This is a genomic window from Paenibacillus sp. FA6 (genome assembly GCF_051550225.1).
Lineage (GTDB): Bacteria > Bacillota > Bacilli > Paenibacillales > Paenibacillaceae > Paenibacillus_AQ.
This window is the reverse complement of sequence record NZ_CP188820.1, coordinates 2479870-2537540: the sequence shown is the minus strand read 5'-3', so window position 1 is coordinate 2537540 and position 57671 is coordinate 2479870. Positions and strand designations below refer to the sequence as shown.

Annotated in this window: 63 protein-coding genes (2 of these 63 only partly in view); 62 read left to right on the top strand and 1 reads right to left on the bottom strand. The window is 41.1% G+C overall.

The window, feature by feature from the left end; translation table 11 throughout:
* The 41 genes from ACP8HI_RS11900 to ACP8HI_RS11700 form a co-directional block, all read left to right on the top strand.
* Positions 1–151 carry the 3' end of a hypothetical protein gene (locus ACP8HI_RS11900; RefSeq protein ID WP_438351280.1) on the top strand. 593 nt of this gene lie to the left of the window's left edge, so only the last 151 of its 744 coding nucleotides appear in the window; the start codon falls outside the window, past its left edge; it ends in the stop codon at positions 149–151.
* Positions 152–643: 492 nt separating this feature from the next.
* A complete protein-coding gene (spoIVA, locus tag ACP8HI_RS11895; protein ID WP_438351279.1) occupies positions 644–2122 on the top strand; it encodes a stage IV sporulation protein A in 1479 nt (492 codons plus the stop codon).
* Between the two features lie 922 nt (positions 2123–3044).
* Positions 3045–3317, top strand: coding sequence for an HU family DNA-binding protein (locus ACP8HI_RS11890; RefSeq protein ID WP_438351278.1), 273 nt, complete (start codon positions 3045–3047; stop codon positions 3315–3317).
* Positions 3318–3426: 109 nt separating this feature from the next.
* On the top strand, positions 3427–3651 hold the full coding sequence (gene mtrB, locus ACP8HI_RS11885; RefSeq protein ID WP_438351277.1) for a trp RNA-binding attenuation protein MtrB: 225 nt from the start codon (positions 3427–3429) through the stop codon (positions 3649–3651).
* A gap of 101 nt (positions 3652–3752) precedes the next feature.
* Complete coding sequence (locus tag ACP8HI_RS11880) at positions 3753–4295, top strand: hypothetical protein (protein WP_438351276.1); 543 nt, start codon at positions 3753–3755, stop codon at positions 4293–4295.
* Between the two features lie 112 nt (positions 4296–4407).
* Positions 4408–5163, top strand: coding sequence for a heptaprenyl diphosphate synthase component 1 (locus ACP8HI_RS11875; protein ID WP_438351275.1), 756 nt, complete (start codon positions 4408–4410; stop codon positions 5161–5163).
* Entirely contained in the window at positions 5163–5909 is a 747-nt protein-coding gene (locus ACP8HI_RS11870; protein ID WP_438351274.1) for a demethylmenaquinone methyltransferase, read from the top strand. The genes ACP8HI_RS11875 and ACP8HI_RS11870 overlap by 1 nt, the downstream gene beginning before the upstream one ends.
* A gap of 1 nt (position 5910) precedes the next feature.
* Entirely contained in the window at positions 5911–6783 is an 873-nt protein-coding gene (locus tag ACP8HI_RS11865) for a UbiA-like polyprenyltransferase (RefSeq protein ID WP_438351273.1), read from the top strand.
* Positions 6780–7385 carry a UbiX family flavin prenyltransferase gene (locus ACP8HI_RS11860; protein ID WP_438351272.1) on the top strand — a complete coding sequence of 202 codons (606 nt, stop codon included), beginning with the start codon at positions 6780–6782 and terminating at the stop codon, positions 7383–7385. Before ACP8HI_RS11865 ends, ACP8HI_RS11860 begins: the two co-directional genes overlap by 4 nt.
* 2 nt (positions 7386–7387) lie before the next feature.
* Entirely contained in the window at positions 7388–8254 is an 867-nt protein-coding gene (locus tag ACP8HI_RS11855) for a menaquinone biosynthesis protein (RefSeq protein WP_438351793.1), read from the top strand.
* Entirely contained in the window at positions 8251–9222 is a 972-nt protein-coding gene (locus ACP8HI_RS11850; RefSeq protein ID WP_438351271.1) for a polyprenyl synthetase family protein, read from the top strand. The genes ACP8HI_RS11855 and ACP8HI_RS11850 overlap by 4 nt, the downstream gene beginning before the upstream one ends.
* A 62-nt stretch (positions 9223–9284) precedes the next feature.
* Positions 9285–9728 (top strand): nucleoside-diphosphate kinase, encoded by a 444-nt coding sequence (ndk, locus tag ACP8HI_RS11845; protein ID WP_438351270.1) that lies wholly within the window; start codon positions 9285–9287, stop codon positions 9726–9728.
* Positions 9719–10552, top strand: a complete 834-nt coding sequence (locus ACP8HI_RS11840) for a CheR family methyltransferase (protein WP_438351269.1) — start codon at positions 9719–9721, stop codon at positions 10550–10552. The genes ndk and ACP8HI_RS11840 overlap by 10 nt, the downstream gene beginning before the upstream one ends.
* A 98-nt stretch (positions 10553–10650) precedes the next feature.
* Positions 10651–10815, top strand: coding sequence for a hypothetical protein (locus ACP8HI_RS11835; RefSeq protein ID WP_438351268.1), 165 nt, complete (start codon positions 10651–10653; stop codon positions 10813–10815).
* A gap of 178 nt (positions 10816–10993) precedes the next feature.
* Positions 10994–12163 carry a chorismate synthase gene (aroC, locus tag ACP8HI_RS11830; protein ID WP_438351267.1) on the top strand — a complete coding sequence of 390 codons (1170 nt, stop codon included), beginning with the start codon at positions 10994–10996 and terminating at the stop codon, positions 12161–12163.
* A 2-nt stretch (positions 12164–12165) separates the two neighbouring features.
* On the top strand, positions 12166–13272 hold the full coding sequence (aroB, locus tag ACP8HI_RS11825; RefSeq protein WP_438351266.1) for a 3-dehydroquinate synthase: 1107 nt from the start codon (positions 12166–12168) through the stop codon (positions 13270–13272).
* The gene (aroH, locus tag ACP8HI_RS11820; RefSeq protein ID WP_438351265.1) at positions 13265–13642 is read left to right on the top strand and encodes a chorismate mutase; all 378 of its coding nucleotides are present in this window, start codon (positions 13265–13267) and stop codon (positions 13640–13642) included. Before aroB ends, aroH begins: the two co-directional genes overlap by 8 nt.
* Before the next feature lie 311 nt (positions 13643–13953).
* A complete protein-coding gene (gene trpE, locus ACP8HI_RS11815; RefSeq protein ID WP_438351264.1) occupies positions 13954–15495 on the top strand; it encodes an anthranilate synthase component I in 1542 nt (513 codons plus the stop codon).
* Positions 15496–15784: 289 nt separating this feature from the next.
* Complete coding sequence (gene trpD, locus ACP8HI_RS11810) at positions 15785–16825, top strand: anthranilate phosphoribosyltransferase (RefSeq protein WP_438351792.1); 1041 nt, start codon at positions 15785–15787, stop codon at positions 16823–16825.
* The gene (trpC, locus tag ACP8HI_RS11805) at positions 16815–17624 is read left to right on the top strand and encodes an indole-3-glycerol phosphate synthase TrpC (RefSeq protein WP_438351263.1); all 810 of its coding nucleotides are present in this window, start codon (positions 16815–16817) and stop codon (positions 17622–17624) included. The genes trpD and trpC overlap by 11 nt, the downstream gene beginning before the upstream one ends.
* 1 nt (position 17625) lies before the next feature.
* Positions 17626–18312, top strand: a complete 687-nt coding sequence (locus ACP8HI_RS11800; RefSeq protein ID WP_438351262.1) for a phosphoribosylanthranilate isomerase — start codon at positions 17626–17628, stop codon at positions 18310–18312.
* Positions 18309–19505 carry a tryptophan synthase subunit beta gene (trpB, locus tag ACP8HI_RS11795; RefSeq protein WP_438351261.1) on the top strand — a complete coding sequence of 399 codons (1197 nt, stop codon included), beginning with the start codon at positions 18309–18311 and terminating at the stop codon, positions 19503–19505. The genes ACP8HI_RS11800 and trpB overlap by 4 nt, the downstream gene beginning before the upstream one ends.
* Complete coding sequence (trpA, locus tag ACP8HI_RS11790; RefSeq protein ID WP_438351260.1) at positions 19502–20308, top strand: tryptophan synthase subunit alpha; 807 nt, start codon at positions 19502–19504, stop codon at positions 20306–20308. The genes trpB and trpA overlap by 4 nt, the downstream gene beginning before the upstream one ends.
* Before the next feature lie 24 nt (positions 20309–20332).
* Positions 20333–21424 carry a histidinol-phosphate transaminase gene (hisC, locus tag ACP8HI_RS11785; protein WP_438351259.1) on the top strand — a complete coding sequence of 364 codons (1092 nt, stop codon included), beginning with the start codon at positions 20333–20335 and terminating at the stop codon, positions 21422–21424.
* Positions 21425–21461: 37 nt separating this feature from the next.
* A complete protein-coding gene (locus ACP8HI_RS11780; protein ID WP_438351258.1) occupies positions 21462–22559 on the top strand; it encodes a prephenate dehydrogenase in 1098 nt (365 codons plus the stop codon).
* Between the two features lie 222 nt (positions 22560–22781).
* Positions 22782–23447 carry a GntR family transcriptional regulator gene (locus tag ACP8HI_RS11775; protein WP_438351257.1) on the top strand — a complete coding sequence of 222 codons (666 nt, stop codon included), beginning with the start codon at positions 22782–22784 and terminating at the stop codon, positions 23445–23447.
* 24 nt (positions 23448–23471) lie between these two features.
* On the top strand, positions 23472–25169 hold the full coding sequence (gene ilvD, locus ACP8HI_RS11770; RefSeq protein ID WP_438351256.1) for a dihydroxy-acid dehydratase: 1698 nt from the start codon (positions 23472–23474) through the stop codon (positions 25167–25169).
* Positions 25170–25436: 267 nt separating this feature from the next.
* Positions 25437–26678 carry an MFS transporter gene (locus ACP8HI_RS11765; RefSeq protein WP_438351255.1) on the top strand — a complete coding sequence of 414 codons (1242 nt, stop codon included), beginning with the start codon at positions 25437–25439 and terminating at the stop codon, positions 26676–26678.
* Positions 26679–26721: 43 nt separating this feature from the next.
* Complete coding sequence (gene comJ, locus ACP8HI_RS11760) at positions 26722–27210, top strand: competence protein ComJ (protein WP_438351254.1); 489 nt, start codon at positions 26722–26724, stop codon at positions 27208–27210.
* 159 nt (positions 27211–27369) lie between these two features.
* On the top strand, positions 27370–27963 hold the full coding sequence (locus ACP8HI_RS11755; RefSeq protein WP_438351253.1) for an RNA polymerase sigma factor: 594 nt from the start codon (positions 27370–27372) through the stop codon (positions 27961–27963).
* Positions 27960–28550 (top strand): anti-sigma factor family protein, encoded by a 591-nt coding sequence (locus tag ACP8HI_RS11750; RefSeq protein ID WP_438351252.1) that lies wholly within the window; start codon positions 27960–27962, stop codon positions 28548–28550. The genes ACP8HI_RS11755 and ACP8HI_RS11750 overlap by 4 nt, the downstream gene beginning before the upstream one ends.
* A 35-nt stretch (positions 28551–28585) precedes the next feature.
* Positions 28586–29170, top strand: coding sequence for a histidine phosphatase family protein (locus tag ACP8HI_RS11745; RefSeq protein ID WP_438351251.1), 585 nt, complete (start codon positions 28586–28588; stop codon positions 29168–29170).
* Positions 29171–29295: 125 nt separating this feature from the next.
* Positions 29296–29907, top strand: coding sequence for a hypothetical protein (locus ACP8HI_RS11740; protein ID WP_438351250.1), 612 nt, complete (start codon positions 29296–29298; stop codon positions 29905–29907).
* 84 nt (positions 29908–29991) lie between these two features.
* A complete protein-coding gene (locus ACP8HI_RS11735; protein WP_438351249.1) occupies positions 29992–31101 on the top strand; it encodes a hypothetical protein in 1110 nt (369 codons plus the stop codon).
* A gap of 19 nt (positions 31102–31120) precedes the next feature.
* Positions 31121–31300 (top strand): IDEAL domain-containing protein, encoded by a 180-nt coding sequence (locus ACP8HI_RS11730; RefSeq protein ID WP_438351248.1) that lies wholly within the window; start codon positions 31121–31123, stop codon positions 31298–31300.
* Between the two features lie 74 nt (positions 31301–31374).
* On the top strand, positions 31375–31821 hold the full coding sequence (locus ACP8HI_RS11725) for a DUF2487 family protein (protein ID WP_438351247.1): 447 nt from the start codon (positions 31375–31377) through the stop codon (positions 31819–31821).
* Positions 31822–31987: 166 nt separating this feature from the next.
* Positions 31988–32533: a ubiquinol-cytochrome c reductase iron-sulfur subunit gene (locus ACP8HI_RS11720; protein WP_438351246.1), complete on the top strand. Its 546-nt coding sequence runs from the start codon at positions 31988–31990 to the stop codon at positions 32531–32533.
* Between the two features lie 16 nt (positions 32534–32549).
* The gene (gene qcrB / locus ACP8HI_RS11715; RefSeq protein ID WP_438351245.1) at positions 32550–33221 is read left to right on the top strand and encodes a menaquinol-cytochrome c reductase cytochrome b subunit; all 672 of its coding nucleotides are present in this window, start codon (positions 32550–32552) and stop codon (positions 33219–33221) included.
* An 18-nt stretch (positions 33222–33239) separates the two neighbouring features.
* A complete protein-coding gene (locus tag ACP8HI_RS11710) occupies positions 33240–34109 on the top strand; it encodes a c-type cytochrome (RefSeq protein WP_438351244.1) in 870 nt (289 codons plus the stop codon).
* 128 nt (positions 34110–34237) lie between these two features.
* Positions 34238–34882 carry a DUF1405 domain-containing protein gene (locus tag ACP8HI_RS11705; RefSeq protein WP_438351243.1) on the top strand — a complete coding sequence of 215 codons (645 nt, stop codon included), beginning with the start codon at positions 34238–34240 and terminating at the stop codon, positions 34880–34882.
* Between the two features lie 75 nt (positions 34883–34957).
* A complete protein-coding gene (locus ACP8HI_RS11700; RefSeq protein WP_438351242.1) occupies positions 34958–35785 on the top strand; it encodes a sporulation protein YpjB in 828 nt (275 codons plus the stop codon).
* A gap of 3 nt (positions 35786–35788) precedes the next feature.
* Here ACP8HI_RS11700 and ACP8HI_RS11695 read toward each other — a convergent pair whose 3' ends face one another.
* The gene (locus tag ACP8HI_RS11695) at positions 35789–36664 is read right to left on the bottom strand and encodes a YitT family protein (RefSeq protein ID WP_438351241.1); all 876 of its coding nucleotides are present in this window, start codon (positions 36662–36664) and stop codon (positions 35789–35791) included.
* Between the two features lie 185 nt (positions 36665–36849).
* On the opposite strand from ACP8HI_RS11695, the gene ACP8HI_RS11690 reads away from it, so the two are divergent.
* The 21 genes from ACP8HI_RS11690 to asnS form a co-directional block, all read left to right on the top strand.
* Positions 36850–37179, top strand: a complete 330-nt coding sequence (locus ACP8HI_RS11690) for a nucleotide pyrophosphohydrolase (RefSeq protein WP_438351240.1) — start codon at positions 36850–36852, stop codon at positions 37177–37179.
* Positions 37180–37229: 50 nt separating this feature from the next.
* A complete protein-coding gene (locus ACP8HI_RS11685; protein ID WP_438351239.1) occupies positions 37230–37769 on the top strand; it encodes a tetratricopeptide repeat protein in 540 nt (179 codons plus the stop codon).
* A gap of 21 nt (positions 37770–37790) precedes the next feature.
* On the top strand, positions 37791–38594 hold the full coding sequence (gene dapB / locus ACP8HI_RS11680; RefSeq protein ID WP_438351238.1) for a 4-hydroxy-tetrahydrodipicolinate reductase: 804 nt from the start codon (positions 37791–37793) through the stop codon (positions 38592–38594).
* Between the two features lie 27 nt (positions 38595–38621).
* On the top strand, positions 38622–39044 hold the full coding sequence (locus ACP8HI_RS11675) for a methylglyoxal synthase (RefSeq protein ID WP_438351237.1): 423 nt from the start codon (positions 38622–38624) through the stop codon (positions 39042–39044).
* On the top strand, positions 39041–39739 hold the full coding sequence (gene bshB1, locus ACP8HI_RS11670) for a bacillithiol biosynthesis deacetylase BshB1 (protein WP_438351236.1): 699 nt from the start codon (positions 39041–39043) through the stop codon (positions 39737–39739). Before ACP8HI_RS11675 ends, bshB1 begins: the two co-directional genes overlap by 4 nt.
* A 41-nt stretch (positions 39740–39780) precedes the next feature.
* On the top strand, positions 39781–40953 hold the full coding sequence (bshA, locus tag ACP8HI_RS11665; protein ID WP_438351235.1) for an N-acetyl-alpha-D-glucosaminyl L-malate synthase BshA: 1173 nt from the start codon (positions 39781–39783) through the stop codon (positions 40951–40953).
* Positions 40954–40962: 9 nt separating this feature from the next.
* A complete protein-coding gene (locus ACP8HI_RS11660) occupies positions 40963–42243 on the top strand; it encodes a CCA tRNA nucleotidyltransferase (protein WP_438351791.1) in 1281 nt (426 codons plus the stop codon).
* Positions 42236–43207 carry a biotin--[acetyl-CoA-carboxylase] ligase gene (locus ACP8HI_RS11655; protein ID WP_438351234.1) on the top strand — a complete coding sequence of 324 codons (972 nt, stop codon included), beginning with the start codon at positions 42236–42238 and terminating at the stop codon, positions 43205–43207. Before ACP8HI_RS11660 ends, ACP8HI_RS11655 begins: the two co-directional genes overlap by 8 nt.
* A 255-nt stretch (positions 43208–43462) precedes the next feature.
* Positions 43463–44329, top strand: coding sequence for a 3-methyl-2-oxobutanoate hydroxymethyltransferase (gene panB, locus ACP8HI_RS11650; RefSeq protein ID WP_438351233.1), 867 nt, complete (start codon positions 43463–43465; stop codon positions 44327–44329).
* Positions 44330–44332: 3 nt separating this feature from the next.
* Positions 44333–45229 carry a pantoate--beta-alanine ligase gene (panC, locus tag ACP8HI_RS11645; RefSeq protein WP_438351232.1) on the top strand — a complete coding sequence of 299 codons (897 nt, stop codon included), beginning with the start codon at positions 44333–44335 and terminating at the stop codon, positions 45227–45229.
* Positions 45222–45605: an aspartate 1-decarboxylase gene (gene panD, locus ACP8HI_RS11640; RefSeq protein WP_438351231.1), complete on the top strand. Its 384-nt coding sequence runs from the start codon at positions 45222–45224 to the stop codon at positions 45603–45605. Before panC ends, panD begins: the two co-directional genes overlap by 8 nt.
* A 140-nt stretch (positions 45606–45745) precedes the next feature.
* A complete protein-coding gene (locus ACP8HI_RS11635) occupies positions 45746–46375 on the top strand; it encodes a tetratricopeptide repeat protein (protein ID WP_438351230.1) in 630 nt (209 codons plus the stop codon).
* A gap of 137 nt (positions 46376–46512) precedes the next feature.
* Entirely contained in the window at positions 46513–49374 is a 2862-nt protein-coding gene (gene dinG, locus ACP8HI_RS11630; RefSeq protein WP_438351229.1) for an ATP-dependent DNA helicase DinG, read from the top strand.
* Between the two features lie 34 nt (positions 49375–49408).
* On the top strand, positions 49409–50083 hold the full coding sequence (locus ACP8HI_RS11625) for a redox-sensing transcriptional repressor Rex (RefSeq protein WP_438351228.1): 675 nt from the start codon (positions 49409–49411) through the stop codon (positions 50081–50083).
* On the top strand, positions 50049–51359 hold the full coding sequence (locus ACP8HI_RS11620) for an amidohydrolase (RefSeq protein ID WP_438351227.1): 1311 nt from the start codon (positions 50049–50051) through the stop codon (positions 51357–51359). Before ACP8HI_RS11625 ends, ACP8HI_RS11620 begins: the two co-directional genes overlap by 35 nt.
* 41 nt (positions 51360–51400) lie before the next feature.
* A complete protein-coding gene (locus ACP8HI_RS11615) occupies positions 51401–51946 on the top strand; it encodes a cell wall elongation regulator TseB-like domain-containing protein (RefSeq protein WP_438351226.1) in 546 nt (181 codons plus the stop codon).
* Positions 51947–52476: 530 nt separating this feature from the next.
* On the top strand, positions 52477–53007 hold the full coding sequence (locus ACP8HI_RS11610; RefSeq protein WP_438351225.1) for a hypothetical protein: 531 nt from the start codon (positions 52477–52479) through the stop codon (positions 53005–53007).
* Positions 53000–54502 (top strand): AAA family ATPase, encoded by a 1503-nt coding sequence (locus ACP8HI_RS11605; protein ID WP_438351224.1) that lies wholly within the window; start codon positions 53000–53002, stop codon positions 54500–54502. Before ACP8HI_RS11610 ends, ACP8HI_RS11605 begins: the two co-directional genes overlap by 8 nt.
* Positions 54503–54635: 133 nt before the next feature.
* Positions 54636–55508, top strand: a complete 873-nt coding sequence (locus ACP8HI_RS11600) for a 3-hydroxyacyl-CoA dehydrogenase family protein (RefSeq protein WP_438351223.1) — start codon at positions 54636–54638, stop codon at positions 55506–55508.
* Entirely contained in the window at positions 55505–56710 is a 1206-nt protein-coding gene (locus ACP8HI_RS11595) for an acetate kinase (RefSeq protein ID WP_438351222.1), read from the top strand. The genes ACP8HI_RS11600 and ACP8HI_RS11595 overlap by 4 nt, the downstream gene beginning before the upstream one ends.
* A gap of 42 nt (positions 56711–56752) precedes the next feature.
* Positions 56753–57671: the 5' portion of an asparagine--tRNA ligase gene (asnS, locus tag ACP8HI_RS11590; RefSeq protein ID WP_438351221.1), read on the top strand. 377 nt of this gene lie beyond the right edge of the window; 919 of the gene's 1296 nt are visible here — the first part of the coding sequence; the start codon lies at positions 56753–56755; the stop codon falls past the right edge of the window.

The following is a 57671-nucleotide window of genomic DNA, read 5'->3' as shown; positions in this document are numbered from 1 at the left end:
TGATATTATGCAAGCTATTGAGAAGAGTGATCTTGAACCACAAGATGATGAGGATTTGAGAGATTACCTGGTGAATAATTCCTATTTTGTGCCCGTTAAATCACTACCATATTTTTGGGTTGATGGAGCTCCGCTAGCAAGCATCCAATAGCAGAATTAGATGGTTAGAATGGTTTTAAATGAAGATTCGTCCATGAGACGAGTCTTTTTTTTAAAAATATAAGAAAGTATAAGTTTCACTTGATACTCTATTCCTTATATTTCCGCTGAAACGGCTATGCTGTCCTTGAAAAAGGACGGCATAGCCGTTTCTACTTGTATAAATAAATGAGTTTTCGTCATAACTGACTGAAATTTCGCATATATCTGAGTGGGATAGAGAAGTAAGTGTAAATACAGTTGTCCATATTTATTGAAAACCGGTCATATTGTTTTGTTAAGGTACATAATATGATACTAGTCCAAATGCCCGAACGAGTGACGCCGCTTTACCGTTCTGACCCAATGATTACTTCCGGCGGCGGACTACTAACGACATGAAAAGGCGGCTCATCCGTTGCATTGGTTGAGGCCTCAGATGGAACACGAAGCGGATGCTCTTAAAGCATTTTTCCTTCGGAGTAATATGAGGAGGGGATCTCTCTTGGAAAAGGTAGATATTTTTAAGGACATTGCCGAGCGAACAGGTGGTGATATATACCTGGGTGTCGTCGGTGCGGTTCGCACAGGGAAATCAACATTCATCAAACGATTTATGGAAATCATCGTACTCCCGAATATCGCGAATGAATCCGAACGGGTTCGCGCTGTAGATGAACTTCCACAAAGTGCCGCAGGAAAAACGATCATGACTACAGAACCAAAGTTTGTGCCAAACAACGCTGTTCAGATTAATGTAGCTGAGGGTTTGGATGTGAACATTAGGCTTGTGGATTGTGTAGGGTATGCTGTGGAAGGTGCCAAGGGCTATGAAGATGAGAATGGTCCACGTATGATCTCGACACCGTGGTTTGAGGAACCGATCCCATTTCAGGAAGCGGCTGAGATCGGCACACGGAAGGTGATCCAGGAGCATTCAACATTGGGTGTTGTTGTGACTACGGATGGCTCTATTGCTGAAATCGCTAGAAGCTCATATGTTGAGGCCGAAGAACGAGTTATTGCGGAACTGAAGGAAGTAGGCAAACCATTTGTGCTCGTGATTAACTCAACAAGACCTCGCAGCGATGAAGTACTTCAATTACGTAGTGAATTAGCAGTGAAATATGATATTCCAGTCATATCTTTAAGTGCGGCAACGATGACTGAGGACGATGTGACAGGTGTTCTTCGTGAAGTACTGTATGAATTTCCAGTTCATGAAGTAAATGTGAACCTTCCAAGCTGGGTTATGGTGTTGAATGATAAGCATTGGTTGCGTAGTAATTACGAGAACTCAGTTCGTGATACGGTGAAAGATATCCGACGATTACGGGATGTAGACCGAGTGGTAACTCAGTTTATGGATTATGAGTTTATTGACAGGGCTGCACTGAGTGGAATGAACATGGGTCAAGGTGTTGCAGAGATTGACTTGTTCGCACCAGATGAAATGTATGATCAAATATTGATGGAAGTCGTTGGAGTGGAAATACGGGGGAAAGATCATTTACTGCAATTAATGCAGGAATTCTCTCATGCCAAGCGTGAATATGATCGGTTTGCAGAAGCATTGGAAATGGTTAAGACGACCGGTTATGGCATTGCAGCTCCATCACTTGCGGAAATGACGCTGGATGAACCGGAACTGATCCGTCAAGGATCACGATTCGGAGTCCGATTGAAAGCGACTGCCCCTTCGATTCATATGATTCGTGTGGATGTTGAATCCGAGTTCTCCCCGATCATCGGAACGGAGAAACAAAGCGAAGAACTGGTTCGCTACCTGATCCAAGATTTCGAGAATGATCCGATAAAGATTTGGGATTCAGACATCTTTGGTCGCTCACTTCATTCCATTGTTCGTGAGGGGATTCAAGGTAAAATCGCAATGATGCCAGATAACGCACGTTATAAACTTCAAGAAACTTTAGGAAGAATTATTAATGAGGGATCTGGCGGATTAATTGCGATTATTCTATAACGAAATAAATAACCGATATAATTAAGAAAAGCCATATACAGGAGCAACTCCTTTATATGGCTTTTCTACGTGCTGTTAAATCATTCTCTTCCCACATATGTACTCCTTCATCAAGGATATCAAAAGGCAACTTTCTTATCGTTTGTATATCTTCATAGTGTATATATATGCATTAATAATAATATCTTCAAGGGACTTCTCCGTGTGGAATATTTAGAGGGATAATTATTTCTGGATCGTTTCATACGTAATTCACTGGTACCATAGGCATGATAGGTACGTGTAAGGCATGGCTATTAACTCTGTAGACAAGAGTAGGTGACTTGATTGTAATAATGAGCACCGTTTATAGACAAATCTAACAAGAGGATTATTTGGGGAGTTTATGAATAAAGCATTAGATTTATCAGTTTGAATAACGATATGAAATGTATGCTTATACATTTTATATGCAATATATTAATTCGCTAAACAATAATTAGTACTTACAGGAAACAATGGATGATGTACGAAGTAGCCTCGGATCAGGAGGCTACAGCGATCGAAAGGATAATCCGTCATCGTAGAGGTATTTCATACGGATTTTTGTCAAACGCTTAAATATGGTTTTGAGCTTATATTCATTACTGAATTAAATGAAATCTGGGAATTCTAAAATTGTTGGATTATGGATTGGATTAGGTCTAATGATGGCGCTATTGGTCATATTTAAGCTAATATTACAGCGAATAGTCTTAAAACGCTTGATATTATGGGTTCGCTGTATTAGTATAAATTTGTTCCGTGCTCACAGTTAGATACCGAAAAGGGCCATTCTGTACGTAAATCTGTACGTAAATAGCTATTGTAAAGTATATTTTGCGAGAAAACGGAAACAAAGAATAACAATCGATCTCATTTCTTGCTGGGGAGGTGAATAGAAATGAACAAATCGGAATTGATTTCCCAAGTAGCTGAAATTTCGGAATTGTCGAAGAAGGATGCTACCAAAGCAGTTGATGCTGTATTCGAAGCGATTTCCGTAGCGCTACAAAATGGCGATAAAGTGCAACTCGTAGGATTCGGAAACTTTGAAGTGCGTGAACGTTCTGCACGTAAAGGACGTAATCCACAAACAGGTGAAGAAATCGAAATCGCTGCGAGCAAAATTCCTGCATTCAAACCAGGAAAAGCGCTTAAAGACGGGATTAAATAAGATTTCTCCAAAATCCATAGAACTAGTGTGTATGATCAAAAGGAAGGTCGTGACGTATGTTCACGGCTTTTTCTTGTCTATATTTCATTTTATGGGAGGGATACATTTCGTGGAAACTAATAAGGATGACGACTATATTGTTATCAAAGCAAAAGAGAATGGTGTGCAGGTCATCGGCCTTACTCGTGGACAGGATACGAAGTTTCATCATACAGAGAAATTAGACAAAGGCGAAGTGCTCATAGCTCAATTTACTAATCACACTTCAGCAGTAAAGATCCGTGGGAAAGCTGAAGTGTTAACGAAACATGGAAAAGTAGAGAGCGAGAGTTAAAAAAGCAGGCATAGCCTGCTTTTTTTAATTGTACAATGAGTTAGGGGCTCTAATCGTGATGGCATACGAATAAGAGTGAAATGATGAGAGGGGCACATCTGATGAATCGATGGATTGTACTGACTTGCACATTGTTGCTTTGTATTGGGGCCATAATCTTCCTGCCCAAATTATTTGCATTCCAAACCTCACTTGCGCAATTGAAGGGAAATGTTTCTGTGTTTAATCCCCACTCAATTACAACGCTAAGCAATGATAACCTCGTTGACCGTCTAAGTTCATTACCTTTAACGGTACCTATAAGCAGAGTGGAGTGGAGCAAATCCATTCTAACACTAGATTTGAAAGTTGTGACGTCGGAAAGTACGGCGACAGAAATCTATGAGAATATGGCTGAAGCCATTTCTTTTTGTTTCGAACATACGCCTAATGTAGATCGATTAATGCTCAGGCTTGTTGCAGAGAATAAGTGGCTGAATTCGCGCCATTTACTATTGGCTGCGGATGTAAGTCGAGAGCGGTGGAGCTCGGTATTGACTGAAGAACTAAAAAGTAACGGAGAGACACCGCTTCCAGACCTTTTGAAACAAACTTTCCATATGACTGAAACGAAACTTTGGCAGAATCAGTTTCAGAGACCTTGATCATGAGAGAAAGATAGAATAACCACAGTGCGTGCTGAATTAACATGTGATATAATAGTCGAGATTGTTAACGGCAGAATAAGTACTAAAGTTATCAGCTCGGAGGCTAACGATGAAATCTTACCGCATACCCCAACTCGCAAGTAGCTACATCGAGTATGACATGATAGAACAATATACGAAATTGCCCAAATTCCCGGATGCCCGTGTTCATTTATTATATATCTTTTTGAATATAGGTAGCCGCAAATCAATAGATCACACAGAGCTCTATGCTATGGTTACATCTTTGATCCAGATGGGACTCGATACACATGAGACGATCGATACAGAACAAGGTAATCAAGCTGAAGTTCGTATGCGGTCTCGTCAATTGAAAGTGTTGGCAGGTGATTATTATAGCAGTCGCTTTTATCAACTATTGTCTGATCAGGGACAGATCGAAGTGATTACTCAATTGAGTAGAGCCATTTGTGATTTGAATATGATGAAGATGAATCTTTACAGCTCCATACAAGCGCGGGAGCTGACATCAGAACAATATTTGGAGCAAAAGGTGCAGCTGAATATGCAGCTGTTTCTTTCTTTTTCACCCATGATAGAAAATTCATTAAGGGATTCATGGGAAAAGTTACTGCGTGAATTCAGTCTCTGTGAGACTGTGATGATTGAACTAGATCATAACGAAGAGGGCATCCCATATATATCCAAGGAGTGCTTATTGAATACTTTGCATGAATCGGTTGAACGAGTACAACGTATACGCAATAGTCTCAAAGGGGATGTACTACCCTTATATATTGGACAGGTATTAGAACCATTTCAGCTATCCTTGAATAGTTCTAGAGCCGTTGTAGGAGAGGGGTGATGGGATTGGAACGTAATAGCTCAGGTCAACATGTTGAGAATGACAAGCCCAAGGAACAGTTCGTACAATCTGTTTTCGAGAGTATTGCTACGAAATATGATCTAATGAATGATATTTTAAGCTTTCGAAGACATAAAGTATGGCGTAAATTTGCGATGGCAAGAATGGATATGAAACCGGGTGAGACGGCAATTGATGTATGCTGTGGCACATGTGACTGGACGCTTAGTTTGGCAGAGGCGAGTGGATCAGGTGGTATCGTAGGACTAGATTTCAGTCCAGCCATGCTTGAAGTAGGACGCAATAAAGTGAAGAGTCACCAAAGAGATGATTCCATTACGTTGATTGAAGGAAATGCCATGAGCCTACCTTTTGAAGATAACAAATTTGATTATGCCACGATTGGATTTGGATTACGTAATGTTCCAGATCTTGTTCAGGTGCTTCATGAAATGAAACGAGTAGTTAAGCCTGGTGGAATGGTGGTCTGTCTAGAACTATCAAAGCCCACTTGGCAACCATTCAAAGGGATATACTATTTCTATTTCCAAAAAATATTACCAAGTCTAGGTAAATTATTCGCATCCAGATATGAACAGTATAAATGGTTGCCCGTTTCACTTGCTTTATTTCCGGGAAGAGATGAACTTGCAGAAATATTTCAGCAAGTAGGACTGCAACATGTCGAAGCATATCCCTTAACTGGCGGTATTTCAGCATTACATATTGGGATTAAGGAGAGTTAACATGTTTAAGAAGATTGGCGCTTATCTTGAAATGATTAAAATTGAACATACCTTGTTTACCCTCCCTTTTGCGTTCATGGGAGCCTTATTAGGATCGGTAACAGTTCATGGAACACTACCTTCATGGGCACAGATTGGCTGGATTGTTATGGCATTATTTGGTGCCCGAAGTGCAGCGTTCGGATTAAATCGCATCATCGACCAAGTGATTGATAAGAAGAATCCTCGAACGGCTAATCGTGCCATTCCAGCTGGAATATTAAAAACGATGGAAGTGTTTGTATTTACGATTGTATCCTTCATTCTGTTATTCTGGGCTGCATTCGAGTTGACTCCGCTTTCCGTGAAGTTATTACCTATTGCAGTATTCATGCTTGTTATTTATTCCTATACCAAACGCTTCACATGGCTCTGTCACGTTGTATTGGGATTAACTACATCACTGGCAGCACTTGGAGGTTGGGTGGCGGTTACGAACAGTGTGGATTCTAGCGCACTTATATTTTATATTACTCTTTCATTCTGGACTGCTGGATTCGATATTATCTATGCGATTCAAGATATAGAGTTTGATAAAAAAGAAGGAGTATACTCTATTCCAGCACGATTCGGTATTCAAGTATCACTTAAAATAGCACGTGTTTTTCATGTGATTACTGCAATCGGATTTATCACTCTTTACTTTACAGCTTCGTTACACTGGTGGTATTTGGTAGGGATAATCATTTCATGCGGAATTTTGATTTATGAACATTTCATTCTTTCTCCAAATGATATGAGCAAACTGCAAACGTCTTTCTTCACGATGAACAGTGTTCTAAGCATTGTTGTGTTTACCTTTACTCTGATTGAGTTGGTGGTGCAAACCGCTTGAATAAACTCGAGAAGAAGCAAAGATGGATTGTAGGGATTACTGGAGCTAGTGGTTCCATTTATGGTATTAGATTGATCGAAGCACTATTAGCTAGTCATGTGGATGTACATATTGTTATATCTAATGCTGGCTGGCGTGTGCTTCATGAAGAGTTAGGTTGGAGTAGTTCAGATCGTGAAAGTGCGCTGAAGGAGAAGTTCGGAAGTTATCCAGGCTCATATATTTACCATCCGGTTGCTGATATTGGAGCGTCGATTGCGAGTGGATCTTTTCAGGTGGAAGGAATGATTATTGTTCCTTGTTCAATGGGTACTTTATCTGCAGTGGCGAATGGAGGCTCAGATAATTTGCTAACTCGTGCAGCAGATGTCATGTTAAAAGAAGGACGACCATTAATAATAGTACCTCGTGAAACACCACTGCATGCCATTCATTTGGAGAATATGTTGAAACTTTCGAGACTTGGTGTGAGAATGATTCCGGCTATGCCGGCTTTTTATTTCCACCCCGAAACGATGGATGATCTCATTAATTTCGTTGTAGGCAAGGTGCTTGATAGTCTGCGCATTGATCATCAGTTATTTAGAAGATGGGAGGGATGATGATGACCTCACCAGACACTAAGAAGATAATCATTGGCAAAATAAAGTATACGAATGCATGGCCTATTTTTCATTATTTTGATCCGAATTCTTTGCGAGGTCCTGCGGAGATGATTACGGCTGTTCCCTCATATTTAAATAAGGGCATGAGCGAAGGTCAGATTGACATCGGGGCATTATCTTCATTCGCATACGGGGAAATATCCAATGAATTACTTCTACTACCTGATCTATCTGTAAGTGCAGATGGGCCCGTACAGTCCATCTTATTATTCTCTAAGGAACCTATAGAGTATATTGTTAACGGTAATATTGCTGTGACCAATACATCTGCTACCTCAATTAATTTGCTGAAGATACTGATGACTAAAGCACTTAAGGGGACCCCGGAATATATCACAATGGATCCAGATCTTACGTCTATGATGGATGTTGCAGATGCGGCGCTCTTGATTGGAGATCATGCCATTAAGGCTTCTTGGACAGATCATGGGCTATATGTGACGGATATAAGTGAATATTGGAAACAATGGACAGGGCTTAGCATGACGTTTGCGGTATGGGCAGTTCATCGTAATGCTGCTGAGAACAAGCCTGAAGTGATACAGGAAATTGTACAAGGTTTGAAGGAAAGTAAGAACCGTAGCTTGTCAGACCTTACTCCAATTGTACATGAAGCGATGATGACTATTGGTGGGACTCAGCAATATTGGCAAAGATACTTTGAGAATTTATGTTACGATTATGGTGAACGACAACGAAAGGGGTTAGAACTATATTTCCGTTATGCTTATGAACTTGGACTTATACAGCATGAAGTACGGATGGAGATGTGGGAAGAGAATACGCGAATTCGGGTGAAAGAATGAAGAGATTAGACATGTTTGGACTGTTGAAAAAGGATATGGAATACATAGAACAGGAACTCTACCGCAGTATCAGTGGCGATGAGCTTCTTCATGAGACATCGCTTCATCTACTCAAGGCGGGTGGTAAAAGGCTTCGTCCTGTCTTTGTATTATTGGGTGGTAAATTTGGAGAGTACAATCTTGAGAAGTTGATGCGTGTGGCCGTCCCACTGGAACTCATTCATATGGCTTCACTCGTTCATGATGATGTCATTGATGACGCGGATACCCGTCGCGGGCAATTAACAGTTAAATCGAAGTGGGATAATAAAATCGCCATGTATACAGGGGATTTCATCTATGCTAGAGCAATGGAAATTGTGACGCAACTTCCTAATCCTGAGATCCATCAAATACTCTCCAAAGCATTGGTTGAGATGTCGATTGGAGAGATGGAGCAGATTCGAGATTTCTTCCATACCGGACAAAGTGTGCGACGTTATATGTTGCGTATTCGTCGCAAGACAGCATTGTTAATTGCTGTGAGTTGCCAGCTTGGAGCTGTTGCCGTAGAGGCTGATCCTAAAGTTAGCAACCTATTATACCGATATGGTTATTATGTGGGGATGGCTTTTCAAATACAAGATGACCTACTGGATCTTTGTGGGACGGAGAAACAAATAGGTAAACCACCTGGAAGTGATATTCGTCAAGGTAATATAACGTTACCTGTGATTTATGCACTACAGGATCCTGAGGTGCGTCAGTCGTTACTTGATGAATTGGCTCATATTCATAAGCTGAATGGTCAATGTGATGTAACCAATGCCATTACACTTATCAAGGCAAGTTCGGGGATTCGACGAGCGGAGCAATTAGCCACACGTTATATTAGTAAGGCGTTGGATGTCTTGAATGAGCTTCCCGATCTCAAAACCAAACGGAATTTGAAAGATATCGCTCACTTTGTAACGAGAAGATCATATTAAAAGCGCACCTTTTTGGAATAAATTTGTTTAGGATTGATTTATTGAAAATGGAGAGTGAAATCATGGAACAAACCTTTCTAATGATTAAGCCTGATGGTGTTCAACGTGGATTAATTGGGCGTATAGTGAGTCGGTTGGAGGATAAGGGCTTTACCCTTGTGGGATGTAAGTTTGCTCAGGTTACGGCTCAACAAGCGGAATTCCATTATGCAGAGCATGTAGGGAAGGATTTCTATCCCAATCTGGTGAAATTCATTACTTCAGGACCCGTCTTTGCCATGGTATGGGAAGGCGATGATATCATTGCGCTATCCCGTATACTCATTGGTAAAACGAATGTGAAAGAAGCACAGCCGGGTACTATTCGCGGAGACTTTGCCGCACATACACCTAATAATTTGATTCATGGTTCGGATTCAATGGAGAGCAGCAAGAGAGAGATTGGAAATTTCTTTGAAGCTCAAGAACTTGTGAATTATACCAAAGGTCTAGCACCATGGATATGAAAAGTCAATTACTTCAACAAGATCACAAACTGGAGAGCTCTACGATTGACCTTGACTATACCCATTTTATCGAATCGATCAAGAAATCGACGGGAATCGATCTTTCGCAATATAAAGAAGGACAAATGAAGCGCCGCTTAACGACGTTGCGTGTTAAGCATGGGTATCATTCCTTCGAACTATTCTTTCAGGCTATAAAACAAGATAAAAAGCTGCTATATGAATTTCTAGATCGTATGACCATCAACGTGTCGGAGTTCTGGCGTAATCCGAATCGTTGGGAAGTACTGCGGGATATCATTCTTCCAGAGCTTATTCAGAGTAGCAATAGGCGTCTCAAACTATGGAGTGCAGCTTGCTCTACAGGAGAAGAGCCTTATACATTAGCTATGATTCTTGCAGACAAGCGGTTGTTAGCCAATACTACACTTGTTGCTACTGATCTAGATGAGGGTGCTTTGGAGAAGGCTCGACAGGGACAATATCTTGAACGTTCATTGAAGGATGTTCCTAAGGACGTAGCTGCCACACACTTTACTCAAGAGGGTATGTTGTTCTCAATCCATGATTCTCTGAAGAAAACTGTCCAATTTAAGAAGCAGAATCTGTTATTGGATACCTTTGATGATTCCTATGATCTCATTGTGTGTCGCAATGTGATGATCTACTTTACAGAAGAGGCAAAGAATATGCTTTATCATAAATTCGCAAAAAGTTTGCGTCCAGGTGGATATTTGTTCGTAGGTAGCACAGAACAGATTTTCTCACCAGCGCAATACGGTCTTGAGCCTACAGAAACATTCTTCTATCGTAAGAAAGTATAAGTTCGAGTTCAAAAAGCCACAAAGGTATATTATGCTGTCCAGATTGCGATACTACTATCCATAGAACATATTGGAGTAAGTGGAGGGATTATCGCAGAATGGATAAACGAAAGGTTATTACAGCTTATAAGCGTGGTTTCATTACGATTCAAGAATGTGGACAAATTCTAGGTTTAGAGCAGGTACAACTCAATCGATTGATATTTGACTTCTTGGATGATCGTAACCCTGTTGAAATTACGATTCAACCGATCAATGGTTGACTAACCTTCTTGTCATAAGCGTCGTATCCTATGAATGAGAGGAGCGGCGCTTTTTTAGTATGTATTTATGAATGAGGATACCCATTCTTGTCAAAGTCTATGTCCTATACTATAATAAGCAAAGATATTATCGGATTTTAGCCATTTACAGTATGAAAGTATAAAGGGGGAAAACAACATGAGTTTACGCTATTTAACAGCAGGGGAGACTCACGGACCCCAACTCACTGCTATTATTGAAGGTCTGCCGAGTAATTTAACATTGGATTTTGAAGCACTGAATTTTCAACTACTTCGCCGTCAAAAAGGTTATGGACGGGGTAGACGTATGCAAATTGAGAAAGATACCGCTCAAATTGTAGGTGGAGTTCGGCACGGGTATACGACAGGTGCTCCTGTGGCGCTCGTCGTAGCCAATAATGATTGGACCCATTGGCGAAATATTATGAATATAGAGCCTGTTGAAGGTACAGATGAAGAGAAGCGTCGTGTACACCGTCCCCGTCCTGGACATGCGGATCTGAATGGTGGGCTTAAGTATAATCTGAAAGATTTACGGAATGTACTCGAACGTTCCAGTGCAAGAGAGACAACTGTCCGTGTTGCATGTGGGGCGATTGCTCGTCAATTTCTAGCAGAGTTCGGGATTAAGATTGCAGGTCAAGTCATTCGAATTGGAGAGATTGAAGCTCCCCCGAATAACCTAACAATTGATGAATTGATTGAACAGACGGAAGCTTCTTCTGTACGAGTGGTAGATACTGAGACAGAGAAGAAGATGGAAGCCTATATCGATCAGATTAAGGAAGATGGCGATTCTATTGGTGGAATTGTCGAATGTATCGTTGAAGGAGTACCCATTGGTCTAGGTAGTTATGTCCAATACGATCGCAAGTTAGATGCGAGAATTGCTCAAGGGGTCATGTCTATCAATGCATTCAAAGGTGTGGAGATAGGGATTGGATTTGAAGCAGGGATTCTGCGAGGTTCACAAGTTCATGATGAGATTCTATATAACGAGGAGCAAGGCTATCATCGGGCAAGCAACCGACTTGGTGGCTTTGAAGGTGGTATGACGAATGGAATGCCAGTTGTCGTTCGCGGTGTCATGAAGCCTATTCCTACACTGTATAAGCCATTACAAAGCGTTGATATCGATACGAAGGAAGCATTTACTGCTCAAGTTGAGCGTTCAGATGCATGTGCAGTTCCAGCTGCAAGTGTCGTCATGGAGCATGTCGTTGCTTGGGAAATAGCTAAGGCATTCTTGGAGAAATTTGGTGGAGATTCAATGGACGAGATTAAGGTGAATTATAGCAATTATCTTGCTCAATTGGAGAGATACTAAATATGAGAACAGTGAATGTGGATTTGGGTGAACGTTCGTATCCTATCTATATTGGATCTGGTTTGTTAAGTCGCATAGGTCAGTATTTCAAGGACCATAATATATCTACAAAAAGCCCATTAATGATAGTAACAGATGATCATATCGCGCCACATTATTTAGCTAAGGTAGAGGAACTACTAAGTGAAGCTGGTTATGTAACGGTATCCAAAATAGTCAAGGCAGGGGAGACGTCTAAATCTTTAGTCGTCTTTGAAGAAGTCATGACTACCGCTATTGAGGGTGGTCTTGACCGTAACTCGGCTGTTGTAGCACTGGGTGGTGGCGTTGTAGGTGATTTAGCTGGCTTCGTCGCTGCTAGCTATATGCGGGGGGTCAAGTTCATACAGATTCCGACAACCATTCTTGCACATGATAGTAGTGTGGGGGGAAAGGTTGCTGTGAATCATCCGCTTGCCAAGAACATGATTGGAGCCTTTCATCAACCGGAGCTAGTGCTCTATGACTTAGATACATTGCAGACTTTACCAGCACGTGATGTATCTGCAGGGCTGTCTGAGATGTTGAAACATGGACTGATTCTGGATGGAGATTTCGCCAGATGGTGCAGGGAGCATTCTACTGAACTATTGGCACTTGATCCCGAAGCATTAGGATATGGATTAGAACGAGGTTGTTCAATCAAGGCAGATGTCGTATCCCGTGATGAAAGGGAAAATGACTTGCGAGCTATTCTTAACTTGGGTCATACGATTGGGCATGCCATTGAGGCCGTTGCAGGCTACGGTGAATACTTGCATGGAGAAGCTATTTCGATCGGAATGGCAGGATCAGCGTTACTTGCAGTTCGTCTAGGCCGTGATGCTAATATTTATGATGAAACGGTTAGTATGCTTCAATCACTGGGTCTTCCAGTTACGATGGCAGCGCATTTATCTACGGATGACATTATGAATGCCATGAAGCATGACAAGAAATTTAGAGAAGGGCATATGCTCTTTATCATACCTGAGTCGATTGGATCCGTAAGTATTGTGAAGGATATACCAGAACAGCTTGTTCGTGATACCATCGATACTCTTAGAGAAGGAGGGAAAGCTCTTGTATAATCGTGGTATTCGTGGAGCAACGAGTGTTACACAGAATGATGAACAGGAAATACTGCAGGAGACGATGACGCTTCTGCGAGAAATTGTGATTCGCAATGAGATTGAACCGGAAGATATTTGTAGTGTATGGATCACAATGACACATGATTTGGACGCAACATTTCCTGCAAGAGCCATCCGTCAACTGGAGGGATGGGAATTAGTACCTCTAATGTGTTCGGTGGAGATACCTGTTCAGGGGAGTCTACCCCATTGTATTCGGTTTATGATCCAAGTGAATACAGAGAAGAGCCAAAAGGAAATGAAACATGTGTATTTAAATGATGCACGTAAGCTACGACCAGACCTTTCGAGTCAAGGGACTAATTAAATAATTCGTTTACCGGGTTGTCAAAAGTAATTGGAATCATGTATAGTGGTCTTAGTTGAGTAGAGCTTAGTTTAGTTGAGATGAGTATAGTTGAGCAGAGTCCATATGTTATTTATTTCGGTACTGAATCATATTCTGATTCTTGAACCTGTTCCTTAGCATTAGCTATATGGGATAGGAATCTAGGGTTAAAGAATGGATTAGTGACCGGACTCTTTCATATACTTTATGACCAATAAACCTCTACTTTTGTAGAGGTTTTTTCTTATCATTGAGATTAATAAGTGGAATATATTCAGGGAGGGATGGTCATGATGACCCCTAGTTTAGAACAAGTAATTACACTCTCAAATCAATATAATCTTATCCCTGTGGTGAAACGTCTTTTATCTGATATGGAGACACCTATTCGTATATTTCAGAGATATGCTCAGCGAGATCATGCATTTCTCTTGGAGAGTGTAGAGGGCGGAAGTCAGTGGGGGAGGTATTCCTTTATCGGTACCGATCCATTCCTAATGATATCTGGCAAACAAGGTCGTATCGTCCTAGAAAAGGATGGTGTAGAAGAGGTAATGAAGGGCAAACCAGTGGAAGAGCTCAAAGCATTATTACGCTCTTATCGAAGCCCGAAGCTTGAGGAGCTGCCACCATTTACAGGGGGGGCCATCGGATTCTTTGGTTATGATCTGCTTCAATATTATGAGAATTTACCAGCGCATGCCGTTGATGATCTGCATATGGATGACATTCGTTTCATGTTCTGTGATTCTATTATTGTATTTGATCACGTGAAGCAGCAAATTCTATTAGTAGGCAACGTACATGTAAAGGACGGGGATACCGATTCTGACATATCTGAGGCGTACGAAGCTGTTAGTCGTAAGCTAGAAGACGTTGCTGAGCAACTGCAAGAACAAGGCCCACGTGAAAATGTGAATCGGCATAGCATTCCACAGGATGTGGAATTGGGTGATATTAAATCGAATATGACCAAAGAACAGTATATATCGAACGTGGAACAAGCGAAGGAATATATCCGAGCTGGAGATATATTTCAGGTTGTATTGTCCCAGCGCTTTCATATCGAGACAGAAGTATCACCGCTTCATGTATATCGTGTCCTCAGAACATTAAATCCTTCTCCGTATATGTATTATTTAAAAATGGACGAAGAAATTATTGTAGGCACGTCACCTGAAGCACTTGTTAAGGTCGATGGAGGTCGAGTTGAGACTCGCCCCATAGCTGGCACAAGACCTCGGGGGATGACTGATAGCGAAGATCGAGCTTTGGCAGAAGAGCTAATGGCTGATGAGAAGGAACGTGCGGAGCATTTAATGTTAGTCGATCTTGGTCGTAATGATCTGGGAAGAGTATCCCAATTTGGAACCGTGAAATGTGACTCTTTTATGGAGATAGAGAAGTATTCACATGTCATGCATATCGTTTCGAGTGTATCGGGTCAGCTACGTGAAGACAAAGACTTCTTCGATGCCTTTCTGTCTTGCTTACCTGCGGGAACGGTATCAGGAGCACCTAAGCTAAGAGCCATGGAAATTATTGCTGAGTTAGAAAAAGAAGCACGAGGTGCTTATGCTGGTGCCATCGGATATTTGGGATTCTCCGGAAACATGGATTCTTGTATCACGATACGCACATTGATTTTCCGTAAAGGTAAAGCTTATATACAGGCAGGTGCAGGAATTGTGTGGGATTCTGTGCCAGAGAAAGAGTATGAGGAAACGGTTAATAAAGCTAAAGCGTTATTAAAAGCAATTCGTACGGCAGAGTTGATGTTTCCTCCTGTGAAGAAAGATGACGATACGATTAATCAAGATTATTTATACTAATAGTGCAAGTTTAAAAAGTCGACTTTTCAGCACCGAGAAGATTGGATGAAGCAAGGGAGAGAGGAGCGGAGCGTAGGTAGTACCTACGTGAGCACCGGAAAGACCGTCTGAATTCAATCTTCGATGTCGAGTAAGCTTCTTGATATACTTCGTGATCAAAAGATGACTTTTTGAACAACCTCTAATATACACCGTTAGTGACGAGCCCAGGCAAATAAACAATATGGAGATGAGCATAGTGGAGAATAGTGCAGAAAAGTTGAGTGTTGTTGGAAATGATTGTGTTGAAGTGGATCAGACAGCGTTGATTCAATCCAACCTATCAACTCTGATTCAGGGAAATAGCCTTACACGACAAGAGGCGCGTCTAGTGATGCAAAGTATTATGGATGGAGCAGCAACACAGGCGCAAATCGGTGGGTTATTAACAGCGCTTCGCATCAAAGGAGAAACTGTTGAAGAGATTACAGGCTTTGCTGAAGCAATGAGGGGAGCAGGCGCTAGGATGCTGACAGAAAGTGCCCATTTGCTCGACACATGCGGTACAGGTGGATCAGGGATTCACAAATTCAATATATCGACGACTTCTGCGATTATTTCATCTTCTGTATCTGTACGGGTAGCGAAGCATGGCAATCGATCAGCTTCCGGACGTGCTGGAAGTGCGGATGTATTGGAAGCTCTTGGCGTGAACATTAACATTACAGCTGAACAAGCAAAGCGCTGTTTGGATGAGATCGGGATATGTTTCTTGTTCGCTCAAATTTACCACCCATCTATGCGACATGCTGCGGCACCTCGTAAAGAGCTGGGCATACGGACTGTTTTTAACATGTTAGGACCTTTGACCAACCCTGCTGGTGCTGATCGTCAGCTACTAGGAATCTATGATCGGAACATGACGGAGACCATTGCACATGTACTTAAGGAACTTGGATTGAAGCGCGCCATGGTCGTCTCAAGTCTAGATGGATTAGATGAAATTAGCATTTCAGCTCCAACAAAAATATCTGAATTACGAAAAGGCATTGTGACGACTTATGAAATTAATCCGCATGATTTAGGTCTTGAAATGCACTCTCTAGAGAAAGTATTAGGTGGTGATGCGGCTCTGAATGCTGAAATTATCCGATCTGTACTTCAAGGCGATAAGAGTCCTTACCGCGATGTTGTCCTAGCTAATGCTGGAGCTTGTATTTATATATCAGGACTTGCTGATAGTATATTAGAAGGTGTAAAACTTGCTGCAGATGCGATAGACAATGGCAGTGCTTATGATAAATTAAATCAATTGATCCAAATGACAGGAGAAGAGTCCCATGTATCTTGATAAAATAGTACTTACTAAGGTAAAAGAAGTGGAAGAGTTTGCGAAAACTTTTGATTTGTCGATTGCTGAAAGAGATATTGCTGACATGCCGCAGACTAGAGGATTTCAAAGAGCATTGTCCGAAAGAAACCGTAGAGATATGGGGTTAATTGCTGAGGTGAAGAAAGCTTCTCCATCCAAAGGGTTAATTCGTCCAGATTTCGATCCTGTAGAGATTGCGTTAGCCTATGAGAAGGCTGGTGCTGACTGTCTATCTGTATTAACAGATGTGGATTATTTTCAGGGTAGTGGTGAATATTTGAAAGCTGTCCATGCTGCAGTAAAGCTACCTTTGCTACGAAAAGATTTCATTATCGATGAACGGCAGATCTATGAGGCTCGTTTGTTGGGAGCGGATGCCATCCTTCTGATTGCCAGCATATTGGAGCCTGCGCAAATCTCATCATTTATTAAGACAGCTGCTGCGATTGGACTGGATTCTCTCATAGAAGTCCATAGTGCACAGGAACTAGAGAATGTATTACATTTGGATCAAGCGTCATTAATCGGGATCAATAACCGTAATCTTCAAACTTTTGAAACATCTCTTGAGACGACTGCTAAGCTTATCGCCATGATTCCGAAAGGAATTACGATTATCAGTGAGAGTGGAATCTCTAGTACTGAAGATATGGCGTTCTTGACACAAGCGGGTGCAAATGGCGTGCTCATAGGTGAGTATTTCATGCGCCAGAATGATGTTGGGTTGGCTGTGAATGAGTTGATGGGACCTCTCAATAAACAAAAGGAAAGCCTCTAGAATGGGGAATACAGTCGTAAAAATATGTGGACTTCAGGACGTTGAAGTGCTAAAATCGATGTTAAACTTGTCAGTGGATTATGTCGGATTCGTATTCGCAAATAGCCGTAGACAAGTGACTGCCGAACAGGCAGCTGTACTTATACAGCAACTTAAAGATTGGCAGAATGAGACGCGACCTGAAAGTGTAGGGGTATTCGTGAATCCAGAGATGGAGTTTCTAGATAGCGTGATGGCACAAGCTCCCTTGGATGTTATTCAGTTGCATGGGCAAGAAGATGCCGCGTTCTGTCATGAGGTGAAAGATCGATTCGGCGTTAAGGTGTTTAAAGTGATACAAGTGCAAGGTAAAGGAATCGAGAATCGTTCGAACTCCTTCGAACAGCAGATTATTTCAAAAGAGTATGTCGGTGCTATTGATGCGTTATTACTGGACACATTCGACCCAATCTATGGTGGAGGTTCAGGTCACACCTTTTCTTGGGAGCAAATTCCACACTATCAATCGTGGAGTAAGGAACTGGGAATTCCACTTTTTGTAGCAGGGGGTCTACAACCTTCCAACGTGGGTGAATTGGTTACGAAATATCGTCCATATGGGGTTGATGTTTCTAGCGGTGTAGAAAGTAATGGCATGAAGGATATAGAGAAAATGAAAGAATTTGTTGAAAGGGTGAAACAAATATGACGCAAATGCCAGATGAGAACGGTCGTTTCGGTAAATTTGGGGGGCGCTTTGTGCCCGAAACATTGATGAACGCACTTCTAGAATTAGAGGATGCTTATAAACAAAACACAGCAGATCCTAGTTTCCAGGAGGAAATTGATTATTTGTTGAAACAGTATTCAGGTCGTGAGACTCCGCTCTATTATGCGGAAAGACTAAGTCAACATTTGGGTGAAGCTAAAATTTACTTGAAGCGCGAGGATTTAAATCATACAGGCGCTCACAAAATAAATAACGCCATCGCTCAAGGTCTTCTTGCTAAACGTATGGGTAAGAAGAAGGTCATTGCTGAGACCGGTGCTGGGCAACATGGTGTAGCTACTGCTACAGTGGCTGCACTTCTTGGTATGGAATGTAAAGTGTTCATGGGTGAAGAAGATACGAAGCGTCAAGCGTTGAATGTGTTTCGGATGAAACTGCTAGGTGCGGAAGTAATTCCAGTGTCTTCGGGTACACGTACACTCAAGGATGCAGGTAACGAGGCGCTTCGATATTGGGTTAGCAATGTTGAAGATACATTCTATATTCTAGGTTCCGTTGTGGGACCTCATCCATACCCTATGATGGTGCGGAATTTCCAGAGAGTGATCGGGGATGAGACGAGACGTCAGATCCTTGAAAGTGAAGGACGTCTACCGAATGTACTTGTTGCCGCTGTTGGTGGTGGTAGTAATGCCATTGGGATGTTCTATCCTTTTCTTGAAGATACGTCCGTTGCCATGGTTGGAGTGGAAGCTGCTGGAAAAGGTGTTGACACCGATTTTCATGCTGCGACGATGACACTCGGAACACATGGTGTGTTCCAGGGTTCTATGAGTTATTTATTACAAGATGAACATGGACAAGTACAGGAAGCTCATTCTATATCAGCAGGGCTTGATTATCCGGGAGTCGGTCCAGAACATTCATATCTGAAGGATATTGATCGTGTTCAATACGTACCGATCACAGATCAAGAGGCGCTTGATGCGTTGCAACTTCTATGCCGCACGGAAGGAATAATTCCTGCCCTTGAATCTGCACATGCTGTTGCTCAAGTGATCAAGCTTGCACCTACGCTAACGAAGGACGATATTATCGTTATTTGTTTATCTGGTCGAGGTGACAAAGACGTGGAATCCATCATGGCATATACAGGAGGGGTTCAGTCATGAAATTGATGGAACAGACATTTGCGGCATTGAAAAGTCAGAATAAAACCGCGCTCATGCCATTTCTGACCGTAGGTGATCCTGATGTGGAGACGACGGTAGAAATTATTATTCAACTGGAAGCAGCAGGCGCTAATATTATTGAGTTAGGTGTGCCCTATTCAGATCCATTGGCGGATGGTCCCGTCATCCAACGAGCATCACAGCGTGCATTGAAACATGGAGTGACGATTCGTACTTGTATGGAGACGGCTGTGAAGGCACGTGAAGCAGGCGTCAAGATGCCGTTTGTTCTATTCACATATTTCAATCCAGCGTTACAAATGGGATTAGATCTTTTCTTCGAAGAAGTAAAGACACATGAAATTAGTGGATTGATCATTCCAGATCTTCCTATAGAAGAATCTGAGGATATGCGCCGTCGTGCGGATGAAGCGGGAGTTAGTTTTATTCCCTTGGTAGCACCGACATCGCATGAAAGAATTGAGAGAATTGTAGGTAATGCTAGCGGATTTGTGTACTGTGTATCATCTCTAGGAGTGACGGGGGAACGTTCGTCATTTCATCAAGGGGTGGATGAATTTATTCAAACCGTTAGAAAGTATACAGATATTCCCGTTGCCGTTGGTTTCGGTATATCTACACAAGAGCAAGTGGCTCATTTCTCACAAATTTGTGATGGTGTAGTTGTTGGTAGTGCTATCGTTCGTGAAATTGAATCCGTGATTCCTTTATTAAATGATGTTGAAACTAGACAACAAGGACTCTTGCAAATCCGGAATTTTGTGGCACAATTAAAAGCATAATTTAGAGAGAGTGAGGGGGATATTATGAAACCTAAATCCCATATTGTTAACCTACCTGTATATCAACCGGGTAAGCCTATTGAAGAAGTGAAACGTGAACTTGGATTGGATGAGGTCATTAAGCTTGCTTCTAATGAGAATCCTTATGGTTCATCACCTCTAGTTAAGGATGCTATTCTATCCGAGCTTGAGAATATCAGTGTTTACCCAGACGGTGGTGCGGTTAATTTAACAACAGCACTTGGTCAACACTTAGGCGTGAATAATGATCAGATTATATTTGGTTGTGGATCTGATGAGATCATTGCGTTGATTACACGGGCCTTCTTTGTGTCGGGTGACGAGACGATCATGGCAGACCAGACCTTCTCAGTATATAAGAGTAATGCCGACATTGAAGGTGCTGTATGTATCGAAGTGCCATTAAAAGATGGAATCCATGATCTGGATGCTATGCTTGCAGCTGTGAATGAGCGTACGAAGATCATATGGATCTGTAATCCTAACAATCCAACTGGTACCATCGTATCGGGAAGTGCGTTAACAACATTCTTGGACGCTATCCCACCTCATGTGATGATTGTGCTTGATGAAGCGTATTGTGAATTTGTAACGGATTCATCCTACCCAGATGGTATAACTTTATTAGATAAATATCCAAATGTCGTTGTTCTACGCACATTCTCCAAAATATATGGCCTAGCTTCTCTGCGTATCGGATATGGTGTGGGAAATGCTAAGGTGATCAAATTAATCAATCAAGTCCGCGAGCCTTTTAATACGTCACGTATTGCTCAAGCTGCTGCAGTTGCTGCGTTACAAGATCAAGAGTTTGTGGAAAAATGCAAAAAGTTGAATGCCGAAGGAATGGTTTATTTACAAGGGGAATTTGACCGTCTAGGTCTGTCCTATTTACCTGCTCATGGGAATTTCATTATGGTCGATGTTCGTAGACCATCTGGTGATGTATTTCAATCTTTGCTACGCAAAGGGATTATTATCCGTGCCGGACATCAGAAATATCCAAGCTATATCCGAGTGTCTGTAGGTACACCAGAACAGAATACAATGTTTATTCAATCACTAGAGCAGGTACTAGTTCTAGCTTCGGTATAACGTAAAGTGAATCCATGATGAATAGAAGTGAGGAATTATGAACAAGACAAAAGTAGCTATCTTTGGAGTAGGATTAATCGGAGGTTCACTGGCTCTATGTTTTAAAAATAAGCCAGATATCACGGTGGTGGGTCATGCCCACCGCCCAGAATCAATCGACAAGTATATGAGTAAAGGCGTTGTAGACTCAGCGACCTTATCAATAGAAGAAGCGGCTAGAGATGCTGACTTTATATTTCTATGTGTACCTGTCGGTAAATTGGAACAATATTTGACTCAATTAAGTCATTTACCTTTGAAGAAAGGTTGTATTATTACGGATGTGGGTAGCACCAAAGCAAGCATATCCGAAGCAGCCGAGGCATTGCGATTTAAAGACGTGTATTTCATTGGTGGGCATCCAATGGCTGGATCGGAACAATCCGGTGTAGAAGCCGCATCTATCCTTCTATTTGAGAATGCCTATTATGTATTGTGTCCATCAACGAACATTCCAGAGCATGCTGTGGAGACGTTAGAGAAGCTGTTATCCTACACTAGAGCTCATATTGTGAAGGTTGATCCCAAGCTTCATGATGAAATAGTGGGCGCGATTAGCCATTTGCCACATATTATCGCTGTAGCCTTGGTCAACCAAATAAGTGACTATAACGAATCTAATATACTATATCGAAGATTGGCAGCCGGGGGATTTAGAGATATCACACGTATTGCATCTAGCGATCCTGTTATTTGGCGAGATATTCTTCTTAACAACAATGAAGTGATGCTTCGTTTACTTCAAGATTGGAACGAAGGAATATCCAGCTTTATTGACATGCTCACGAATAGTGATGGACAAGGGATCGAAGAGGCATTCCTGAAGGCAAATGCATTCAGGAATGAACTTCCAGAAGGAAGAAAGGGAATGATTACTTCTCTCCTTGATTTATATCTGAATGTACCGGATCATCCTGGAATCATTGGGAAGATCGCTACGGTACTTGGTTCTGAACAAATTAATCTTAGTAACATACAAATTATCGAGAGCAGAGAAGATGTTCCCGGTGTGATGCGCCTATCATTCCGTCAGGAAGAGGATATGGAACGGGCAAGAACGTTGCTACAAGAGCTGGAATATACTGTATTTATGTGATTTTTTAAAGTGGTTACATTAACTTTTGAAACAGTTATTGACAAATGAAAACGGATACATTACAATGAACTTACAGTATGGTTTCTCTCCACTCCTATCCAAATACTTCTGCTCTAACTTGAGCAAAGACCACTTTGAAAAAAGTGGTCTTTTTTTATCCCACTTGACCACTTGATTTTAATACATATATGCGATATATTGCATATATGAGAGGGGGATTACATGCCTATTCCAAGCGATTTCTCATCACCAAGTAGAATGTCTGCCAAAGAACGAGCATACGCACAAATCCAAAGATGGATCATTGATGGAACGCTTCAGCCTAAAGAACAATTAATTGATGCTGAATTAGCAGAGGCATTAGGGGTTAGTAGAACTCCGATTAGGGAGGCCTTGCTCTTACTTGAGGTTCAAGGGTTAGTTGAGGTTCACCCTGGCAAAGCTACAATAGTGAAGGATATAGATAAAGATGATATTCTTAAATTATATCCTGTGTTTGCATCGTTACATGCATTGGCTACTGAAATAACGACGTCGCTGATCCTTCCTGAGCAAATTGAGAAGTTAAAGATGTTAAATGCAAGGTTTGCAGAGTCCATTGAGAATAAACAACCCTATCAAGCGATGGAGATGGATGAACAGTTCCATAATCTCATTGTAGAATTATCAGACAACCTGTATATTTCTTCATTTAGTACAACGATACAGACTCATATTCGCCGATTTAAGTATGTTTTTCTAAAGCAACATGAGACTTCTACGTATTCATCTGTACAGGAACATGCTGCCATTATTGAAGCTATGGAACAAAGTGATCCTATTTCAGCTTCTGCAATCATGAAACAAAACTTGTTAAGACCCATGAATGAACTATATAAATTAATTTAATGATAATGAGGAGCTGAGTGAACGATGGCGGAATACAAAGATTTACGGACACGTAGTAAAGATATAAGTGAAGGTGTCAATCGAATGCCTAACCGGGCCATGCTTCGAGCTGTTGGGTTTACAGATGGGGATTTCAAAAAGCCGATGGTTGGTGTAGCAAGTACATGGAGTGAAGTTACGCCTTGTAATGTACATATCGATGTATTAGCTCGAGATGCCAAAGAGGGTATTAAAGAACATGGCGGAGCTCCTCTCATATTTAATACGGTCACCGTATCTGACGGTATTGCTATGGGTCATGAAGGCATGTTATTTTCATTGCCAAGCCGGGAGGTTATAGCTGACTCCATCGAAGTGGTTACCAATGCAGAACGTTTCGATGGATTGGTCGCTATTGGAGGTTGTGATAAGAATACACCAGCTTGTTTGATGGCGATGGGTAGAATGAATATACCTTCTGTCTATGTCTATGGGGGAACTATTCAACCCGGAAAGTTAGATGGAAATGATGTTGATATTGTTACTGCTTTCGAAGCAGTCGGAGCTTATCATGCAGGCAAAATAAACGAAGAGCAATTACACAAAGTCGAATGCAGTGTATGTCCTGGTGCGGGTGCATGCGGGGGTATGTATACAGCGAATACGATGGCCTCAGCAGCAGAAGCATTAGGCATGACTCTACCGAGTTCTTCATCTACGCCTGCTATTTCATCTGGTAAATCCGTGGAATGTAGAAATGCAGGAGAGGCTGTAATAAATCTTTTGGATAAAAATATTAGACCAAGAGATATCATGACGAAGGAAGCATTTGAGAATGCAATTACGGTAGTTATGGCACTTGGTGGATCAACGAACGCTTTTCTTCATCTAATAGCTATTGCTCATTCTGCTGGAGTCGATCTTACATTGGAAGATTTCGATAGAATTCGGATCAAAGTTCCCCATCTTGCCGACTTAAAGCCGAGTGGGAAATACGTGATGCAGGATCTTAATGATATTGGTGGCGTTCCTGGGGTTATGAAATTATTGTTAGAAGAGGGATTGTTGCATGGTGACTGTATGACGGTTACTGGGAAAACAATAGCTGAGAACTTATCTACCCTACCATCTTTGAAAAAAGATCAACAAGTCATTCGTTCTTTTGACAATCCGCTGAAATCGAGTGGACCGTTAGTTGTTCTAAAAGGAAATCTTGCTCCTGATGGTGCAGTAGCCAAAATGTCAGGATTAAAGAATCTTCGTTTCGAAGGACCAGCTCGAGTCTACAATAGTGAAGATGAGGCAACGGAGGCTATTATAAAAGATCAGATCAACAAAGGGGATGTCGTGATCATCCGTTATGCAGGTCCGAAGGGTGGACCTGGGATGCCGGAAATGCTCTCTCTTACAGCTATGCTTGTAGGTAAAGGATTGGGCGGAGATGTAGCTCTTATTACGGATGGACGCTTCTCCGGTGGTTCGCATGGATTTGTAGTTGGGCATGTTGCTCCAGAAGCACAAGTAGGTGGCCCAATCGCCTTTTTAGAGAACGATGATATCGTCACTATTGATAGCGTAACACAAGAAATAAAATTCAATGTCACGCCAGAACAATTAGAAACAAGGAAGCAGAACTGGATTAAGCCTGCACCAAGGTATACATCAGGGGTATTGGCGAAGTATGCTGCATTAGTATCCTCTGCATCCAAAGGGGCAGTAACGGATTTAGATATTTTGGAATAGAATAGTTGTGGTTCTTTATGAAACAGAAAGCTACTATCTTTTGTAATAAATGAAGAAGGTGAGGTGACCTGGCCATATTTAATGGCTAGGGTCACCTCGCCTTTCTTTGTATTGTATTTACTAAGATGCTAGCCAAATCAACCTCCTTCGCTAATGTAGATGATAAGATTAGCTGGACAATCCGATATTGAAAATAACAATTCACAATGTACGTGGCCTAGTGATAGACTAGAACTTTATTACAACATTAGATTAGGGGATTCATTAATGAGAACTCAACGCAAGAAAATATTCAATAAGAATTATTCCTTGCAATTAGCAACTATATTTATTGGGTTCATTATTTTTGGAATTTCTGAAAATATTAAGGGACCTGCCATTCCACGAATACAGATGAGTTTCAATATTGACGAAATTCAGCTAGGTACGCTTTTATCACTGAATGCATTGGGTTATCTTATTGCATGTTCGTTCACAGCACTATTAACAAGGAAAATAGGTATAAAGTGGGCGAGTATGATTGCTTTCGGATCTATGATTATTTCCGGGATTCTTATTTTTGTTTCACACACCTATGCATTCTTCTCTGCATCTTATTTTTTGATGTACATTGGAAATGGAATGCTCGAGATCGCATTAGCTATACTAGGAGCCCGAATTTTTGTGAAAAATACGGGAATGATGATGAATTTGTCACATTTCTTCTATGGGCTTAGTTCGACGGTGGCACCCTTGATCGCATCTGGATTAATGACGCTAACTATATTCAATCATACATTGGATTGGCGAGGGATGTACCTCGTGATGCTATGTTTATCGGTCATACCTATGATACCAACCTTGATGAGTCGGTTCCCAGGGGACGATTTATTAGAGGAGGATCGAATTCCGTTAAAAGTATTAATGAGAGACCCGGCATTATGGCTATTAGTTGCAATACTCTCTTTCGGAGTGGTATCTGAGTTGGCAGTGGGCGGTTGGTTAGTCAATTTCCTTGAGAAATCTTACGATTGGAATACAACAGCTGCGGCAGGAATGCTATCCACCTTCTTTCTTTTCTTTGCGGGGGCAAGACTCTTTTTAGGACCTGTTACTGATAAAATAGGGTTTAACCTTTCGATCATCATATTATCAGGATTTGCTGGTATTTGTACTTTTATAGCTATCCTGGCAGGCGAACCAGCTGCTATTTTCTTTGCGTTAGCGGGTATTGGTATTGCACCTATATATCCTACGGTTATGGCTTTTATTGCTAAGAGATATCCAACAGGAAGTGATACAGCGATCACCTTTACTGTGACCATGATGGGGGTTGGTAGCGTCATTGGTAATTATCTGATCGGGGCGATTATCAACGTGGTGAAGGATGCATACGGAGTCAATACAGAAATAGGTTTATTACGAGGATTGCAAGCGGGATATGGATTCATTGGATTATGCGCGCTTATATGTTCGGTCGCGGGTATAATACTATACAAGTATTTGAAAAAACGAAATGAGTTAATATAACTCAGATTCAGAGTGCATACATATATATATTAGGAGGCTCGAGATGAAAGAAGAAACTCAAAAGATAAGTCTAAATATATCGCATCATCAGATCCAAATTCGTTCACAAGCCTTTGATGAAAATTTGTGTCAGTGGGGAGATGGCAATGTAGAACAAGGGGCTATCATTCATCCCGGTTATGTTACCTTCGATCCGTTACTCGAGGGTAACTTCGAAGCGGAGATTTGGCTGGTGTTGAACGAACAATTTTCATTAGATCGGTACACACAGAGATGTTTTGTGGTTCCATTTGAAGTGTTGGAGCAGGAAAAGCTGGAGGTCTTATCTGTGGGTACAGTCATACCTATTCAATTGCCTCTTCAAGAGAAGAAAAGATATGACTTATATTATGAAGTTTGTGAAAACGAGAATACTTTTTATAAATTAACCTTTGTTCCAGCTGAGGTGAAAATACTGCCCATGATGATTCAAGATGATGATTGGGGTGGTGAACGTAACCGAAATTTGAAGGAGGGATATGTAAATATATAATTGGTAATATGGGGGAATCTATCATTCAAACTGACTATCAATGTAGTTTATGTTATAATGTTTTAGAAACTGTTGTTAGATTGTCGGGGAATTTGCCTATACATAATGGCTAGAAATAGCTCAAAGTTAGTAGATGTTTGGCGAGGAGGTCGGATACATATGTCGGATTCCCAGATGATTCGAGAGATTAAAGAGGGGAATGTCGAACTTTTTTCCGTGTTAATGCGCCGTTATCAGCGTAAAATATTAGCATTTGTCTATCATATGTTAAAGAGTTCTAATATGGAGCTTATGGCGGAGGATCTTTGTTCAGAAACATTTTACAAAGCATACCGTAGTCTCCATACTTTTAGAGAATTGGATGCCTCATTCTCCACATGGCTATATACGATTGCACGGAATACCGTCTTAAGTGAATTGCGTAAACAACGTAATGTAAATATTCCGCTGGATGAGAGTGGATTTGTTCCGGTTGCACCCTTTGAAGTGGCACCAGAACAAGCGATTCTTCGTAATGAGAAAGTTAATATGGTGAGATCTGCCATTAATAATTTGCCTGAGAAACAGCGTTCTGCCTTAATTCTAAGAGAATACGATCAATTAGATTATCAGGAAATAGCTAATATTCTGGGACAAAGCGTGAGTTCTGTGAAATCGCTTTTATTTCGAGCACGTTCTAGTGTGAAAATACAACTTGAACCTTACTATTATAACGACACTAATGAAGAAATTGAAGGGATGACTAACAGATGAAATGCTGTGAGGCTCAGGAATTATTCGGATTGATCTGGGATATGCCCGTGGATGATCCGAAGAGGCTTATGTTAGAACAACATATAGCAACCTGTAGCGAGTGTTCATCTGAATTCGAGCTTTGGGAAGAAAGTCGATGGTTCATGCAAGATTTAAGTGATGAATGGACAGAATTAAAGTCGGAATCTATTAATAGACAGGTAATGGATCGGATATTTAGCGAATCTCCGTGGTTGATACAGGATCAGAGTAAGCCATTTGAAGTACCGGTAGCGACAAGGCAGAGACTATCGGTATGGATTATTAGTTGCCTTATGTTGTTCTTTATTAGTTTTTTATTCTTTATTACGCTGGACCCATCTAAATCTAAGATTGAAACAGCACCAGCCAATGGTATCTTTCCCACCGAGATTGCAGGGAATTCTACGGTTGGAACTTATATTATTCCTGAGTTGAATAGCGGAATTATTGAACCGCTGGTAGTCAATATGGGACCTGCGAATCCTCTTTATTGGATGGTATTATCTATTATGAGTGTAGCATTAGCGCTATACTCCCTAAGAAGGTTAAGCCGTATTCGTCGTTGATCAGGAACCATTATTTGGATTGGAGGATAAAGAGGATGAGAATAGGATTGATCCGTCATGGAATTACGGACTGGAACGCCTTAGGGAAGATTCAAGGCCAAACGGATATTCCATTAAATGACGAGGGTAGGGAACAGGCTGCGACTTTAGGCGAACGTTTGAGAGGGGAATCTTTTACGTGGGATTATGTCATTAGTAGTGGACTAGTACGTGCGGATGAAACTGGATCTATTATCGCATCTATATTGTCCATTCCTATGATGGAACCTGATAAGCGTCTGTTAGAGCGCTCTTTCGGACAAGTGGAGGGGCTTACAGCCGAGCAACGGGAGAAGAAATGGGGTACGGATTGGAATCAACTAGATCTCGGACAGGAAAAGGATGAAGACATTCAAGTGCGTGGTCTTGCCTTTTTGGAAGATATGTGGAAAAAGTACCCTGATAGGAACATTCTCGTTATAAGTCACGGCGCTTTTCTTGCCCAATTATATATAGCGATGTACAACGATATGTATACGGAGAGAATCGGTAATTTATCATTAACTATTTTGGAAAAAGAGGATGAGAATTGGAAGCCTCTATTATATAACTGTAGTCGTCATTTACTGGAGATACAGTAAAATGGGTTGTCCTAAAGTCATTAACTGACTAGGGGCATCCCTTTTTTTTGTAACTTTATTGAATTTAATGCGTTCTTTATAGTAAGAGATTTCTGGATTTGGAACAACATTCGGAGGTGCAACTTTTGAAGAAAAAGTATATTTCAATTAGTGCGGGTCTATTTGCTGTATTATTGACAGGCTCATTACTTTATTCACAGTCAATTAATCCAAAGGAAAAAGTTAAAAATGGGTTTGATTCGAGTCAAGCGAGTCTTCCGTTGGTTGTGGGAGATGGAATTGAAATTACCGCAGATAGATTTATCTTGTACAAAAAGAATGCTGAGTTAGTCCAGACTCCACTAAGTGATGATGAAATTATTAATGAGCTTATTAAAAAGGAACTATCTATACAGTATGCAGAAAATCTAGGATTGGAAGTAGTGGCTCAAGAAATTGATGACGTTATTGCATATGAAAGAGCTGCGTTAAACGATCCAAATCTAGATCCAGACAATAATGTAGTAAAAGAACTCATGTCGAATCGGATTAGAATAACTGGTTTAACAGAAGATGAATTTTGGAATACGGAAGAAACAAGATATGGATATGAGAGTGCTATCTTTCTTGGAAAGCTATTTGAACATTTAGTAGAGGAGGGGAACATTAAGGATATGACTGAGTTTAATGAATTCCAAATAGGACTTTTAAATGATTCCCAAGACAAATTACAAATTAACTATGATGTTATTAAATAACACGCCGAAAGGCGTTTTTCTTTTTTAGGTATCAAATGGGGATGATCTACCAATAATGGTACTAAAACGGTGAGGCGATGAACCATGAATCGAACCATGAATCTAGCGGATATGCTCACGTTTGCTGATATTGGGCAGTTGACAACGATCGCAAGCCACTATCAATGCGAGTGCAAGCAGAATTCGAAACACGAGTTAATTCAGAGTATTTTAGTGACTCTGAATCGTAGGGAATTTATTGGGCAACAGATTCGTTGTCTCTCCGTGGATGATTTGAGATTTCTTAACGCTATTCTGTTCGATGATCGACAATTCTTCAATCTGGAGGAGTTCATTGCAATTATTAGGCAAACTTCCTTTCAGATCGTAGCGGCTGACAGCTCGAATGCACAGGTGAAGAACTCAAATCCTCGAGACACGATTGCTCGCTTCAAAAGAAGCGGTTGGATATTCAATGGTTTGTCACAGGACACAAAGTATCTCTTTCAGGTTCCACGCGATCTGAAGGATAGATTCCGCAAGGAATTGGGCGGTTATTTGAAAAGCATGGTTACAAGCACAGGTGAACCAGCGGTCTATCGTGAAGAACAGGGTCTAATATCAGAAGATTTAGGATTCTTTCTACGTTATGTTCATCAGCAAGAGATTGAGATGAATCAGGATAGCGCGATGTATCGAAGAAATCAGCAACAGATTATGGACAGTTTTCATATTTCGGAACCCCTTCTATCAAAAGGAGGATGGCGATTTGGATATGGAAGAACCTTTCATGTGTATCCGATCAGATTAGCCTTGATTTATGATTATGCATTCCATAAGGGGTATATTGATGAGTTGGATCATAGATTAAAACTTACAGGGATAGGGCTGAAATGGTTGGAGCAAGGGGAAAGTGAAGGAATGGTACAAATAGTTCGATTCTGGTCAAAACTGTATAAACGACCCATTCCTAATTTATCGTCTCTAGTTTATTGGATTGGTCATTGTTGTAGTGAGTGGGTTACGCTTACTTCGTTACATGAGGCTTTAGGATGGTTAATTAAGCCGTTCTACTACGATACATCACAGACGATCATGGAACAGCGTGTGATTCAAATGATGATGCATCTAGGGCTTCTCCGCATCGGAGAAAGTGAAGAAGAGGGGATTGTTGTGAAAATGACGTTATGGGGCAAGGAAATGGTTCAGATCTAAAGTGTGGAGGTGCATTCAATTGGATAAGTTGAAAGTTACTTACGAAGTCATGTTGGGGTTAGCAGCTGAGATGGTCTTGGATGAAGCCGTTCGTATATATCGGAGCGAAGAGGTCTATAAGAAAATCGACAGAGCGTTAGCTAATAGAGACAAGATAGCTTTTACAGAACTGACTTCAGAGCTAAGGACTTTGAAATGAAGAAATGCGTCTTTGCATTTCTTCATTTTTAGGTTAGATTTAAGTTCATAAGTAATATAGAAGGGATGATTGTTATGAAGTTCAGCGAAATATCTCCTGAGTCATGGTTAGAACTACAACCTTACTTAGATACTTGTCTGATTCCTTTCACGGGTCTGACGGGATTGGAATCTCCCATCGAATCTACGGCAGCTTTGGAAAGATTACGTGATTTGATGGATTTAGTTGAATCTCGCTATAGTGGAAGGATGGTTACATACCCTGCTTTTCATTATGGAGGTCAAGCAAATTGTGAACTATTAAATGATATCTGTCACAAAATGAAGATAAGTGGATTTAAATATGTTATTGTTATGACAGCAGATGCATATTTAGAATCACCTCAATGTACTCATGCTGACTTAATATTATCACAGCCATGTTTAGAAGAATTGTTAGTAGATCAACATTTGTCGCTATCATCTATCATACAAGAAAAGGTGGAAAACCTCTGGAAAAGGAACTACTCACACCAAATGTGACAGAATTCCAACATTTTGCGGTAATGAAACTTTTTTGTTGACATGAAAATGAGCATGAATTCTTGACGGTCTTAAGAGGCTAATATATTATTAAGTTGTCTTGGTAATTGGTGTGATAAATATCATTGAATTACTTAATGAACGGGTTGAAAAGGGGGTTGAAGACATGGAGAACAACCAAAATGATCATCAAGAAAAGGAATACCTACCAAATAGTAACAAAGAGATGTCTCGTCGACAATTTCTAACGTATACGTTGGGGGGCGCGACAGCCTATATGGCTGCTGGTGCAATATTACCAATGGTACGATTTGCGGTAGATCCTATTCTGCAGAAGAAGACGGATGGAGAATTCATTAAAGTTGTTGAGGTTAGTAAAATTACCAATGATCCACAGGAGTTTAAATTTGAACTCAAACAACAAGATGGATGGTATCCAAGTACTGCTAACTTAGTTGCATGGATTCGTAAAGATGAATCCGGCAAGATTTATGCTTTGTCACCCATCTGTAAGCATTTGGGATGTATTGTGGGATGGAATAATAACAAATCATATCCAGACGAGTATCACTGCCCTTGCCACGGAGCTCGTTATACGAAAGTAGGCAAGAACCTATCAGTATCTCCTAAGCCACTCGATACTTACAAGATATCGGTTGATAATGGATGGGTGTACTTAGGCAGTACTGAACCAAATACGGAAGTGAAATAGGAGGCGAATATTTCGGATGTTTAAGAATATCTATAACTGGATTGACGAACGTCTTGATATCACGCCGATATGGAGAGACGTTGCAGACCATGAGGTTCCGGAACATGTTAACCCGGCGCATCATTTCTCTGCATTTGTTTATTGCTTCGGTGGATTGACATTCTTTATTACCGTCATTCAAATTCTGTCAGGTATGTTCCTGACGATGTATTATGTACCTGATATTATGAATGCTTATAACAGTGTTGAGTATTTGCAGACACAAGTTGCATTTGGTCAAATTGTGCGAGGAATGCATCACTGGGGAGCGAGTTTAGTTATTGTCATGATGTTTCTACATACAATGCGTGTATTCTTTACGGGCTCGTATAAAGCCCCTCGTGAAATGAACTGGGTCGTAGGTATGCTCATCTTTTTCGTTATGTTGGGTCTAGGACTGACAGGTTATTTACTTCCTTGGGATAACAAAGCCTACTTTGCAACGAGAGTAACGATGGAAATCGCAAACTCTGTTCCATATTTAGGACCTGTGCTGAAAGAATTGATGCAAGGTGGTACGATCGTTGGTGCTCAGACATTAACACGATTCTTTGCATTACACGTATTTTTCCTCCCGGCCGTATTGTTAACTCTGTTGGTTGGACATTTCATCATGATCCGCAGACAGGGAATTTCCGGTCCACTATAATAGAAGGGAGGTATATTGATGGCGCACGGAAAAGATTCGAAAGAAAAGGTAGTTTTTGTTGGTGATTCTCGTGTTAAGAAGGGTAAAGGTTTTGTTATACCACCTGATTACACAGCGTATCCTGGTAAATCAGAAGCTTTTATTCCTAACTTTCTGTTAAAAGAATGGATGGTTGGGGTTGTCGTTCTTGTCGGATTCTTAGTGTTAACGATTGCTGAACCTGCTCCACTTGGTTTTCCAGCAAATCCAAGTGCAACGATTATACCTATGCCGGATTGGTATTTCTTATTCTTATATGAATATTTGAAACTGCCTTACGCCTCTGGTGATTATGTTGCTCTTGGAGTCGTTGGTGTTACGGGTGTAGCCTTTATGGCATTATTGTTAGCACCGTTCCTAGATACAGGCAAAGAGCGTCGGTTTTATCGCAGACCAATCACATCAGCGCTTATGCTATTGTCACTAGCGGCGATTGTGTTTCTGACGAACTCCGCTTGGACGCATTATACGAATGAACTAGAAGCTACGAATCAGATACCAGAGACTGAACAACGTGTTATAGATGCTGAAGCGAAGCGTGCAAAGGGTCTTCCTACTTCCAATGCAATTGTAACCAAAGAAATTGCTATTGTGGATAAAGAAGATAAAGCAATGGAATCTTTCGTAATGGCAGGTTGTATTTCTTGTCATGCAACGGATCTGAAGGGTAATGCTGGTCCATCATTACGTGGAGTTGGCGATACCTATGATGAAGCTGCTATTCTATCAATCATTAAAGAAGGTCAAGGTCGTATGTCTCCAATGTATGACAGTGCTATTGCAGCAGGTTTAACGGATCAAGATGTTAATGAACTTGCAGCATGGCTTGCTAAACAAAAAGCAGAATAGTAAAATCAATTGAAATGAAAAACCTGAATCTTTAAATAGATCAGGTTTTTTTTCAAATATAATAAAGTATAAGTTTCACTTGATACTCTATTTCTGCTTGAATGGTTATCACCTAAGGAGGAGCAATATTGTCTATTTCTTATTTTTGGAGCACATCATTTTTGAATAAACGAAGTTTTCTGTGGCTACTATTTCTATGTAATCTCGTGGGGACAGTATATGGATATATCTGGTACGGAGGTCAAATGGAATACACATTAGAACATTATCCTTCATGGTTAATTGTATTCGTCCCAGATAGTCCGACTGCAAGCTTATTCTTTACAATTGCTATTGGATGTTTATTGATGCCACCTCGAACAGGATGGGGTCAAACCGTTCGTCATATTATTGAAGCGTTGGCAGTAGTTACATCAGTGAAATATGGGATATGGGCATGTAGTATGATATTCGCGGGTCAATTTCAAGGGGATATTTTGCAATGGCAGGATTGGATGCTTGTTGTGTCCCATTCAGCTATGGTGATTGAGGCATTAGTATATGTTCGCTTATTTGGATTCAATTCTAGATTGTTAATCGGTGCTGCCGCATGGACTCTATCGAATGATTTCATAGATTATACATATGGTGTGTATCCTTATCTCCCAAGTGTGTTACATGACAACTTAAAGGCTGTAGAGAACTTCACGATGGGTCTTACTCTCTTTAGCGTTGCGGTAACCTGGATTACATTAAGATATGCTAGACTACGTACTCTTGGAATGAAAGACTAGAATGATCATAGAATCTGAGTTCTATTGTTCTATATGCATCCCTCTGACCATACATTTACGGTAGGAGGGATGTCCATGTTACGTATTACACGATCTCACCCAATACGATGGTTGATGGTTAGCTTCATGTTTATGTTTATTACAAATCAAGATGTGATCTGGTCGCAAGGATCATCATCAGCCCCAACCGATCAAGCAGCACAGTTAAATATAGCTGCAGAGAGGTTATATCGTGATGTAGTTGATGGGGATCTGACAGAGGTTCGTCTGGCTACAGAGAGAGTTGAACAACTCTTTACATCCTCTTCGTTCGAAGGTCTGACGGAAGTTGAGGGCATTCAAGCCCTTGCAGAGTGCATCGTAGAAGTGAAGGTTGCAACGGCTCAATTATCCATTCAACCAGAGGAATGGTTGAAATCTGCAGCGAAACTGCGTTTGGCAGCAGATAGTCTAAGTAATAAAGAACAACCTTTATGGCACCAATATTATAAAGTTATACGTGAAGATCTAAGTATGATGCAGAACCAATTAAATGAGAATAATAAACAAGGTTTGAAAAAAGCTTACGATAGCCTTCAAGCTCATTATGAGTTGATTCGTCCAGCCGTTGTGATACAGAAGAAGCCATTTGAGATCAATATGATGGATTCGTGGATATCGTTTGTAGGTGGCATGACAACTTCGACGACTTCTAAAGTAGATTCCATTAGAAATACGATTGTTCAAGGGGAAGAAATGGTTAATACATTATTTGGTAAGAAAAGGGATGAACCTGCTTTCTCAGCCCAATTAGATCTTCATTCCTATCAGAATGGAATCTGGATAGGTGGATTATTTATACTTTCTACACTTATCTATGTAGGTTATCGTAAATATCAAGGAGAGCAGAAGTTGTGGTGGTAGACTTCACGGATGATCTTCGCGGAAGCCTTCTCCATGAACGTCATGAACATCATTAATAATGATGAAAGCCCGGGGATCAATGGACTTAATTATCAGGCTGAGACGCCGAATCTCTTGTCTAGAAACGACACAGTAGACCATATATTTAGCTTGCTTGGAATAGGCACCAATCGCAGGAATTAATGTTACTCCTCGATCCATTTCCTTCGTGATGAGATCAGCGATCTCAGGAGCATGATCGCTAATAATCGTGAAGGCTTTAGCGGCGTATGCTCCCTCTTGGATAAAGTCGATCACTCTAGATGCAATATAAACAGCAACGAAAGTGTATAATATTTTCTCGATAGGAATGAAGAATAAAGAAGCTCCAATGATGATGACATCCAGCGCCAAGATGACTTGCCCCATACTCCACCCGAATTTACGACTGCAGATTCTTGCGATGATGTCAGATCCTCCAGTAGTTCCTCCGAAGCGGAATACAATTCCGAGTCCTCCACCCAATGTGACCCCTGCGTATAGAGAGACCAATATATAGTCATATTGGGTCACGAAGGGAGAAATCAGCCCAATCTCTATGATCTTTTCAAAAAACCAAAGAAAAAAAGTCAATGATACGATACCAATCCCCGTATAGAGCATTTGCTTCTTACCTAAGATTATCCACCCCAGTATAAAAAGAGGGACATTCAGAATTAAAGTAGATAATGAAGGCGGAATTTGGAAAGCATAATGAAGCAATATCGTAATTCCAGTGACTCCACCCTCCATTAATTGGTTAGGAATTATAAAATAAAGAAGACCAAAAGCATAAATTGCTGTACCCATAATGATGGGAACAGCCATTTTAAGTTGTGTAATGATGTTCGTTAACTTCATATAAATCCCCCACATATTCAGAAATAGGAAAAACATAGATTATTATGTCAATAGTAGTATACCTTTTTTAACAAATATTAAAAAAAGATTTATTACAAAATAGCTTTAATAGCGCATTTGGAGTAAAATAAGTAACAAGAAAATGGTTGGATTTACGTACGATGTCTAAAGGGGTTGTGCAAAATATGGAGAAATCATTGGCTGAGATGCAGCGGGAAGTGGATCGCTATATTTCGCAATTTGAAGAAGGATATTTCAGTCCGTTGTCTATGCTAGCGAGAATGTCGGAAGAAGTTGGCGAGTTAGCGCGTGAAGTGAACCATGAATTTGGTGAAAAACCTAAAAAGCTAAGTGAAGAACATAATTCAATTGAGCTAGAACTTGGGGATATCCTCTTTATTACAATGTGTTTCGCTAACTCATTAGGTATCGATTTGAGCAAAGCGCATGATTCCGTCATGCATAAATTTAATACTCGTGATGCTAATCGCTGGACTAAAAAGAACACCGATTAAGTATATCGTACATATGCTGTATAAAACCCGTTTGAAGGTGAGAACAGCATATGAAATCGGAAGACTATATTCAACAGGCATACCGTTGTATTTTACAAAATGATTTTGTAGAAGCGATCCGTCTTTTCGAAGAAGCCATTAGTTTAAATCCGTTAGATGCTGAGATTTATTACAAGTGTTCCATTACCTATGCTCGAAATAATCGGCTTGTTAAAGGGATTGAATATGCTGAGAGGGCTCTTCATCTGGCTCCAAAAAAGGTTGTCTATCAGTTATATTTACAACATCTCAAGGCTATGTATCTCGTGCAGGAATCAAAGAAACAAATGGATCAATTACAGAGTACTTCCGTTATTGATTTATATAAGGCGGTTTCCTCACTAAAGGAGGCCATCGAATTAGATCCGTTGTATGGTGAAGCTTATGTTTGTTTGGCTTTAGCATACAGTGAGCTGAATGAACATGCGACTGCGATCGCAACGTTAAAGGAAGCATTATTTCTTTTACCAGCAGAGCAGGGGTTGGATAAGTTATTAGAACAACTAAAAACGAAATTTAAAGATTATATGAATGATTCAATAATAGAATGAGAAAGCGGGGGGATCTGAAAGATGTCAGTTCCAATCAGAGTAGCGGTTATAGGTGCTGGAGGCCGCATGGGCAAAGAAGTCATTAAGTTAGTGTTGGAGGATCAAGAACTTGAATTAGTAGCAGCAGTGGATCGTTCTGCTGGTGAGGTGGACGTTGCTAGTTTAGTTGGTTTACCTGCAAGCGGAGTTATCGTTACGTCTGATATTGAATTTGCCTTTGTAGAGCATAAGCCAGATGTGATGGTTGACTTTACTACACCACAATCTGCGTATATGAATACATTAATTGCGATTAAACATGGTGTGAGACCAGTGATAGGAACGACTGGTTTTACACCAGAAGAGATTAAGGAACTGGACAAGCTATGTCAAGAGAAGGAAATTGGTGGCTTAATCGCACCGAACTTCTCTATTGGCGCTATATTGATGATGAAGTTTGCCGCACAGGCAAGTAAATACTTTCCGCATGTTGAGATTATTGAGTCTCACGGTGACCAAAAGCTGGATGCACCTTCAGGAACAGCGATAAAAACGGCAGAAATGATTGTCGAGAATCGTAACGAGCTTCGGCAAGGAAATCCAGAGGAGAAAGAAACGATCGAAGGAGCGCGTGGCGGGTATTATAATGGATTTCGAATTCATAGCGTTCGATTGCCAGGGATTTTTGCCCAACAGGAAGTGATTCTTGCTGGCTTTGGTCAATCACTTAAGATTCGTCATGATTCATATGAACGTGCTGCATACATGCCAGGGGTAAAAGTGGGAATTCAAAAAGTGATGGAGTATACCGGGCTAGTATATGGGTTCGAACAATTCATTGACTAACTAGAGGAGATAGGGGAGATACAAACTATGAAAATTGCATTTATAGCTCACGACCGAAAGAAAGAAGAAATGGTCAATTTCGTTATTGCTTATGAGCATGTTTTTGAAGGTCAAGAATTGTATTCTACTGGTACAACCGGATTACGAATTATGGAGAATACGAAATTGAAAATTCATCGTTTCATGTCTGGTCCTCTTGGAGGAGATCAACAGATTGGTGCCCTCGTTGCTCAAAATGAAATGGATCTTATCGTTTTCTTGAGAGACCCACTCATGGCACAGCCACATGAACCAGATATTAATGCTCTCCTACGCTTATGTGATGTTCAAGGAATACCTCTTGCGACCAATATCGCTACAGCAGAGATTCTTGTCAAGGCTATGGACCGCGGTGACTTTGCATGGCGTGAGCTCGTACATAAGTATAAGCCAACTAGTGATGATGTATGACAGATCAGCTAGATATTCTCGTGTTCGGTGCGCATGCGGATGATGCAGAGATTGGGATGGCAGGAACGATATATAAACATGTTGAGGCAGGCTATAGGGTAGGAATATGTGATTTGACTTTTGCAGAGATGTCTTCTAATGGAACTGTGGAAATTCGCAAGCAAGAGGCGGAAGAAGCGGGTAAGATATTGAAATTATCTTCACGTAGCAATCTAGGTCTCCCTGATCGAGGTTTAACTATGACACAGGATAATATAGAAGCGATTACTGCAGAAATTCGGCGACTTGCGCCGCGAATCGTATTTGCACCTTACTGGGAAGATAGACATCCTGATCATATCGCTTGTAGTAAGTTAGTTGAAGAGGCTGTGTTTAATGCAAAGCTTCGTCGTTATATGCCTAACCAACCGATCGTAAATGTGGAACAGTTGGTTTATTATTTCATTAATGATCTAGGACAAGCAGACCTTATCGTAGATATATCAAATCATTATGAAATGAAGGAGAAGGCACTTTCATGCTATCGATCTCAATTTGAAAAGTTAACGACAGATGCGATTGATACTCCTCTTACTCAAGGATATATTGAACGCGTGAAGTCTCGTGATAGATTAGTTGGTCAACGTAGACTTGTTCCGTATGCTGAGGGTTTTGCTGTAAAAACACCGTTCTTGGTTGAGCGATTCTTATCGTAATGATGGGGTTGTGTGTATAAATAGGAAGGGGGGCGACGATAATGAGTAAATTTTTGAAAATTGGAATTACCTGTTATCCATCACTAGGTGGTTCGGGTGTAGTTGCGACTGAGCTAGGGAAATTATTAGCTGAGAAGGGGCATCAGGTTCATTTCATTACGCATAGTATTCCATTTCGATTAGGAACGACGTTCCAAAAGAATATATTTTACCATGAAGTTGAAGTGAACGATTACTATGTGTTTAAATATCCACCTTATGATTTAGCGCTAGCTACTAAGATGGCACAAGTCGCCAAGTTGCAGAATCTTGATATCCTTCATGTACATTATGCGGTACCTCATGCGGTATGTGCCTTTCTAGCTAAGCAGATGGTCGGGGATCAATTGAAAGTAGTGACAACACTACATGGAACAGACATTACTGTATTAGCACAAGATGAAACACTGAAAGATCTTATTCGATTGGCCATAAATGAAAGTGATGCAGTAACGGCGGTGTCGAATGACTTGATTAGAGAAACTAGAGATGTCTTGGATATTAGTCGAGACATTGACTTGACATACAATTTCGTAGATAAACGGGTATACTACCCTCGTGATACAACATCTTTAAGACAAGATTTTGCCCTACCTGATGAGAAAATACTTATGCATATATCTAATTTTCGTCCAGTGAAACGCGTTTCGGATGTTATTGATATTTTTGCAAAGGTGAATGAAGAGATTCCTTCAAAACTTTTGTTAGTTGGAGAAGGTCCAGATCTGCCGAAAATTCAATGTATAATTAATGAATTGGGGTTATCTGACAGGGTTCATTTCCTCGGTAAACAAGATGAGATCGCACATGTCATATCACTTGCGGATGTGCTGCTTCTGCCATCTTCCAAGGAAAGCTTCGGTCTGGTGGCACTAGAAGCGATGGCCTGCGGTGTACCTACAGTGGGTTCTGAAGCTGGTGGCATTCCTGAACTTGTCATTCATGGAGAGACGGGTTTCCTTGCTCCTATTGGAGATGTCGCTCAAATGGCCGAATTTACGATTCAGCTATTATCTGATGTCGCTTTAGGTGAAAGGTTCAGTAAGGCATGTTTGAAACGTGCAAGAGAAGATTTCTGTGATACATTGATTACGAAGAAATATGAAGAAATATATTATCGTGTTCTGGGGCGAGAGGTTCCAAATACAGAATATTTGAATGAGGTGTGTGGGTAGTTGTCATTGGTGAAATGGATTCATGCGGAGATAGGAATGGCGGAACAAAGTGAAGTCCTTCTTCAAACGTTACTGGAACATGGGTTTGAAGCTTATTGGGTAGGGGGCTGTGTGAGGGATGAATTAATGGGTCGTCCTATCCACGATATGGATCTGACGACATCAGCGACTCCAGAAGAAGTAATGGGGTTATTCGATCACACCATCCCTACAGGGATTCAGCATGGTACAGTTACGGTGATCATGAAGGGTCATCCATTTGAAGTGACTACGTATCGCGTGGAAGGGACGTATATCAATCATCGACGCCCTGATGCAGTTACCTTTGTGAAAGATATTAAAGAGGATTTGAAGCGTCGTGACTTCACGATGAATGCTATCGCAAGAGCCGTCGATGGTACATATATAGATCCTTTCGGTGGTCAAGAAGCTACCCGAAAAGGCATAATTCGTGCTGTTGGAGATCCTCTCGAACGTTTCGATGAGGATGCTCTGCGGATGGTTCGTTGTGTACGGTTTGCATCCGTATTCGGATATTCGATCGCAAAGGATACATGGAAGGGTTTATTATCTAAGCGCAGTAACTTACAATACATAGCGTTGGAACGAATTCGTGTTGAAATGGAGAAGATCATGCGTGGTGAGAACCCCCTAAGAGGGCTCGAACTCTTAAGTCGCAGTCTCTTATTAGAATTCGCTAAAGTACCTATATTATGTTCAAGATTTGATCGAGAGTTACTCACTGGATTGCATATATTAAGTTCAGAGACATGTAACGTTAGATGGGGTCTACTTCTCTATGCTGGAAATTTCACATCTAGCGAGGCGGGGACAAATTTAAGGAAATGGACATTTAGCAATCAAGAGAAGGATGATATTTGCGGTCTACTTCGGCTAGATGAACAAGTAAGAAAAGAATATGTAGCACGGGAAAGTGTGGATTGTGATGAAAGACTAAGGCAATCATGGATTAGCCTCGTCCTTTCATTCGGAGTAGCAACCGCTGATGGCTGGCTGATGATGCAACGGGTACTTCCGGAGCACAGACGTATTATCCCTGTACAAGTCTTGGATTTATTTGCAACGTGGGGAAGTCAAATGAGAGTCCACCATCTTAAAGGTTTGAATGTAAGTGGTGATGAAATCATGCAGGCATTGAAGCGACCGGCAGGCCCATGGCTGAGTGAGATGCTTCAGCATTTATTGTTAGTTGTGGCAGCAGGGATCGTCGAGAACGATAAAGATAGTTTAATTGATGAAATGAAGCGGGTGAGTACAAGTCATGGTTGATGAATCCCTATTGAGCATATTACTTCAGAATCCTGATGAATTTATGTCGGGTGAAGAAATGAGTCGAAGATTATCGATCAGTCGGACAGCGGTGTGGAAGCAAATCAATAAGCTGAGAGGCTTAGGATACGAATTTGAGGCAGTGCCGAATAAAGGGTATCGTATTTTAGTGAAGCCGGATTCACTTGATCAATTGACGTTGAAGAATGCATTGAAGACAAAGATTATGGGTGCGGATATAGAAATTGTAAAAACGACGGTCTCTACGCAAGAAGAAGCGCGAAAGAGAGCAGAGCAGGGTGCTGCTGAAGGAACGCTTATCATTGCGGAAGAACAGACAGGTGGCAAAGGGAGATTGGGGCGTAAGTGGTTCTCTCCGCAAGGTAAAGGGATCTACATGAGTCTCATTCTTCGTCCACAACAGTCCCTTAAGTTTACGTCTCAGCTCACTCTTCTTACAGGTGTAGCTGTTTGTCGCGCGATTAGAAGGACGACAGGGTTAAATGCTGGACTCAAGTGGCCCAATGATATTCTTTTCAATAAACGCAAAATATGTGGTATTTTATTGGAATCGGTCGTTGAGGATGAGTTCGTACGTTATTGTATTGCTGGGATCGGTATAAGTGTGAATGTGGATGCTTACGATTACCCTGAAGAGTTACGGGATATTGCAACATCATTAAAGATAGAGAGTGGAAGTACGGTGGATCGTACCGTATTGATAGCTGCGGTTATGGAAGAGTTCGAAACGTTGTATACGCTATACCAACAGGAGGGCTTCCAGCCTATCTCCTTATTGTGGGAAGCATTGTCGATAAGTAATCAACAAGAGGTTATAGTAAACACCCATCAAGGATTACGAGAAGGCATTGCTATTGGTCTGGATCCTAGTGGGGCACTGCTTGTGGATATGGGAATGGGTGAGATCATGCCAATAATCTCCGGTGATGTCAAACTTAAATAGTGAAATTTATGATTGTATTTGTTATACTGTTTATTAGGCGGTATCGAAAGAAGTCGAACTGCACTTGTACTGAATACTTAAGTTTAAATGGACTATGCTTACTGAATACAGTGTGTACGTTGGATTCTGCTCTGAGCCGGAAGGACCGAGACAGAAGGGACGATCGAAAGTGACTCTTTTTTGACTATCGGACCTTTTTAGTGGAAATACTAGAAGGTTTTTTTGTTGTCTTAAAAATGAAAGGAGTGCATGAATATGTCAACTAAATCAATGCTAAACATTGTAAAAATGAAAAAGATGAAAGAGGAAGGAATTCCTTTGAGTATGGTTACAGCATATGATTATCCTACGGCCAAGTTATCTGAGGAAGCGAATGTAGATATCATTCTAGTAGGAGATTCGCTTGGTAATGTTGTATTGGGATATAACTCGACCATCCCTGTAACTTTGGAGGATATGGTGTATCATACTCGATCAGTTGCTAGAGGTGCTGAGAACACCTTTATCGTAGCTGACATGCCTTTTATGACATATCACGGAAGTATAGATGAGACTTTGCGCGGTGTAAGGAGGCTTATGCAGGAGGGGAATGCCCAAGCTGTGAAACTTGAGGGCGGTTTGGAGATATGCTCAGCCGTGGAGGTTATTGTGAAATCAGGCGTCCCTGTCTTAGGTCATATTGGTCTCACACCACAATCTGTGAACCAAATTGGTGGCTATCGGATACAGGGTAAAGATGCTAAGGATGCTCAGCGACTGATGGATGAAGCTAAAGCTTTAGAAGCAGCAGGAGCCTTTGGAATCGTGCTGGAGCTAGTAACTGAGCAAGTGGCAGAAGCCATTTCAAAGGAATTAACCATTCCAACGATTGGAATTGGAGCGGGACGTTATTGTGATGGGCAAGTACTCGTGTTTCATGATATTTTCCAATATGCATCACCCTACATGAACAAGCGATTTGTCAAAACTTATGGTGACATTGGATCATTAATTCGTGAAGGATTAGGGAAATATGTGAAAGAAGTAAAGGAACGCTCCTTCCCGTCTACCGAGCATGTGTTCTTGGCAGATGATCATGTATTGGATTCCCTTTATGGAAACGGAACGACAAAGGGGGGATAAGTCATGGAAGTAATCAGAAGTATCATTGAATTAAGACAAGCGATTAAGCGATATAAAGTGAATCATATGGTGGACAGCAAGATTGGATTAGTTCCAACGATGGGTTATCTTCATGGTGGACATGCTAGCTTAATGACTCGTGCTCGTGAGATGAGTGATGTGGTCGTTGTAAGTATTTTTGTGAATCCGATTCAATTTGGACCCGGGGAGGATTATGAGACATATCCTCGAAATGAAGAGCGAGACTTAGCTTTGGTGGAAATCCAAGGTGCAGATATTGTATTTATCCCCACGGTGGATGAAATGTATCCTCAACCGACGAAGACGAAGATTATCGTATCTGAGAGAACTGAGTTACTGTGTGGCGCATCGCGTCCAGGGCATTTCGACGGTGTGACGACAGTGGTCAGTAAACTGATGAATATTGTCCAGCCTGATCTTGCATTCTTCGGGATGAAAGACGCACAGCAAATCGCTGTACTTCAGCAAATGGTTCGGGATCTGAATATGAATGTGGAAATCGTACCGTGTCCTATCGTTCGTGAGAAAGATGGGCTTGCCCTCAGTTCAAGGAATGTGTATCTGAGCTCAGAAGAGCGTCGACAAGCATTAGTGCTCTCTCGTTCTCTACGTGAGGTGAAAGGCGAACTGGATGATGGAAAGACTGTAACTGCCTCAGAGGTTCGCGAGAAGCTTACGTCTATGATTGTTAGTTCTCCGCTCGCTGTTATAGATTACGTTCAAGTGCTGACTTTTCCTGAATTGATTCTTTTGCAAGATGATGAATTGCTTGCAGACGTTCATGATCAAGTGATGATGGCTGTAGCTGTAAAGTTCGGTACAACCCGATTGATTGATAATATATTGTTCATGCCAAAGGAGGCTCTTTCTCTTGTTTAGACATATGATGAAGTCCAAGATCCATCGAGCAACAGTAACGGAAGCGAATTTAAACTATGTGGGCAGTATTACGATAGATGAGAATTTGATGGAAGCGGCAGATTTACTTGAGAATGAAAAAGTTCAAATTGTAAATAACAATAATGGCGCTCGTCTAGAAACATATGTTATTCCTGGTCCACGGGATAGTGGTGTCATTTGTCTGAATGGAGCAGCGGCACGATTAGTTTCTCCTGGAGATACTGTGATTATTATTTCATATGCCGTCATGTCTCAAGAAAACTTAAGTTCACACAAACCTACTGTAGTCTTTGTTGATGAGAACAATAAACCTGTTCAATTGATGGAGAAAGAAGTTCATGGGACGATTATGTAATAAGGCTTAATGAACATAAGATGCAATGTATGGTATCGACGCATGAAAAGAACCACTTCTACAAAAAATGATATTAGTTAGATCGCACTAATCAGTTCAATCGCACTAATATCATGATTGTTAAAGGTGGGATGCAGATTATGTTTCAACATGTATTCGCTGAAATGAACGACATGTTAGAGGAGATTATCAAGCATTACCCAACAGCACAAGATACTCAAAAGCAATATATGATCCAGAGATGGAACATGCTTAAAGCGATGAGTGATGGAATTATTGAGGAATGGCTTTCCTTTGAAGACAAAATGGGCGCTTTTCGAGAATATACGTTATTACCACCCATTTTTCCTCTAGGTGCTACACCTGAAATGGAGACGGAGTCTTTTGTAAGGGGTCAGGGTTACTTCAAATTAATGATGTATCGTCAATCTATACAGCAATTTTCTGTTATCATCATGGATGTCCCTGACAGTTTGCTTGCAAGAATGTATATTGCGATGGCTCATCTTCATTTAGAAGAGACGTCAGAAGCGCTTAAGCAATTCCAATGGATTCTTCCCCTGACTGAACATAAAAGGCTTAAAGCAATGATCTATAACGCACTTGGATGTATTCAGGTTAAACTTTCGGATACGAGGAAAGCTCAGGAGTACTTCGCATTGGCAATGCAAAATGATCCAACACTAGCTGATCCACTTGTGAATATACAAGTGTGCAACGACAACCGTGGTCAACTCCAATATGGAAGTCAGCTCATTTCATTGAATTAACTGGATGAACGTAATGAAGCGATGCCTGCTAAGCGTGAGCGACGGGGCATCGCCTTTTTTGCACCTCAAATTAATGAATAAAATGAGAACTTCTGTTATGCTGTAAAAGAGACTGGATTGAAAGGGAATAATAGAACATGAAATTTGCTGTATTGGATTTTGAAACTACTGGTAACCAACCCGGTGATGAGATCATTCAAGTAGGACTTGCCATTATTGAGGAAGATCAATCGATATCTCGTGTATACGGATCTTACGTTAATCCGGGTATCCCCATTCCTCCTTTTATTAGTAATTTAACTGGAATTTCCAATAGTGACGTTGAGAACGCTCCTTCCTTAGAAGAAATGATGATGGAGTTAGTTCCCTTATTAGATGACGTTGTTTTGGTAGGCCATAATATCGCATTCGATTTCAATTTCTTACAGAACTCACTTGATCGATGTGGTTATTTGCCATACGCGGGACGGCTGCTTGATACCATTGATTTTCTTAAAATATGTTTTCCGTCATTAACGACCTATCAATTAGGGCTTGTATCCTCGCAATTCGGTATTCAGCATGATCGACCCCATCAAGCGGATAGTGACGCGCTAGCTACTGCGCATGTATTGTTGAAATGTTTGGATGAATTGGTTAGTCTTCCACTGATTACTTTACAGCGCCTAAGTGAGCTATTTATGGATGAGGACAGTGATTTAGCTTGGTATTTCGACGCGCTGTGTAGGGAGAAAGAGAAGGAGCCTGCACAGGATCTGGAGAGTCATACATTTTATCGCCAATTAGCTTTGGCTGTTGAAGATTGGACGGATATATCAACGCCGCGGGATGATGCAGATGATAACCCTCTGAAGAATGTCGATTTCCCGGAGTATCTTGCTCAGATTGAGGAAGGGCTCCGCTCGATTATGCCACAGTATGAAGCTCGCGAATCACAAAGTATGATGTTCACTGAGGTAATGAATGCACTTGATCAAGAGAAGCATCTTCTTATTGAAGCGGGAACAGGAACTGGGAAATCTCTAGGGTACTTAATTCCGGCTATTTATCAGAGTGTGAAGCGTGAACAGAAAGTCATGGTAAGCACGCATACGATTAACCTTCAGGAGCAGTTGCGAGAGCGAGATATACCACTATTGACTCAAGTTGTTCCTTTCCCCTTCAAAGCAGCAATTTTCAAGGGGAGACAACATTATTTGTGTTTGAGAAAATTTGAACATAAAATAAATAGACGGGACTTTACAAATCCTAAAGAGGACTTGATCTTAGCCGCACAAATGATTGTGTGGTTAACACAGACAGAGACAGGTGACGATGAAGAACTGAATCTAGGAGCTCGCGGTGGGGATTTCTGGGAAACCGTGTCCAGTGACTCGGATTCTTGCTTAGGACGTGCCTGTCCATGGTTTCGTAAATGTTATTACCATCGTGCAAAGCATGAAGCAGGTATAGCAGATGTAGTGATTACCAATCATTCGAAGCTGTTCACAGATATAAAGGCAGGACATCAGCTATTGCCTGCTTACGAGTATTTAGTTATTGATGAAGCGCATCATTTGGAGGAAGTTGCCGGTAAACACTTAGGCCTTCATATGAGGTATTTCAATGTGATCCACACTTTATCGCGACTTTACAAAGATAACAGGAATGGTCAATTCCCTGTTCTTCGACAACAGCTACATTCTTCAAACGATGAGAAGGCTGCCGACTGGGCTCTATTGACGGATCGTATGAGTGGTGATTTAGTCGACGTGAAGGAACATTGGGATAGACTAAGCGATATGCTATTTGCTCTGTTACCTGAGCGAAGTGATGCTGCCCCAGGGGATACGGGACAGTTCGTGCTACGCTTACAGCCTTCCAAGAAACCGAAGGATTGGGAAGTGCTGAAAGAAATAGAGAATCAGATTTATGTAACGCTAGGCGAAGTCATTCGTAGTTCAGACAAAATGATAAATGAAATCAGAGAAAATCTGGAGGATTTTAATTTCGAGAGTCTGCTTACGGACATCAGTGGTCTTGTGAAAGATTTAGCATCCCAGCGTGAAGACTTACATTTCTTCATATCACTTAACGATGCAGGAAATGTATACTGGATGGAGGCTAATGGTCACTACCGGAGTAAATCTCTACAAATGTATGCGGTTCCTGTAGATGTAAGCCAGCAGCTAAAGGAAGTATTCTTTGATAAAAAGAAAAGCATTATTCTAACTTCCGCTACGTTGTCAATCGACAAATCTTTTCAGTATATGATTGAAAACTTGGGGCTTCAAGAAGCCTCGGATCAAGACCAGCTAGTAACTGTTCAGTTGCCGTCTCCTTTTCGTTATCGAGATCAGGCATTGCTGATCATCCCGCGTGATTTCCCAAGTGTGAAGGGGAGTATAGGTGATGCACTCTTCGTCGAAACACTTGTCAAATCACTGGCTGAAACGGCTATCGTTACACAGGGTCGAATGTTAGTATTGTTCACTTCTTATCGCATGCTTCGTCAAGTCTATGAGCCTTTAAGTAAAGCTCTTTCTTCAACGGATATTGCCGTACTAGGACAAGGTGTAGACAATGGGAGCCGAAGTAAGTTGATCCGCCGTTTCCAAGATAGTAGTGCCTCGGTACTTCTAGGAACGAACAGTTTCTGGGAAGGGGTAGATATCCCAGGAGAAGCATTGACTTGTTTAGCGATTGTCCGACTTCCTTTTCAACCTCCTAATCATCCACTTGTGGAGGCGAAGAGTGAACTTTTACAGCAACAAAAGAAAAATCCTTTCATGAAACTGTCAGTACCTCAAGCGGTTATTCGCTTCAAACAAGGATTTGGACGATTAGTGCGTACGGCGAGTGATCGGGGAATCGTCATTGTGTATGATACACGTGTGATTGAATCTTATTACGGGAAGTATTTCCTGTATTCATTACCTGGTCCCAAGATGGAACATATGCCGACCCATCAAATGGTTTCAAGAATTTCGGAATGGCTAGAAGACGGACAGCGTCCTTGATCAATGTATTAGCTATTCATTAGGAGGAGCAAAAATGAAATCTGATAAAATTTCAGAAGCTGTTGTACGCAGATTACCCATTTATTTACGTTATCTAACGGAACTTCAGAGACGGGAAGTAGCTACAGTTTCCTCACAGGAATTAGGTCAAAGGCTTGATTTGAACCCTGCACAAATTCGTAAAGATCTTGCATACTTTGGCGATTTCGGCAGAAAAGGTATTGGCTATGACGTGGCTTATTTAATAGAGAAAATACGACATATACTTAATTTGGATCAACAGATCAATGTCGTTCTGGTAGGTGCGGGTAATCTAGGACATGCATTATCCAATTATAATGCTTATCTGAAAGAGAATTTAAAGATTGTCGCCGTATTTGATGCATATCCAACAAAGGTTGGAACACATATTAACACATTGGAAGTTCAACCTATGGAGGAACTCTTCGATACGATTAAGAAGTATAATATTCGAATTGGAATCATTACAGTTCCTGAGCAAGAAGCTCAGGAGGTTGCTGATAAATTGATTGAAGCAGGAATTGGAGCCATATTGAATTTCGCTCCAACGATATTAAAGGCCCCAGCGCATGTTCGTATTCATGCAGCTGATTTCACTACGGATATGCTTAGCCTTGCGTATTACTTGGTTAATGGAAAGGGAGATTCAGACGATGGTGAACGACAAAGCGCAGAAGTGGATCATTAAGAATGGTACGTTTGCTGTTCTGAACAATGAACAGCCTGTATTGAAAGGTTATATGCTCGTAGAGGATGACTTGATTACGTATATTGGTGAAGACATGCCGGTAGTTGGTGAGGACATTCCGGTAGTGGATGGGAGTCATCTCTTATTCTTACCAGGTCTTGTGAATACACATGGGCATGCTGCTATGTCATTGCTTAGAGGTTATGGCGACGATCTGTCTCTACAAGTATGGTTGCAGGAAAAAATGTGGCCAATGGAAGAGAAATTCACTTCTGAAGATGTCTATTGGGGAACATCCTTATCTGTGTTGGAAATGCTTAAAGGTGGCACAACGACTTTTCTAGATATGTATGATCAAATGGATCAAGTAGCTAAAGTGGTTCAAGAATCCGGAATTCGTGGCGTGCTAACTAGAGGTGTTATCGGATTCTGTTCTGCGGAAGTCCAACAACATAAACTTCAGGAAGCGATCACTTTTGCGAAAAATTGGAACGGTCAAGCAGAGGGTAGAATCACGACGATGATGTCGCCTCATGCACCTTATACTTGCCCTCCAGATTACTTCGAGAAGTTTGTCCAAGCTGCACATGATCTTGATCTGCCGATGCATACACATATGTCCGAGACGTTGAGCGAAGTAGCGCAGAATGTAGCGGATTATGGTCTTCGACCTGTTCAACATTTAGAGAAGCTTGGCATGTTTACACGTCCTTCGATTGTTGCACACGGTGTGCACCTAAATGATGAAGAGATCGAGATACTAGCAACCCATCAAGTTGGCGTATCACATAATCCAGGAAGTAACTTGAAGCTTGCGAGCGGTATCGCGCGTGTAACAGACCTCTTGAAGGCAGGAGTGCCTGTATCGCTTGGAACAGATGGTCCGGCAAGTAATAACAATCTGGATATGTTTGAAGAGATGCGGCTTGCTGCTCTCATTCACAAAGGGGTTTCTGGTGATCCAACAGCTATTCCGGCTGCTGAGGCACTGCGGATGGGTACAATATATGGTGCGAAGTCGTTGTTTCTAGATACAGTAGGAAGGTTGGCTCCGGGCATGAAGGCAGATTTCATCGCACTGAATACGGATCAGGCTCATTTCTTACCACATACCGATTTCATCTCACACTCAATCTATTCTGCGAGTGCCAAAGATGTAGAACATGTATGGGTTGATGGTAAGCAAGTTGTGAAGAATGGTGTTTGTCTTACTCTAGACGAAGAACGTATACACCATGAAGCGCAATCTGCTTTCGAGGGCTTACTCAACCGTTAAGGTGTGAGTTATTCCTTATTCCTGAAGAAAGGAAGTTCAGGTTGAAGAAGATTAATATCAAGAACAAGAGCATGAACATGAACAAGAAGAAGATCATTTGGTTAAGTATTGCGGTCGTGATCGTTCTGCTATTCGGACTCTTTCGCTATTACATATACATTATGCAGGATCAATGGAAACAAGAAGATATGGCTATTGCTGCAGCGAAGCAGCATAGTGAATTAATTCATGTTACTCGTACCTCCAAATCGGTCTGGAACAATGTCGTCTGGGTTATCGAAGGTAAGGATCAAGTCGATCAGAATATAATTGTCTGGGTTCCATTAACGAGTGATTACGAAGTGAATGATACTCCTAGAGCGATTCGAAGTGAACTATTGAAGGATGGATTATCCAAAAGTCAAATGATACTTCTTATCGAAAAGGAACTTTCAAATATGAAAGAAACTCATTTGCAACTTGGCTTATTCAATGGAACTGCTGTCTGGCAGCTATTTTACAAAGAACAGGATCATTATAATTATCGCTTCTATCGATTTAGTGATGGTACACAAATAGGCGAACAATTTACATTGCCAAACCGTTAAATCAATAAACCAGCTGAGCCATTCTTTTAGGATGATTCGGCTGGTTTTATTGTTTGTTTTGGGATCTGACGAGTTCAGATGGGCTCTGATTGCGCGGTGAGAGGAACAGTTGCAGTATGGTCACTTAATTGATGGGAAAAGTACGGTGCAGCAGAAATAGATGTAATAATGGCAGTTAAAAGTGGCGAAAACGATGAAAAGTGGGTTTGTCCAGTAACTAGATACCATGAATGCAACTAAAGTTAGCTTTATGATGATTCGTTCGAATTTAAGTGCGCTTTATGCAACTGTGTGATTGGTGAAGGCGAATGTCGTAATCCTAGTGACATTATTAACAAATACATATATTCTCAGAAAATAAGTGTATACGATATGATATACTAATTCATGCAGGAAATATATACGAATTGATATACTCATATTATTAGGTTCTAAACCATAATCAATACCGGCAGGAAAGAATAGATGATGTACGAAGTAGCGATATCATACATGAATACCCAGAATGACTCGCGAAGGGAGATAGTTATATGAAGTTACGAATTATTCCGGTTGCACTAACGGTGGTCATTTCAGGTGCGCTCTTATTTGGTGGGTGGTTCGGTTATCGGCAGATAGCTCAGCAGAATCCGCTTCAAAATATAGTTAAGGAATATGTGGGTGTTAATGAGTACCAACTGGAAATTACCCGTAATGAGGTCGTTGTGAAGCTTGATGTTATACCTGGGACGAAAATATCAGGATTAGTTCAACAACTTACGACTGAGGGGAAATCTATCATTGGGAAAAGGATGTTAAAGCTCGATGTGGTTGATCACTCCAACGATACATTAGATGAGTTCTGGGATCAGGCGATGTTCCCTGTCGCAGAAGCTATGGAGAATAGACAATATACACAGATTGTTGAGAAATTAAACAAGATGGAACACAATACAACTGTAAAAGTGACAACTGAAATGGATGCTAAGAACGTGTATGTCAGTCTAACCGATGGAGAGGGCAGTAAGTTTATTATTCTGCCACGCGAGCCAGGAGTATTGGGGGTGTGGAACAATGCCTAAGTGGAGCAAAGAAATATTGATCGGATTTGCGCCGGTTCTACTTATCTTTCTCGTCTATATTGGTGTGAATATTATTCCGATTCTAATTGTTGGAATACTTGTGGGTGGATTGCTATTATTTGTGAATAAGCGTGGTGGGATTGCAGTAGGTGCAATGGCAGACCGGAAGCGCAAGGAGAAAGGTCCAGGCAAGCTGACTTTTGATGAAATTGGTGGGCAGGAGCATCCGAAAGAGGAATTGATGGAAGCACTCGATTTTCTCATTAGACATGAAGAAATTCAGAAATTTGGTATTCGCCCATTGAAGGGAATCTTACTCACAGGACCTCCAGGAACAGGGAAAACACTACTCGCTAAAGCTGCCAGTCAGTATACGGATTCTGTATTTGTTGCTGCATCGGGCAGTGAGTTCGTTGAGATGTACGTCGGCGTCGGTGCTGGGAGAGTTCGTGATTTATTCCGTGACGCGAGAACCCGTGCAGCGAAGGAAAACAAGAAAAGTGCAGTTATATTTATTGATGAGATTGATGTCATCGGTGGTAAACGTGAAGGCGGACAGCAACGTGAGTATGACCAGACTTTAAATCAGTTATTAACGGAAATGGATGGCATTTATAATTCAGAAAGTCCTAGGATACTACTCATAGCTGCAACCAATCGCAAGGAAATGCTGGATAGTGCACTTCTTCGTCCAGGACGGTTCGACCGTCATATTCAAGTGGATCTTCCTGATAAAAAAGGTCGCAAGCATATTCTTGAGCTTCATGCTAACAATAAGCCCATTCACGCAGACACTAATCTGGATAAGATTGCAGAAGAATCCTTTGGATTCTCGGGTGCACAGCTGGAGAGTGTGATGAACGAAGCTGCCATTTATATGATGAGAGAGAATAAGACCGAAATTGAACAACGACATTTATCAATGTCGATTGATAAAGTGATGATGGGTGAGAAGACAGATCGTGAGTCAACGCAGGAAGAGAAGAAGAGAGTGGCTATTCATGAATTAGGGCATGCCATCATGGCTGAAATTGTCCGTCCGGGCAGTGTTAGTCAAGTAGCACTTAGTCCGCGAGGTCAGGCGCTTGGGTATGTACGTCATAATCCTCAAGAGGAGCAGTATCTGTACACGAAGTCATTTCTAGAAGATCAAATTATGATTGCACTTGGTGGGGCTGCTTCAGAAGAAATATATTATGGTGGAAGAAGTACAGGATCTAGCAATGATTTCGAACAGGCACTGAATATTGTTCAGACGATGATGAAATCAGGATTAACCTCACTAGGTATTATTAATATTCAAATGGTGACTACAGAAGAGTTGATGAAAGAGAATAATGCCATTTTAGAACAATTAATGACACGAACAAGGGATGCTCTTGAACAGCACCGTAATATCTTTGACCAGTCACTGGATATCCTTTTAACCGAGGAGAATCTAACTGGAGAACAATTTCGATGTCTATTTCGTGAATATTCCCTTTTACCAGCATAAAACGTGATGCTGGTTATTTTTTTTTACTTTTGTTCCGTGCTAAGATATTATTAGATGTTGGAGTGGAATAATATATTTTTCGACAAGAAGGGTATATTACCGAATATAAAGACTAAAGGGAGTTGCATACCGAATGTTATTCAAAAAAATTGGTGTCATCGGTGGTGGCACGATGGGGCAAGGTATCGCAGAAATGCTAGCTACAAAAGGCATTGATGTATTGCTGGTTGAGAAAGATGTAGAGACGTTAAATTATTCTTATAATATGATAGAAGCAAGTCTCGACAAACAGCTTGAGAAATGGGGAATTACCCAAGCAGAGAAGAAGCTGATCCTAAGCAGAATTTATAAGGTTGTTCATTTCGCTGAACTGGGTACCTGTGATATGGTTATTGAGACCATTTATGAAGATCTTGATGCAAAGAAACAAGTATTCTCACAATTAGACCAAGTGTGTCCTAATAATATAATTCTTGCAAGTAATACATCTACACTAAGTTTAACGGAACTTGCAAGTTCCACGATGTATCCTGAACGTGTCATTGGAATGCATTTCATTCATCCTGTTGGCAAAGTAGATCTAGTTGAAATTATCCGTGGATTGAAAACATCAGACAACACTTTCTTAGAAACGAAAAAATTCGTAGAAGAAGTAGTGAGCAAGAAGGGTGTTATGATCTATGAGTCTCCTGGATTTGTTACTTCTCGATTAGTCTGTTTGTTAATTAATGAGGCACTGCATGTTCTTCAAGAAGGAGTCGCTTCTGCAGAAGATATCGATGACGCTATGCGTATTGGGTATCAATTCCAGGATGGTCCATTTGCGATGGCAGATCGTTTCGGATTAGATTCTATACTCGCAGCACTTGAAAGAATGTTCCGTGAATTCGGTGAATTGAAATATCGTCCTTCTACCATACTTAAGAAGATGGTTCGGGCAGGAAACTTAGGTGTTAAAACAGGTGAAGGATTCTTCAAGTACGATAAGGATGGTGAACGGGTATGAAAATTCTAGTTATTAATGCTGGAAGTTCTTCTTTGAAATATCAATTGTATGACATGACAGACGAATCTGTTCTGGCAAAAGGTCTTGTAGAGCGAATTGGTATGGATTCATCCATTATGACTCATAGTCCAACTGGGGGTCAGGAAGTAACTGAAGTTCAGGAGATTCTGGAACATACGACAGCTATTCGGAAAGTACTCTCTATGCTATTAGATCCAGTGCATGGTGTGATCAAATCGGTTGACGAGATACAGGCAGTAGGCCATCGTGTTGTCCATGGAGGCGAATCGTTTAAGTCCTCAGCTCTTGTTGATGATAAGGCTAAGACGGAAATTCGTCGCTTGATTGATCTAGCGCCACTTCACAATCCTGCGGCAATGATGGGGATTACAGCTTCAGAAGCTAACATGCCCGGTGTACCGATGGTTGTTGTTTTCGATACTGCCTTTCATCAAGAAATGCCTGAGAAGGCTTATTTGTATGCCATCCCGAAAGTTCTGTATAACAAGTACAAAGTACGCCGTTACGGCTTCCATGGTACTTCACATGAATATGTTAGTAAGGCAGCAGCGGAATTTCTTGGACAACCAATCGAGGACTTGAAGATTATTACCTGTCATATTGGAAATGGTGGTAGTGTAACTGCTGTACTAGGAGGAAGTTCCGTTGATACATCCATGGGTATGACTCCGTTAGAAGGCTTGATGATGGGAACTCGTAGTGGTGATCTTGATCCAGCGATTGTACCGTATGTTATGAATAAAGTAGAATTGACCGTGAATGAAGTGAACTCTATGCTTAATAAACATAGTGGACTCTTGGCAATATCCGGCGTTAGCAGTGATATGAGAGAAATAACAGATGGCATGGTGAATGGCGATGCGAATTGTACACTTGCCTTTGAAATGTATGAGTATCGTTTACGTAAATACATTGGTGCTTATGCTGCTGTTATGAACGGTGTCGATGCCATTGTATTTACAGCTGGTGTTGGTGAAAATTCAGTTGTTGTACGTGAGAAGGTATGTGAAAATTTATCCTATCTGGGAGTAGATATTGATGATGCACTCAATGCGGTTCGTTCGGGTGAACCACGTTTAATCTCAACTGAAAATTCCAAAGTAAAGGTTCTTGTCGTTCCGACGAATGAAGAATTGGTCATTGCCCGTGATACTTATCGTATTGTTAGTGAAGCGAAATAGTTATTGTATTGAAAGAGTAGTTCATAAAGGAGAGATCTAAGGATGTCCACAAAAAGTGTGATTCGTGATGTGAATCAGCATGTTGGAGAAACAGTAACCATTGGAAGCTGGATCAACAACAAACGCTCAAGCGGAAAAATTCAATTTCTACAGTTGCGAGATGGATCAGGATATATTCAAGGTGTTGTTGTAAAGAGTGAAGTTTCAGAACAGGTATGGGATGATGCGAAGAGCCTAACACAGGAAAGTTCTTTGTATGTGACAGGCATTATTCGTGAAGAATCAAGAAGTGCATCGGGCTATGAAATGTCCGTTACTGGTATTGAAGTGATACATATCACTGAGAATTATCCGATTACCCCGAAGGAGCATGGTGTAGATTTCTTAATGGATCATCGTCATTTATGGCTTCGTTCGAACAAACAACGTGCCATTCTAGTCATCCGTGCAGAGATCATTCGTGCGGTTCGGGAGTTTTTTGATACGAATGGTTTTACTTTGGTAGATCCGCCAATCCTAACTCCGACATCTGCGGAGGGAACGACCAACCTATTCCATACGAAATACTTTGATGAAGACGCCTATTTAACTCAAAGTGGTCAATTATATATGGAAGCTGCAGCGATGGCTTTAGGCAAAGTGTATTCCTTCGGACCGACATTCCGTGCTGAGAAATCTAAAACACGTCGTCACCTCATTGAATTCTGGATGATCGAGCCAGAGATGGCTTTTACGGATCATGAGGAGAGTTTGTGTGTTCAAGAGAACTTCATTACTTATGTTGTGCAATCGGTTCTGAAGAATTGTCGCGTAGAATTGGAAGCGGTAGGTCGCGATATTTCCAAATTAGAACAAATTAAAGCGCCATTCCCGCGTATTACTTACGATGAAGCTATTGAGTTTCTACATGGACAAGGTTTCGATATTCCATGGGGCGATGACTTCGGTGCACCACATGAGA

Coding starts and splice junctions, on each gene's coding strand:
- ACP8HI_RS11890 (WP_438351278.1), top strand. CDS start 3,045: ATGAACAAATCGGAATTGATTTCCCAAGTAGCTGAAATTTCGGAATTG.
- ACP8HI_RS11880 (WP_438351276.1), top strand. CDS start 3,753: ATGAATCGATGGATTGTACTGACTTGCACATTGTTGCTTTGTATTGGG.
- ACP8HI_RS11875 (WP_438351275.1), top strand. CDS start 4,408: ATGAAATCTTACCGCATACCCCAACTCGCAAGTAGCTACATCGAGTAT.
- ACP8HI_RS11870 (WP_438351274.1), top strand. CDS start 5,163: ATGGGATTGGAACGTAATAGCTCAGGTCAACATGTTGAGAATGACAAG.
- ACP8HI_RS11865 (WP_438351273.1), top strand. CDS start 5,911: ATGTTTAAGAAGATTGGCGCTTATCTTGAAATGATTAAAATTGAACAT.
- ACP8HI_RS11855 (WP_438351793.1), top strand. CDS start 7,388: ATGACCTCACCAGACACTAAGAAGATAATCATTGGCAAAATAAAGTAT.
- ACP8HI_RS11850 (WP_438351271.1), top strand. CDS start 8,251: ATGAAGAGATTAGACATGTTTGGACTGTTGAAAAAGGATATGGAATAC.
- ndk (WP_438351270.1), top strand. CDS start 9,285: ATGGAACAAACCTTTCTAATGATTAAGCCTGATGGTGTTCAACGTGGA.
- ACP8HI_RS11840 (WP_438351269.1), top strand. CDS start 9,719: ATGGATATGAAAAGTCAATTACTTCAACAAGATCACAAACTGGAGAGC.
- ACP8HI_RS11835 (WP_438351268.1), top strand. CDS start 10,651: ATGGATAAACGAAAGGTTATTACAGCTTATAAGCGTGGTTTCATTACG.
- aroC (WP_438351267.1), top strand. CDS start 10,994: ATGAGTTTACGCTATTTAACAGCAGGGGAGACTCACGGACCCCAACTC.
- aroB (WP_438351266.1), top strand. CDS start 12,166: ATGAGAACAGTGAATGTGGATTTGGGTGAACGTTCGTATCCTATCTAT.
- trpE (WP_438351264.1), top strand. CDS start 13,954: ATGATGACCCCTAGTTTAGAACAAGTAATTACACTCTCAAATCAATAT.
- trpC (WP_438351263.1), top strand. CDS start 16,815: ATGTATCTTGATAAAATAGTACTTACTAAGGTAAAAGAAGTGGAAGAG.
- ACP8HI_RS11800 (WP_438351262.1), top strand. CDS start 17,626: ATGGGGAATACAGTCGTAAAAATATGTGGACTTCAGGACGTTGAAGTG.
- trpB (WP_438351261.1), top strand. CDS start 18,309: ATGACGCAAATGCCAGATGAGAACGGTCGTTTCGGTAAATTTGGGGGG.
- trpA (WP_438351260.1), top strand. CDS start 19,502: ATGAAATTGATGGAACAGACATTTGCGGCATTGAAAAGTCAGAATAAA.
- hisC (WP_438351259.1), top strand. CDS start 20,333: ATGAAACCTAAATCCCATATTGTTAACCTACCTGTATATCAACCGGGT.
- ACP8HI_RS11780 (WP_438351258.1), top strand. CDS start 21,462: ATGAACAAGACAAAAGTAGCTATCTTTGGAGTAGGATTAATCGGAGGT.
- ACP8HI_RS11775 (WP_438351257.1), top strand. CDS start 22,782: ATGCCTATTCCAAGCGATTTCTCATCACCAAGTAGAATGTCTGCCAAA.
- ilvD (WP_438351256.1), top strand. CDS start 23,472: ATGGCGGAATACAAAGATTTACGGACACGTAGTAAAGATATAAGTGAA.
- ACP8HI_RS11765 (WP_438351255.1), top strand. CDS start 25,437: ATGAGAACTCAACGCAAGAAAATATTCAATAAGAATTATTCCTTGCAA.
- comJ (WP_438351254.1), top strand. CDS start 26,722: ATGAAAGAAGAAACTCAAAAGATAAGTCTAAATATATCGCATCATCAG.
- ACP8HI_RS11755 (WP_438351253.1), top strand. CDS start 27,370: ATGTCGGATTCCCAGATGATTCGAGAGATTAAAGAGGGGAATGTCGAA.
- ACP8HI_RS11750 (WP_438351252.1), top strand. CDS start 27,960: ATGAAATGCTGTGAGGCTCAGGAATTATTCGGATTGATCTGGGATATG.
- ACP8HI_RS11745 (WP_438351251.1), top strand. CDS start 28,586: ATGAGAATAGGATTGATCCGTCATGGAATTACGGACTGGAACGCCTTA.
- ACP8HI_RS11735 (WP_438351249.1), top strand. CDS start 29,992: ATGAATCGAACCATGAATCTAGCGGATATGCTCACGTTTGCTGATATT.
- ACP8HI_RS11725 (WP_438351247.1), top strand. CDS start 31,375: ATGAAGTTCAGCGAAATATCTCCTGAGTCATGGTTAGAACTACAACCT.
- ACP8HI_RS11720 (WP_438351246.1), top strand. CDS start 31,988: ATGGAGAACAACCAAAATGATCATCAAGAAAAGGAATACCTACCAAAT.
- qcrB (WP_438351245.1), top strand. CDS start 32,550: ATGTTTAAGAATATCTATAACTGGATTGACGAACGTCTTGATATCACG.
- ACP8HI_RS11710 (WP_438351244.1), top strand. CDS start 33,240: ATGGCGCACGGAAAAGATTCGAAAGAAAAGGTAGTTTTTGTTGGTGAT.
- ACP8HI_RS11700 (WP_438351242.1), top strand. CDS start 34,958: ATGTTACGTATTACACGATCTCACCCAATACGATGGTTGATGGTTAGC.
- ACP8HI_RS11695 (WP_438351241.1), bottom strand. CDS start 36,664: ATGAAGTTAACGAACATCATTACACAACTTAAAATGGCTGTTCCCATC.
- ACP8HI_RS11690 (WP_438351240.1), top strand. CDS start 36,850: ATGGAGAAATCATTGGCTGAGATGCAGCGGGAAGTGGATCGCTATATT.
- ACP8HI_RS11685 (WP_438351239.1), top strand. CDS start 37,230: ATGAAATCGGAAGACTATATTCAACAGGCATACCGTTGTATTTTACAA.
- dapB (WP_438351238.1), top strand. CDS start 37,791: ATGTCAGTTCCAATCAGAGTAGCGGTTATAGGTGCTGGAGGCCGCATG.
- ACP8HI_RS11675 (WP_438351237.1), top strand. CDS start 38,622: ATGAAAATTGCATTTATAGCTCACGACCGAAAGAAAGAAGAAATGGTC.
- bshB1 (WP_438351236.1), top strand. CDS start 39,041: ATGACAGATCAGCTAGATATTCTCGTGTTCGGTGCGCATGCGGATGAT.
- bshA (WP_438351235.1), top strand. CDS start 39,781: ATGAGTAAATTTTTGAAAATTGGAATTACCTGTTATCCATCACTAGGT.
- ACP8HI_RS11655 (WP_438351234.1), top strand. CDS start 42,236: ATGGTTGATGAATCCCTATTGAGCATATTACTTCAGAATCCTGATGAA.
- panB (WP_438351233.1), top strand. CDS start 43,463: ATGTCAACTAAATCAATGCTAAACATTGTAAAAATGAAAAAGATGAAA.
- panC (WP_438351232.1), top strand. CDS start 44,333: ATGGAAGTAATCAGAAGTATCATTGAATTAAGACAAGCGATTAAGCGA.
- ACP8HI_RS11635 (WP_438351230.1), top strand. CDS start 45,746: ATGTTTCAACATGTATTCGCTGAAATGAACGACATGTTAGAGGAGATT.
- dinG (WP_438351229.1), top strand. CDS start 46,513: ATGAAATTTGCTGTATTGGATTTTGAAACTACTGGTAACCAACCCGGT.
- ACP8HI_RS11625 (WP_438351228.1), top strand. CDS start 49,409: ATGAAATCTGATAAAATTTCAGAAGCTGTTGTACGCAGATTACCCATT.
- ACP8HI_RS11620 (WP_438351227.1), top strand. CDS start 50,049: ATGGTGAACGACAAAGCGCAGAAGTGGATCATTAAGAATGGTACGTTT.
- ACP8HI_RS11610 (WP_438351225.1), top strand. CDS start 52,477: ATGAAGTTACGAATTATTCCGGTTGCACTAACGGTGGTCATTTCAGGT.
- ACP8HI_RS11605 (WP_438351224.1), top strand. CDS start 53,000: ATGCCTAAGTGGAGCAAAGAAATATTGATCGGATTTGCGCCGGTTCTA.
- ACP8HI_RS11600 (WP_438351223.1), top strand. CDS start 54,636: ATGTTATTCAAAAAAATTGGTGTCATCGGTGGTGGCACGATGGGGCAA.
- ACP8HI_RS11595 (WP_438351222.1), top strand. CDS start 55,505: ATGAAAATTCTAGTTATTAATGCTGGAAGTTCTTCTTTGAAATATCAA.